The following is a 46,943-nucleotide window of genomic DNA, read 5'->3' as shown; positions in this document are numbered from 1 at the left end:
CTACACCATCCACAGTCGAGTTGTTCTCGATTGGACCTGTGCTGAAGTCGGCAACGTCATTGCCTGCGGTGTCTTGTAGGGCTTTGTCGTCATCTTGAGCCGATGGATCTTGATAAGACACTTCAACCTGTTGACCCGGTAGGATTGGGTTCACCGGCACCAGCGTGGCTTTGTCACCATCCACTAGTACGTCAGCAATTTCAACTTCTTTGCCATCCACGATCACAGTGAAGTCATTGCTGCTTGGTGGGTTGGCTGGGTCTAGGTTTTCAGTGAAATCTAGCTCAACTTGACCCTGGTCTGTCACTTGCGCGTTTTCAAGCTCAGGTGATGTCGTGTCTTTCGAGCTACCTCCACCAGATGCAGCAGCACCTGCTAATGCTGCAATTCCTAAACCAGTGACAATCGGCCAGAGGTAAGGTAAAGCGCTTGACTCTGAGTCAGCATATAATAATGGCTCGATTTTATCGAGTTTAACGTATTCAATATCCCCAAGATCGTAATAAAATAGATCTTCTTCATTGGTTCTAAACACCAATGAGCTTTCATCTTGTACAAAGTTTTGAATTTCTAAAATTTGGCCATTTTTTAAGGTAATAACAACCTTATTACCTAAATATTCAATGCTTTTAATTTGTTTTGGATCAAGATCAAGTAATACCACCGAATCTTCACTGAGTTTTATACCCGCTTGTGGATTTTCGGCTACTTGATTGCTCCAAGCCGCCTTAGAAATTATTTGCACCTGCATATATTAATCCTAATCTAACCTATGTTTTACATGGTCATTATCTAATGAAAAATCGTTAAATAATTCACCTTATACATTAACATAATATAACCTATACCACATCAAAATGTGTGACATGGTTATCATTTAATTATTAAATAGTTAGCATAAAAATAGGCTTAAATAAGAGTGTTTAGGTAGACTAACAAGTGCTGATTTGACCTACAAAAAACCCGCCAATTTGGCGGGTTTTTCAGTTTCATATAAAGTCTTTACTAACGCTCACGTAGCGCTTCTTGAGCTTTATTAAATGGTTTAATCAAGTAATCAATCACAGTCTTACCACCAGTTTTAATATCAACCGTCGCTACCATACCCGGTGTAATATTAAATTGTTGGCCTGATTTATTGCTTAGTTTATCACTATCGGTACGAATATAAACGCGATAATAGAACTGATCTTGCTTCACTTCATCACGAATCGTATCAGGTGAAATGATAGTCACTTTACCCTCTAATCCGCCATAAATAGAGTAATCATAGGCTGTGATTTTAACCAAAGCTTCTTGGCCTGGACGAATAAAAGCAATATCCCGTGGTGAAATACGTGCTTCAATGAGAAGCTTCTCATCTAAAGGTACAATGGTCATTAAATTACCATTTTGTGGAATTACCCCACCAATGGTCATGACATCAATTTCTTTAACTACACCACGCATCGGTGATTTAAAAATAGTACGACTTAAAGTATCCGATTTACCTCGCACCACTTGTTGTTGCGTCTGGATATCCGTGCTGGCTTTGGCCAATTCTTCACGTGACTTTACATAGTATTGGTTACGAATGTCATTCATCTGATTGCTTAGATCATTGGCCTGACGTTTAAGACGTAACACTTCAACTTCACTCGCTGCACCTTTGGCCACTAAAGGTTCTGTCATACGTAATTCTTGTTCAACCAAACTTAAAGCCTGACGTAAGCCTGACAAAGATTCTTCTAAGTTAGCACGACGAGAATTATATAAAGCGGTTTCCTCTTGTACCAATTTGGCTTCTTTGAGCACCTCTGGTGGAAAAGCCAATGCTGTGCCGTTGACTTCTGCACGTAAACGCGCTGCAGTGGCCAGTGACGATAGTAACAGTGACTCTGATTCACCGACATTTGATTCAAAACGGGTTGGATCGAGTTGAGCCAGCACCTGACCTTGCTCAACAATCTCACCTTCTTTGACATTGAGTTTGGTTAAAATACCGCCCTCTAAAGATTGAATCACCTGCTCTTTAGATGATGGCACCACTTTACCCGTACCTGTCGATACTTCTTCTAACTTAAATAACCATGCCCAGGTTAATAAGGCTGCCAAGCCAATACAAACAATCCAAATTGTAATGCTAGATTTTGGTAATGGTGGTTCGAGCTCAGTGACTTTTTGTACTTTTTTACTCATCATTTCGCTCCTGCTGCTGGTGCCGGACGTTTTTGTGTCGATTGATTTAAGATTTGATCACGTGGACCATCCATCACGATCTTACCGTCATTCACCACAATAATTCGATCAACCAATTGCAATACCGCACGGCGATGCGTTGCCACCACCATAGTGCGATTGGTGAGCCATCCTTTTAAATGATCAATCAATTGTTTTTCAGAAACATCATCAATGGCAGCGGTTGGTTCATCTAACAATAAAATGTTCGGCTGACGAATAAGTAAGCGCGATAACAACAGTGCCTGACGTTGCCCACCTGAGAAGCCAACACCGCCTTCTAAAATCACATGATCTAAACCTTCTTTTTTCTCTTGCACAAAGTTAATTGCACCAGTGATTTTCAGCGCTTGTAAAATATCATCATCTGTGGCGAGTGGTGCACCTAAGGTGAGGTTTTCACGCACTGTACCGTAGAACAATTGTGCGCCTTGATTGAGTAAACCCATATCACGACGTACATCCGATGGGTCAATCAAATTGAGCTCAATACCATCAAGCTTAACTTTACCTTGCACTGGCTCTTGCATCCCCGATAACAGTTGCAGCAAAGTTGATTTACCCGCACCGTTACGTCCTAAGATCGCTATTTTTTCCCCAGGCTTAATTTCAAGTTTAGGAATTACTAAAGTCGGTTTTGGATCATCTGGACCATATTTAAAGGTCACACCTGCAAGTTCATAATGTCCTTGAATCGCTGGACGATGAATCAAGGAAGTATGATCAGGTTGATCAACAGGCTTACTCATCAACTCATCTAAACCCTTTTTCGCTACTTTAGCTTGTTGTAAGCGACCAAGTACACCTGCCAGTTGAGAGATTGGTGCTAACATACGAGATGATAAGATCGAACATGCCACCAATGCACCCGTAGTCATTTCACCGTCCATTACGGCAAATGCCCCCACCAGCACCACAATCGCAAAAGTTAAACCTTGTATTTTTTGTGTCCATGCCGTCATTAAGCCTACGATTTTACGTTGACGCATTGCCACATCGGCGGAGACTTCATTCATATGGTTCCATTGGTTTTGGAAACGCGCTTCAGCACGTAGTAGCTTGACATCTTCAATGCCTTGCACAGCCTCAACCAACATCGCATTACGAATCGCACTTTCACGCATGCCTTCTTGTGCCAATTTAGCCAAAGGCTTTTGCGCTAAAATACCTGGTAAAATCATTAATGGCACAACCACCAACATCACCCAGAATAAATTACCGCCGATGAGCCAGAAAATCCCTAAGAATAAGAAGAAAAATGGCAAATCAGCAATTGCCGTCACGGTGGTTGAAGTCACCAGTTCACGGACACCTTCTAATTCACGAATTTGCGAAATAAAGGTCCCCGTTGACTTTGGACGTTCGCTGTTTTTAATGCGAATTGCATGACCAAAGACACGATCTGAAATACGTAAGTCCGCCCGTTTACCAATCACATCCGATAAATAAATACGACTCACACGTAATACAAACTCAAAAATCGCGGCAATAAGTACACCACCGGCTAAGACCCACAGTGTAGGAATCGATTGTGCCGGAATCACGCGGTCATAGACGTTCATAGAGAAAACAATGGTAGCCAGCGCCAAAATGTTTGCCAGCAGTGAGGCAAACATAATATCCATGTAGCGTTTCCAGTCTTTTAAGACAATTGACCAGAACCAATTTTTTTCAAATGGTTTAATGTATTCATCAACACGCGCATCAGGCACTGATTTTTCAGGACGCAATACATAAACATAACGCGCATGCTCTTTGAGCTGCTCTCGCGTTAAGGTTTGTGCAAGACCTTGATCACCACTAAATTGCACACTGCTATTGCCTTCACTGTCGACTTTATCAATGACTGCAACTTGCCCACCGTTAAACTCAACAATCACTGGCAAACGCCATGGATTGACTAGATCATCGGAAAATGCGGCTTTACGTACACTCATGCCTACTTGGCGTGCCATGACGTTGATTACATCATCTACAGTTTGATTGGGATTCCAGTCCAATTGTAAACGAATACGCTCTTCCGAAGGTTCAATACGATAGTGCCTTGCGATCACGAGAACCGCTTGCAGCCATGGTTGGTAGTTGATTTTCGTACTCATTATTGAACTTCAAACCCCTGAATAGAAATATTATTTAGGTCATATAAATCGCGTGAGCGTCCTGTCTGCGCAATATAATTGACAATCGCGGCATAGATATCATAACGTGCTGATTCAATCTCTTGTGCCGCACTATGAATTGATTGCTCTGCGTTTAAAAGATCCACCACAGTACGTGTACCAAGCTTATATTGTTCCTGATAAAGCTCTTTGGTGCGTGTTGCGGTTTCTTTACGCGCCATCAGTACACTCATTTGACGCTGTTTATTTTCAATTTCTTCTCGTAACACGCGTACTTGATCGAGCACATTTAAGTATTCAGTATTCATACGAGCACGTGCCGCTTGTTCGGCATAACTAGCAGCACGTGTACGCGAGGCAGTGGCACCACCTTGATAAAAGTTGCTGCTCGCTTCAAGCATAATGGAATTATAAAAACCGTCGTCTTTATTGTTATTCGGATTGCGGCCATTGACTGCTTGACTGACCGAACCTTTCACATTCAAGGTTGGATAATTACTTAAACGGGTTTGTTCTATTTCAGCTTTTGCAACTTGAATCTGGGCTTGTGCCAACATCATTTTAGGCACTTGGTTAAATTCAGGCTCTTGATAGAGATTTGAGTCGACAATTAAACGCTCAGGTAAAGTCCACTCTAAGCCCGACACATCAAAGCCTAACAATGTGCGTAGTTTTTGTTGATACTGACGTAACTGAGTTTGTTGCACGATCATATTAGAGCGTGAGGCTTCTAAATAAGACTGTGCTTGTACAGGATCGGCTTGACTACTGATCCCTGCGCGGGCACGTAGATTGGCAATTTCGTTAATACGCGCAATACCACTGATTTGCTGTTCAGCGATTTTGGTAATTTCTTGATAGCGTTTAATATTGACAATGGCATTGGCCGCTTGATAAGCCACATCATCAACACTCACCAATACATTGGCCTGCTCAGCCAACAGCTGTGCCTCTTCTACATTGACATTACTTTTGACCTTGCCAAAGTCATACAACATCTGCGTAACATTTAGACTAATGACCTGTCTTCCACGTTCGCCACTGGTTAAATCCCCAGTACCTAAACCACCTGAGATCTGTGGATAGTAGGCAGCTTTGGCCACGTCAATATTGGCATTTTGCGAGGCTAACGTCGCAATCGCCTGTGAAATATCCGGGTTACGTTGCACAGCACGTAAAATCGCTTCATTAAAACTCAAACGATTAATACTGGGGGTGTAATTCGCCCCACTCGGTAGGTTCGGATCAAAACGTGTCACCATCGGCAATTCGGGAATTGCGGATGTGTCGACCTGGAAGTTACTCAGCTCTTGAACATTTGCTTTATTAAAGTTTTCATTACTCTTAGGCGCCAAAAAGTTACGGCTGTTTTCCTTCAAAGTATTGAAATACTGCTTAGGTGTATCCGCATACGCTGTAGCGACCGCAAGAGATAATGTCAAAATTACTCCCTTAATCACATTAGCGTGTACCCCACATCCTTGTTTTGCTTTAGTTTTTTGTCTAAATGCCATAATCAATAAGTATGAATGAGCTAATATTTTTGGGTATTTTACCTTGTTTATAAAGAAATTTTTGTTTTTTTATTTTCAAGGACTTGTTTTTCCTATCATACATAAAAAAACGACCAGTCATAGACCGGTCGTCGAGTTATTTACAATTTTGTTTAGACTGTAAAATCCTCACCTAAATACACCTGTCGCACCTTCTCATTGGCTAAAATATCCTTCGGTGTACCTTCAGCGATGACAGCACCTTCACTGACAATATAAGCACGTTCGCAAATGGCCAATGTCTCACGTACGTTATGATCCGTGATTAATACACCAATACCGCGATCCTTCAAAGTGGTAATAATATCTTTAATATCACCGACCGAAATTGGGTCAACACCGGCAAAGGGTTCATCGAGTAACATAAACTTAGGGTCAGCCGCCAAGGCACGGGCAATCTCAGCACGGCGCCGCTCACCACCCGATACGCTCATTCCCAAAGAATCTTTAATATGAGTAATTTTAAAATCTGCCAAAAGCTCATTTAAACGTTGCTTACGCTGTTCTTTATTGAGATCTTTACGGGTTTCTAAAATCGCCATAATATTCTCCGAAATCGTCAGTTTGCGGAAAATAGAAGCTTCTTGCGGTAAATAGCCAATACCTTGGCGGGCACGTTCATGCATCGCCAGATCAGATAAGTCTAAATGGTCTAAATGAATCTCACCTTTATCCATACGCACAAGACCCACCACCATATAGAAACTGGTGGTTTTGCCTGCACCATTAGGACCGAGCAAACCGACAATTTGCCCGCTTTGCATACTAAACGACACATCTTTGACCACCCAACGTTTGCTATAGTTTTTGGCTAAATGTTTGATGGTTAAAGTTTGCGGCTGAGAGCTAGGCATTAGTCACGTGCTCCTGGGAAGGATTTAGTGCTCGATGGCGGAATCACAATTTGCACACGACCTGCCGATGAACCGGTTTTATTTGGCGTACCAATCGCTTCAATATCACCTTTATTCATGCTGTAACGTAAAGTCGCACCTTTAAGACTGGCGCCATCTTGCTCAAGCATCGCATTGCCAGACAAGGTCAAAATTCCAGTTTCTGCATTATAGACAATTTTATTGGCTTGACCCTTAGCTAAGCCTTTATTGGCTTCTAGTTTTTGCTGAAAACGTGCCGGTGAACCCGTTGCAGTAATGGTGCTAATCTCTTTTTTAGCATTTAAATTGGCCACAATGCTGGCTGCTTGTAGCTTCATGGTGCCTTGTTCCACTACAACGTTACCACTGTAGGTCATCACGCCACTTTTTTCATTAAAACTACCGCGGTCTGCCACCAAGGAAATCGGCTGATTACGATCAGAGGGTAAAGCCCATGCAGTGCTCGCTGTAAGCATGGTCAGTCCAATCAGGGCTGCTTTAAGCAATGGGCGACTTTGCTGAAAATTACGGTTCATACGTTCCTCGAATATTAAAAAATTCGTATTGCCCTTCATTTAAATTGGCTTTCAAACCTTGGCTTACAAATTCAGCTTGCGGTGATTGCACAATCACCATTTTATCCGTTTCGATATCACGGCTTTGTGGATATAGCGTTAACTCAGTGGTGTCCAGTTGCATTTGCCCATCGGTTAAAATTTTACTGGCCGAGACCTGCTCTGAAAGCACCACTTTTTCATTATCATTATAACTGTGGGCTTTTTTTGCAGCGAAAGTCGAGTTGACCACTCCATTTTCGTACATCGAAGCCTTTAAGTTATCCAATTGAGCAGTTTGCTTTTGCATGTCTTGCTCGAGTCGATCAACTGTCGCTTTAACATACAATTGCCCCTCTTCATTGGTTTGGGTCAAATGAATATTCTCAGCAGAATAAGTCATGCTTTGTGCAGCATCAGCTGCCAGCTTTTGCTCTTTGCCGCTGTAATAGTAGTAACCACCACTTACAGCAGCAATCGCAACTGCTGCGACGTATAAAACTTTAGTATCCATCGCTGTGGTTTCACTTAAACGGTTGAATTATTTATGTGGGATTGCGGTGTATTTTTCAAGTAACTCTTCGTATACACCTTTGGACATTAACAACATGTCACAAATCTCACGCACGGCTCCGCGTCCACCATAGGCTTGGGTGACTAAATCGGCACGGCGGCGCACTTCTAAATGACCATTGGGTACAGTCACTTTCATGCCCGCAATGGCAAAGGCAGATAAATCTGGCCAATCATCGCCCATATACAGGCAATCTTCGGGCTTAATGTTTAATTGTGCACAGGCTTCACGTAAAGCAGTGCCTTTATCTTCACGGCCTTGATAAACCAAATCCACCCCAAGATCAGACATGCGTTTTTCAACAATATTGCTCTTACGACCTGTGATAATAATGACTTTAATTCCTGCTTGTTGCACCAGTTTCATGCCTAAACCATCACGGATATCAAAGGATTTAATCTCATCCCCTGTGTTGGTTAAAGTCACAAAACCGTCACTTAAAATCCCATCGACATCTAGTACCAAGGCTTCAATGTGACGCGCTTGTTCCAACAAAATATAAGAAGCCATTAATTTACCCCAGCTTGAATTAAATCATGCATGCTAATCACGCCAATCACTTGATTGGCATCATTCACTACTACAAATTGGTTAATCTTTTTATCACGTAATTTTTCTAAGGCCTCAACTGCACGTGCCTCTGCCGAAATGGTCGAGGGCTGAGCAATCATGACCTCAGACACTGGTAAATTCACGTCAAAGCCTTGTTGTTTGTCAATTAAACGACGTAAATCACCATCGGTAAAAATACCTAACAAGGTATCGTTTTCGTCCACAACAGTGGTCAAACCTAAGCGTTTATCCGAAATTTCATACAACACTTGATTCATTGGTGTGCTTGGTGAAACTTTGGGTAATTCTTTGCCCGTATGCATTAAATGTTTGACATGTAACAATAAACGTTTACCTAATGCACCAGCAGGATGCGAACGGGCAAAGTCATCAGCAGTAAAGCCACGCGCATCAAGCAGCGCCACGGCTAAAGCATCACCTAAGGCTAAAGTTGCTGTGGTACTTGAGGTGGGTGCTAAACCGAGTGGACAGGCTTCAGTAATATTGCCCAAGGTTAAAGCAACATCAGCATTTTGTGGCATAGGACCTGAAGCATCGCCACTAATGGTAATCAGTGGCACTTGTAAATGCTTAATCAATGGCATCAGCATCATAATTTCATCACTTTTGCCAGAATTTGAAATCGCGATGAGCACATCACCACGCATGAGCATGCCGAGATCACCATGACCTGCCTCGCCCGGATGCATAAAGAATGATGGTGTGCCTGTAGAAGCAAAAGTTGCTGCCATTTTACGTCCAATATGCCCAGACTTCCCCATACCTGTAATCACAAGACGACCTTGGCATTGCAAAATAATTTCACAGGCACGGCGAAAACGCGCGTCAATCTGTGTTGCCAAGACTTGCAATGCTTGTTCTTCAATCTTTAAGGTTTCTAAAGCAACTTTTTCAAAGTCGACGAGATTGGGCATGTTTGGTGGATTCAATGTCTTAACCTTCACGCTACTGCGTGTATCAGGGGGTGTCAGCAAAAATGAATTTTCGCAAATTTTAGCATATCTATGCAAATGGCATTTTTAAAATCGCCTGCTTTTTGCAAGATCACACTTGGCTTTGGGAAAATAGCGCGGAAAACTTTGTGAAAAATGGGCGTTACGTTATGATTAGCGCATCTTTTTGTTAATTTTTATTGAAAAAGCCATGCAACCATTTGTTCTCTATAACTCAGAGCAGCGCAAAAAAGTAGAATTCGTACCCCGTGTAGAAGGTCAAATTGACATGTATGTTTGCGGTATGACCGTCTATGACTACTGTCATATTGGACATGCGCGTGTCATGGTTGCATTTGACTACATTATTCGCTTCTTACGTAGTCAAGGCTGGAAAGTTAAATATGTACGTAATATCACCGACATTGACGACAAAATTATTAAACGTGCCAATGAAAATGGCGAATCAATTACGCAATTAACCGACCGCTTTATTCAAGCCATGAATGAAGATGCCGAAAACTTAGGTTGTTTACACCCAGATGAAGCACCGCGCGCGACTGACTATATTGGTCAAATGCAAAATATGATTGGCACTTTAGTGGATAACGGTACTGCTTATCCATCTAGCAATGGCGATGTTTACTTCCAAGTAGAAAAATTTGCCAAATACGGTCGTTTGTCAGGTCGTAAACTTGAAGATATGCAAGCGGGTGCATCTGAACGTGTCGATGTTGAAGTTGAGAAAAAACATCCGTTTGACTTTGTGTTATGGAAACATGCCAAAGAAAACGAACCGTCTTGGGCGTCACCTTGGGGCAATGGTCGTCCGGGTTGGCATATTGAATGTTCAGCCATGTCGACCTGCTGCTTAGGCAACCATTTTGATATTCATGGCGGCGGTTCAGACTTAACCTTCCCGCACCATGAAAATGAAATCGCGCAATCTGAAGCAGCAACTGGCGAACAATATGTCAATTATTGGATGCATGTCGGCTTCATTAACGTTGATGGCGAGAAAATGTCTAAATCTTTAGGCAACTTCTTTACCATTCGTGATGTAATGGAGAAATTCCACCCTGAAGTGATTCGTTACTTTATCGTGTCTTCACATTATCGTAGCCCAGTGAATTTCTCTGATTTTGCCTTAAAAGAAGCCAAAACCACCTTAACCCGCTTCTATCATTCATTTAAAGCCTATCAAGCGGTTTATGGTCATCAAGTACTTGCAGCGGTAGACGAAACTTTAGTAGAACGCTTTAATACCGCCATGCGTGATGACTTTAATACCTCAGAAGCCATTGCAGTATTGTTTGAAATTAACAAAACATTAAATACCGCAGTGAAAGAGCAAAATGCTGAGCAAGCGCACATCGCCTATGCAACACTGCGTCACTTAACCGATATTTTAGGTTTAGTGCAGTACGATGTAGATGAATTCCTAAAATCAGATATTGGTCAGGAAGCCCTAGGTCTAAGCCCTGAACAAATTGAAGATTTCATTCAACAGCGTGTGGATGCTAAAAAAGCCAAAGAATTCGCGCGTGCCGATGAAATCCGTCAACATTTGCTCGATCAAGGCATTGTTTTAGAAGATACCCGTCAAGGTACAGTATGGCGTCGTGCTGATTAATTGAGCAGTCAATATTGTACAGCGTTGACATTGTGCTTCGATGCTCTATAATAACCCTCATTGCGGGAATAGCTCAGTTGGTAGAGCATAACCTTGCCAAGGTTGGGGTCGGGAGTTCGAGTCTCCTTTCCCGCTCCAGAATATGAAAAAGCCGAGATTAACAATCTCGGCTTTTTTTATGCTTAAAAATTTAAAGGGAGTGCTTACTCCCCTGTTGTTATTGCTGCTGTTGAATCTGCTGACTCATGAGCGCATAGACTTGCTGCAAATCTTCACGCTTAGCATCTATCAGCATTTGTTGATGCATATTTAAAATATGCTGATCACCGCGTATGGCTGGCCCTGTTTGCACCTGTTTCGGATCATACTGAGTGGCTTTATGCGTCGTTTCTCGCATAAGTGGATAAAGCAAACTAAAATCAACGTGTTTGGCATCTAAGATTTGCTTGGCCATAGCAAAACAAGAATTGCTAAAATTACAAGCAAATACCGCAGCCAAATGTAAGCTTAAACGTTGCTCAGAGGTGTAAGCATAAACACGCTCACTGATCTGCTGAGCTAAGTGCAATAATTGGCCTTGATCCTGCTCATGCTGTGCTTCAATAAACAGCGGCGTACTGGTCCAATCAATTTGACTTTCAAAACTAAAGCTTTGTAACGGATAAAATACGCCTACACGGGAATGCTCTTGGCTGAGCACATTAATATGGGTACTGCCTGAAGTATGCACAATACAAGCCTCGGTCAAATACGGCGCTACCGCTTGAATCACGCTTTGAATTGCTTGATCACTGACCGCAATAATTACCAAATCAATCTCAGGGTTTAAATGCTGTACCTCACTGACCGCACGTGCCGCCACGCGATCAGCCAGCTGTTGCGCTGAGCTTAAGCTGCGACTATAAATATCTACAATTTGATGCTGTTTGGCTAAAACATGTGCTAAATGATGCGCGACGCGTCCCGCGCCCAGTAAACTAATTCGCATAATATCTTCAGTCTTGAACATTTGTGACAGCATGCCAATAAAAAAAGGACGAAGCAATTCGTCCTTTTTATCGTACTTCGCTTAAGGCTGTTTTTTAACACCTTGCTCATCTACCGTACGCACGGTACCGGTTTCGGTATTGACCACTTTAAACTCAATACGACGGTTTTTAAATTTGCCCGCTTCAGTTGCATTGTCGGCCACTGGCTTTTCTTGACCAAACCCAACTGCTTTGAGCTGATTCGGATTCACCCCTTGACTGACGAGATATTTAGCCACAGCTTGGGCACGTTGTAAGGATAAACTTTTGTTAGATGCAGCATTACCCACGCTATCGGTATGTCCTTCCACCGTTAGCCCCACATGTGGCGCACTTTTCATCAATTCAGCAGCTTGATCTAAAATGGCTTTATTAGTTTGTGGAATTTCACTTGAGGCAGTCGCAAAGTTAATAATCTGTAAATTCAGTGCACTGGCAATATCCAGTGCTGTCACGTTATTACGATCAATACTTGATAAGGCTTGACCTGCTTGGGTCACACTATCATTAATGGCACGATCCACTTCAGCCGGCGTACTGGCTGGCATGGCGGCTGCCTCACTGGCTGCACCCACAACAGGCAACACTGACAATTTTAATTTATTGAGCAGTGGATTAATTTTAGCCGCTAAACTTTCCGCATCAGCAGGGTTAGCCGATTGGATTGTCAACTGATCCCCCTGCCATTCTAAATTGGTATTGGGTACACCTTTGACATGTTTTAATACTGTTGGAATTACATCCTGATCGACAAAAGCATTCCCATACATGGCATTACTCTCTGCACCACAGCCCGTTGGATTGTTAAAGATTTGTTTCACCTCTTTTTGTAAGATATCCATGTATTTCGGATTATTTAGATACACCTGACAAGTAACTAAATCACCCGTCGCACCTGTATTTAACTGTAAACGCGCAGCTTCAGTTGCTGCCGCTTGTGTGGCCGCAGGTGTTGCAGGATCAACTTTTTTATCACCATTACAGGCTTTAAATAAAAATGCCAATAACGCTGCAAGAATTAAAAAAGCAATTAATGGCAGCAAAAAGCCTGACTTTTTCTCTTCTTTTGGCGGATGCACAGATGTTGTTGTAGGCGTTGGATGCACATTTTGTGCAGCAGCAGTGGTGACACCCAAACCTGCCAAAATTGGCAATGCCCATGTCGGTAAGTGACGTTGAATATTGGCCCACTGTGTGGTTAAGAAATGGGCAATACCATCATCATCGGCAGTGCCTGCTTCATTTTCAAGTACATTTAAAGTCGGCGCGATGGCACGGTTTAAGGTGGCTTCGGTTTGATCAACTGGAATAGTGGGACTCAAATGCTGAAGTAATTGCTGTTTTGAATCACTATTGCCCGCAAATAAATCCGTAATCCTTGGATTGAGTTGATTTTGTAAGCTTTGGATTAAGCCCGGCTTTGATTTGAGTAAGGCAAGTAAAATGGGATAAAAAGCGCCTAATGCCTGATTTTTTTCTACGACATAGTCTTTTTCACCATCCAATACCATCGCAGAGACTTTCTGCTTGAGTACTTCAATGATATCTAATGTCATACCAAGACCTCATTTTATTGTGATTATTGTATGCTTGTAATCTAAGTTACATTTTTAGTGTAAAGAGCCTTTCTTTAGACTATGTAAATAATTGTATGATTTCTAGTCAATCCTGACAGCTAACATCACTGCTGTTGTTCTGCTATGGCCTGCGCTTCTTGGACTGCCTGTTCAAGACGTACGCGTTCAGCTTCTAAACGCGCTGCTTCATAGGCGCGTGCTTCGGCTTGTGCGGTGGCTTGTTCTTGGCGCTCTCGCGCCAATTGATCTGCTTGTTGCTGCCGCTCGATTACTTGCGCGGCACGCTGTTGTTGTTCTGCACGTACCTGTACTGCTGCTGCGCGTGCCTGTGCACTTTGTGCGACTTGTTGCTCGAGTTGTTGGATTTTGCTGCTTAAAAGTTGTGTTCTGACCCGTGTCATTTTGGCTTCACAATCGAAGTATGCAGCGTCGGCTTGCTCGGCTTCTTGGCTTTCCAATTCACATTCGAGTTTGCGTTTTTTCAGCCATAAACGCTGCTCAGGCAATAGATATTTGCGAATTTGTGGCGTAGTGGCATTCCAAACTAAATTAATTTGTTGATTTGCCACGTCACGGCGGTTTCTAGCTTCTTCAGCTAATACATTTTGGTAAGCAGCGTGTAGCTGTTGCTGTTGTTCGATATATTGCTGTTCTTGTTGTTGCTGCTCGACAATCGCATCTTCTAAAGGGATACGCAATAACGCATCTAGACTCACATCGCGAATAAAACCTGCCAAGGGTTCGGGATTATCTAAAGTCACATACAGTTTACTGCCATCGTCGGTGGGTTGTACCGCATAATGCAGCTGCACTAAGGCTTGGGAATGATTTAATTCTAAATGTGCCAGTAAGGCTTGCTGAGCCACCGTGGGCTGTTCGCGGATGGCACGTGTGGCATTCGCATCCATAAGCATATCTGGCGGCATTTTGGCCACTAAGGTGGTAACACAACGTAGCTTAGTGGTTTTGTCATCGGCTTGATCAGTACGCACATCAGTGACGTTAAATTGCCATCTTGATAATTGCTGGCGTAATTGCGCCAGATCTATGTGTAGATCATCATTTTTGGTTAGCTGTTGCAGGTGTAGAACAGATTGTTGTTGCACATTTTTTTCTAAATTTTGTATCAGTAATTGTTTGGAGCTGTCTGCGTTGCATTGATTTTTTTCTAGCGCCACTTCCTGTTGACAAGCTGCGAGCAATATCGCCACCGCCAAACATCCTATTGTTCTTCGCATAGCATCCCTCTTTGCATAAAAAAAGTCAGCCGCAGCTGACTTTTTACCTATACTTCAGGCTTATGCATTGAATGTACGCAATGCTTTACCTTTGAGTACCTGTTGCAGCAATGGCGTATTTTTACCTTGTGACAAAATTGTGGTTTTGTCTACGGTCCATGTTAAGTCTGGGTCAACCAAAACCAAGCCCGCTTCACGCTGCCAGCGCTCAGCCATTTGTGCCACTTGAGCTGGTGCAAGCGTCACTTTTTCAACCCATTCTAAAGCTGATAATAAGTCTTCATCCACCAGTTGTACACCTAAGGCGATAAACGTATCAAATGCACTAATTCCTGGCTCAGTTTCAGCAAATGGGGCCATTTTTGCCGAGCCACTGAGCGGTTCATGATGGGTACAAATGGCATCAATCACGCCATCTTTTAAACCTTGACGTAAAAGCTGTTTATCTTGCTCTGAACGTAACGGTGGACGTACATGTGCCAGTGAGTTAAAACCATCAATTAAATCATCGGTTAAATGCAGTTGATGCATGGCTACATCACAGGTCACAGGTAAACCCTTGGCTTTGGCTGCTTGAATGAGTGCTACAGATGCACCACTTGACAGTAGACCAAAATGCGCACGGACTTTAGTGGCTTCGACCATGAGTAAATACTTGGCAATGGCAACCGTTTCAGCCAGTGCTGGAATCATCGGTAAGCCTTGGCGTGATGCAATAAAGCCTTCATGTACGCAGCCATCTTTGGCAATTTGTGGTTCTTCTGCATAAAATACCACGGTCATATTGAGACCAGCTGCATATTCTAGGGTACGAAGCACCACATCGTCATCAGCAAATGCTGCGTTGGCATTGGTCACGGCGCTACAACCACCTTTTTTAAGACCCGCCATATTCGCTGGTTGCTGACCTTTTAAACCTTGAGTTTGTGCACCAATCACTTCTAAATAGATACCACCATCAAGCATGGCTTTTTCGACTAAGCCATGAATAAGCGCGCCATTGTCTTGTACAATCGGCTTAGAATCTGGTGGGGTAAAGACATGCAAAATCCCGTTTTCGCGTGCTGCACGACCTTCAGATTTTAAAGTCCCGTGTTGCTGCTGACCCGGTTCACGTAAACGTGCACATAAATCCACCATAGTCGGCATCAACCATTTGCCTTGACCATCAATAGTTTCATCCACAGTGTCTACAGCTGCAATGCGTTTACCATTTTGGATATACACGGTTTCAACGCTGTCAGTTTGAGCAATCGGGTCGAGTACGCGTACGTTTTCAATTTTTACAATAGTCATGACTGATCCCTTAACCTGCAATCGCTTCAATTAAACCTTGTGCTTCAAGCTGACCTTGCATTGCAAGCGCCAACACTGCCATACGTACCGCAATCCCGTTCGTCACCTGATTTAAAATCACCGCCTGTGGGCCATCGGCAATACTTGAATCAATTTCAACGCCACGGTTCATCGGTCCCGGATGCATCACGATACAATCTGGTTTTGCCAGCGCTAAACGTTCTTGGTTTAAACCATACATACGATAAAACTCAGCTTGAGATGCCAATGCTGGTGAATCAATCCGTTCATTTTGAATACGTAAAGTAATAATCACGTCACAGTCTTGAATTCCCGCTTCCATATCGTTAAATAAACGCACTTCTGGGCCATATTCGTCAAAACCGTAAGGCAGGAGCGTATTGGGTGCAATCACGCGAATATCTTTACAACCTAAAGTTTGTAGTGCTGCAACATCGGAACGTGCCACGCGTGAATGTTTGATATCGCCAATAATGGCAATCGACATGTCTTCAAAATTCTTTTTGGTTTCACGGCGAATGGTCAGCATATCCAGCATCGCTTGAGTCGGATGTGCGTGACGACCATCACCTGCGTTAATAATGGCCACATTTGGGCAAATGTCTTTGGCAATAAAATGCGCTGCGCCTGAAGATGAATGACGCACCACAAAAATATCGGTGGCCATGGCTTCTAAATTCCATAGCGTATCGCGCAGCGTTTCACCTTTAGAGGTACTTGAACGGGCAATATCAATGTTGAGTACGTTGGCTGATAGACGTTTTGCAGCTGCTTCAAAAGTAGTACGAGTACGAGTTGAATTTTCAAAAAACAAGTTCATCACCGTTTTGCCTTCGAGCAAATTATTGGTGATCAGTTGATTTTGTTCATTAAAGAAAGATTGTGCAGTATCTAAAATTTGGGTGAGGGTTTGTTTTGAAAGACCTTCAATGGTCAAAAAATGTTTTAAATTGCCGTGTTTATTGAGTTGAATCTGGCTCGGGGTGTGTAATGCAGCAAAGTGCATGAGAGATTCCTTATCGGTTAAGTTGATGCATTATACAGAGATTAAAGGCTTTGGGCAGATGAGCTAGACACCATTCGTACAAAAAGCAGCTGAGTAAATAAAAATTAAAACTAAAATTCTTATTTGATAATTCAATTAGATAATTTAAACAGATTCTCGATATACTGTGTGCTTTCCTCAAATAAAGCTGCAGTTTTAGGCATATCTTCACCGCCCATGATATGTAGTATTTTTAAGCGTTCATGGTTAAAAAAAGAAAAGCCTGAAACAATCCTCACGCCCCTCCCCTAAACTGCCTAAAATACGCTAAAATAATAGATTGCTTTATTGCTTTTGGAAATTTACATGAATTCGAAACCCCGTCTTTCTACGTATTGGGTCACCTGTGCAGATGGACTTGAACTCCTCCTTCAAGAAGAAATCGAAAATTTAGGAATTCAAAAGATTGAGCGTTTACCGGGTCGTTTAATTTTCCAAGGCACACTCGAACATGCTTATCGCATTTGCATGTGGTCACGTTTAGCCTCACGTGTGTTAATGCCAATTCACACGCATGCCATTGAGTTTAGTCATGATGCGCGTGATGTTGCCGAAGAACTCTATGAAGGTGCAATGGCTTTTGACTGGTCATTGATTTTTGCTCCGCAAAGCACCTTTGCCATTCGTTTACATACCGAGCGCGAAATTAAAGTCAACACTCAGTTTGCGACCTTACGTGCTAAAGATGGTGTCGTCGATTCCTTTATGGAAGCCGTGGGTAAACGTCCAAGTATTGACACCAAAGCACCTGAAATCACCATGTACATTTTGGCAGGTAAAACTGAGCATACCTATTGTTTAGATTTATCGGGTGATTCATTACATAAACGTGGCTATCGTCACTATATGACTGATGCGCCTATTAAAGAAAACTTAGCAGCTGCGATTTTACATAAAGCACAATTAGCACACGTACAGCCTGAAGTTTTACTCGATCCAATGTGTGGTTCAGGTACCTTTATCATTGAATCATTAATGATTTTAACGGATCGTGCACCGGGTCTTGTACGTCGTTTTGGCTTTAATGGCTGGAATGGTCATAACCACGAACTGTGGATGAGCATTAAGGCCGAAGCGGCTGAACGTCATCAAGCAGGTCTTGCGAAAGACTTACCAAAAATGTATGCCTTTGATGCCGACTGGGAAGCAGTTAAAGCCACCAAGAAAAATATTATTGCGGCAGGTTTTGAAAATCTACTCGATCAAATTCAAATTGAAGAACGTACTTTAGCCGACTGGCCTGACTTTAAAGCTGAAGGCAAACATGCCTTTGTGGTGACGAACCCGCCATACGGTGAGCGTTTAGGTGAAAAAGCCTCAAACCGTGCTTTATATTTAGGTTTATCAGCACTGTTACAAAAGAACTTCCCAAATCAAACTGCGGCAGTGATTGCCTCGCAAATTGAACAAGCCGATGTTCTTGCTTTTAATGCACCACAAACCTTACGTTTAATGAACGGTAAATTACCGATTTACATTCGTTCAGGTCAAGTAAAACCGGCCAGCGTAGTTGTACCATTCTTGGCAGAATGGCAGCCACAACAGTTTGAGCCAATTGAAGGTGCTGTTGAGTTTGCCAATCGTTTAACCAAAAACATGCAAACTTTAAAGAAATGGGCAGTCAAAGAAGGCATTTATTGCTTACGTTTATATGATGCTGACTTACCTGACTTTAACGTTGCAATTGACTTATATGGCGATCGCTTGCATGTGCAAGAATATGCGCCACCTAAAACCATTGACCCTGAAAAAGCCAAAAAACGCTTTAACTTAGCCTTACAAGCGATTCGCTCTGTAACGGGTCTAGGTCGTGATGCGATCTTTATTAAAACGCGTGCCCGTCAAGAAGGTAAGAACCAGTACACCAAACAAAGTACTGCCTCTAAGCGTTTTATTGTACAAGAAGGCAAAGCTAAAATTTTAGTCAACTTAACTGACTATTTAGATACTGGTTTGTTCCTCGATCACCGTCAAATGCGTTTACGTATTGCCAAAGAGGCCAAAGGTAAACACTTCTTAAACTTGTATAGTTATACCTCTACAGCCAGTCTACATGCTGCTTTAGGCGGTGCTGCAAGTACCACCAGCGTCGATTTGTCCAATACATATCTCAACTGGTCTAAAGAGAACTTTGTACTCAATGGCTTAACGGTTGATCATGCTGACGAACAACATATGTTCTTTGCATCAGATTGCTTTGAGTGGTTAAAAGAAGGTCATGAGCAATATGACTTGATCTTTATTGATCCACCAACGTTCTCCAACTCTAAGAAATTCTATGGTACTTTTGATGTACAGCGTGACCATTTGTCATTGCTAAAACGCGCCATGAACCGCTTAACCACAGAAGGTACCTTATACTTCTCAAATAACTACCGTGGTTTTGAAATGGACGAAGAAATTTTAGCCTTCTTTGATGTGGAAGAAATTTCAAGCGAAACCATTGGGCCTGACTTTAAACGTAACCAAAAAATTCACCGTTCTTGGAAAATTAAACATCCTCAAACGGACTAATATTTGTATATAAAAAAACCGCGCCAAGGCGCGGTTTTTTTTATTGCATTAACTTAATTTGACTTTATCAAACACCAATTGACCATTTTCTGCTGTGACTAAAATATTGTCACCTGGTACATAGTCACCCGCTAAGATACGCTGTGCCAAACCATTTTCCACTTGTTGCTGAATGGCACGTTTCAATGGTCGCGCACCGTACACAGGATCAAAACCTGCATCAATCAATTGATCAAACGCAGCGTCATCTAAGGTCAATTTTAGATCACGTTCCACCAAACGACTGCGTAAACGCTCGAGTTGAATATCGGCAATCCCACGAATCTGGGCTTTTTTCAGACTATGGAAAATCACCAGTTCATCAATACGGTTAATAAACTCAGGACGGAAGTGTTCACTGACCGCCGCCATCACCACACTACGTACTTCATCATCCGTTGCATGATTGCCTAGTTCACTCACATCATTTGAGCCTAAGTTGGACGTCATCACAATCACAGTGTTTTTAAAGTCCACTACACGGCCTTGGGAGTCGGTTAAACGACCATCATCCAACACTTGTAGCAAAATGTTAAACACATCTGGATGGGCTTTTTCCACTTCGTCAAACAACACTACGCTATAGGGTTTACGACGCACAGCCTCGGTGAGTACACCACCCTCTTCATAACCGACATAGCCCGGAGGCGCACCCACCAAACGGCTGACTGAATGTTTTTCCATAAATTCAGACATATCAATGCGAATCATGGCGCTATCATCGTCAAATAAGAAGTTGGCTAAGGCTTTGGTGAGTTCGGTTTTACCCACACCCGTTGGCCCTAAGAACAAGAATGAACCACTTGGACGGTTAGGATCGGATAAACCTGCGCGTGAACGCCGTACCGCATTGGCAACAGCCACTACAGCTTCATCTTGACCTACCACACGCTGATGCAAGAAATCTTCCATATGCAGCAGTTTTTCACGCTCACCTTGCAGCATTTTGGCCACAGGAATGCCAGTTGCTGCACTCACCACTTCGGCAATTTCATTGTCTGTGACTTTGTTACGTAGCAATTTTGGTGCTTCACTTTCAGTTGCAGTTTCGACACGTTCAATTTGCTTTTGTAACTCAGGAATCACGCCATATTGCAAACGCCCTGCTTCTTCTAAGTTACCTTCACGCTGTGCTTTTTCTAAAGCAATACGTGCTTGATCGAGCTTGACTTGTAAATCTTTATTGCCTTCAACCAAGGCTTTATCGGCACGCCAGATTTCTTCTAAATCGTTATACTCTTTTTCCACTTCGGCGATTTGCGCTTGCAGATGATCAACTTCAGCTTTGGCGCCGGCATCTTCATCTTTTTGCACCGCAGCCAATTGCATTTTCAGTTGAATTAAACGGCGCTCGAGTTTGTCTAAACTCTCTGGCTTAGAATCCAGTTCCATTTTAATGCGTGATGCAGCCTCATCAATTAAATCAATGGCTTTATCTGGCAATTGACGGTCAGTGATATAACGATGTGACATTTTTGCCGCAGCAATAATGGCTGAATCTAAAATCTGCACGCCATGATGGGTGGCATAACGCTCTTTTAAACCACGTAAAATCGCAATGGTGTCTTCCACACTTGGCTCATCCACCAAGACTTTTTGGAAACGACGCTCGAGCGCAGCATCTTTTTCGATGTACTGACGATATTCATCTAAGGTGGTTGCACCCACACAGCGTAATTCACCACGTGCTAGGGCTGGTTTAAGCATATTGCCAGCATCCATCGCGCCATCGCCTTTACCTGCACCCACAAGCGTATGCAGCTCATCAATAAACAAAATGATTTCGCCATCCTGTTTAGCTAAATCTTTAAGTACCGCTTTTAAACGCTCTTCAAACTCACCACGATATTTAGCGCCCGCCAATAATGCGCCTAAATCCAGTGACAACACGCGTTTGCCTTTTAAGCTGTCTGGCACTTCACCATTCACAATACGCTGCGCCAAACCTTCTACAATGGCGGTTTTACCTACACCTGGCTCACCAATCAATACCGGATTATTTTTGGTACGACGCGATAAGACTTGAATGGTACGACGAATTTCATCGTCACGCCCAATCACAGGATCTAATTTGCCTGCTAAAGCACGCTCATTTAAATCAATGGTGTATTTATTGAGTGAGTCACGTTGATCTTCATGATTATTGCTCATGACTTTTTCATCCCCTCGGATTTTTTCAATCACTTGGCGTAAGCTTTGACTGTTTACGCCACTTTTTTGCAATAGATTTTTACTGGCACCCACTTCACTTAAACCCAATAGCACCCAATCGGTAGATAAAAACTCATCGCCCGCTTTATTGGCATAACTGTCTGCGAGGGTTAAGGCTTTCACCGCTTCAGGATTTAAATTGATATCCGCACTTGGTGTACCAAGCTGAGCAGCATCATTAAGTGCTTGTTGGAGTGCAGTTTTGAGTTGCTGTAGATTGCCACCTGCTTGTTGTAACAGGCTTAAATTGCTCGCTTCTTCAAGTAAGCTGGCTAAAATATGAATCGTATCAATTGCAGTATGATCATGGCGCATAGCCAATGACTGCGCATCTGATAGAGATTGCTGTAAGCGATTGGTAAATTTCTCAAAACGCATTGTTATTGTTCCTCAGCAAATGTTCGACTTGAAGCATATATGGGAGCAGTTCTGTATTTTTCAATTTATTTTTATATATTTTTCAAAAACTTAAATAAAAAATACAGATAAAATACATTATTAATATTGGAGTGAGGATGCACTATTTCAAGGGCTGAGCTTGAGTTTTTAAATTATTTTTAAAAACACTCTACTTGGTAAGTCATTTTAAATAACTGATTAATTTATTTTGTTTTTTTATAAAAAATGTTACAAAAACTGATCATGATCGCCTCAATTGATCAAAAAAAAGACTGATAAACCACCAGCCTTTTAATTGATTATTTTTTAAGCATTATTATTCAGAAATTTCAATAATTTCATAATCATGCGTAATTTCCACACCACCATCAGACAACATTTTGCTGGCTGAACAATATTTCTCAGCAGACAACTCAACGGCCTTAGCCACTTGTTTATCTTTGACCTGACGACCCGTCACTACAAAGTGTAAATGGATTTTAGTAAACACCGCAGGGATACTCTCGGCACGTTCTGCTTGTAGCTGACATACAACATCAGTCACATCTTGGCGTGATTTCTTTAAGATGGTCACAATATCAAACGAGGCACAGCCACCTAAACCCATTAAAATTAATTCCATTGGACGTGGACCACGGTTCTGTCCACCATAGGCTTCTGCACCATCCATGGTAATACTATGACCACTTTCTGATTTGGCTTCAAATGCGACGTGATCCATCCACTGAACTGTTGTTTGCATTGCAACTACCTAAAAAAAGCTATAAATTTACCCTGTAACTGTACACTAACATAAATTGAGTTGATACGGAATTTCATCTCTTGACGTGTGAGCAGCAGATTTAGGTTACAACGCCTATCGTTTATCCACATTCGGAATTGTTAGCATGACTGCAAATTTTTCACAATTAAGCACTGATGCCTTATCCCCAGGTCAGCTCCCAGACTCGGTTAAAGCGCTCCTTAAACGTGCCTATATTAATCGCTACCCAAAACGCACAACTATTGTAGATGCAGGCACAGAATCAAAATCTTTATATCTTATTCTTAAAGGCTCTGTTTCAATTATTTTACGCGAAGATGATGATCGCGAAATTGTGGTTGCCTACTTAAATCCAGGTGATTTTTTTGGGGAAATGGGTTTATTTGAATCAAATCCACAACGTACTGCAGAGGTACGCACGCGTGATGTATGCGAAATCGCTGAAGTGACCTATGAAAACTTCCACGACTTAAGCAAACTGTATCCAGATTTAAGCTATGCTGTATTTGCCCAGTTGGTGCGTCGTTTAAAAAATACCACGCGTAAAGTGACTGACTTAGCCTTTGTGGATGTTTCTGGTCGTATTGCGCGTTGCTTAATTGATTTGTCTTCACAACCTGAAGCCATGATTTTACCTAACGGTCGTCAAATTCGTATTACGCGTCAAGAAATTGGCCGTATTGTCGGCTGTTCACGCGAAATGGTGGGTCGTGTACTCAAAACACTCGAAGAGCAAGGTATGATCGAAACAGATGGTAAAGCCATCTTAATTTTCGATCGCTCTTTAGACGACAATAAAGTCCCTGAAGATGATTTAGATGACGACGAGTAAGCTTAAAGCCCATTAAGCTTAAGGCAAATGTTTCGACATTTGCCTTTTTTTATGCTCTGCTACATTTTGGACAATTGTTTTAACAAATTTCGCACAAGCATAGCAAGAATTGTCATTTTCATTGGTAGCTTAAAGCGCTTAAGCTAGCCGCACATAAACAAACAATAACTTAGGATCAAAAATGAAGTTTAATCGCTTAGGTCAAAGTGGTATTTTAGTGCCGGAGATTTGTTTAGGCACCATGACATTTGGTGAGCAAAATAACCAAGCTGAAGGCTTTAGCCAGCTTGACTATGCCCTAGAACGTGGACTTTATTTTTGGGATACTGCAGAAATGTATCCTGTACCGCCCAAGCCTGAGACTCAAGGCGCGACTGAACGTATTATTGGTAACTATTTAAAACAAAACGGCGGCCGTGACAAAGTCTTTTTGGCCTCTAAAATTGCGGGTCCCGCTCAAGGTGGCAGTCATATTCGCGATGGGCAAACCCGTTTTAACAAAGCCGATATTCAATCTGCCTTAGATGGCAACTTACAACGCTTGCAGACTGATTATATTGATTTATATCAACTGCATTGGCCACAGCGCCCCAGCAACTTTTTTGGTAAGTTAGGCTATAGCAATCAAGAAGCTAACTCAAATTTAGAGATCACACCTTTAGAAGAAACGCTGTCCGCCTTAAGTGATGAAGTTAAAGCAGGTCGTATTCGTCATATTGGTCTTTCTAATGAAACACCTTGGGGAACACTTAAGTTCTTGCATTTGGCGGAAAAACTGGGTTTAGAAAAAGTCGTTAGTGTACAAAATCCATATAACTTACTCAATCGTAGCTATGAAGTGGGTATGGCAGAAATTGCGCAGTATGAAGGTGTGGGGTTACTTGCCTATTCACCTTTAGCTTTTGGTTATCTAACCGGTAAATTCCGTCACGGTGCACGTCCTGCCAATGCACGGGTAACTTTGTTTAGCCGTTTTAGTCGCTATAGCAATCCACAAAGTGAATGGGCTACAGAACAGTATGCACAGCTCGCAGAAAAACACGGTTTAAGCTTAACCGAATTGGCCTTGGCTTTTATTAAACAGCAGTTTTTTGTCAGCTCTACGATTATCGGCGCGACCAACCTCGAGCAACTCAAACAAAATATTGATGCCTTTGAGATTGATTTATCTCCTGAAATCTTACAAGAAATTGAAGCAATCCATATTCAACAACCTAATCCTGCGCCTTAAGAAAAACAAAGCAATGCTTATTTGGATGTAGAGCCAGAAAAAATAGCTTCGTTTTATCTATAAAAAATGATGTGATGACTCGAAAAAAGGCGACCTTAAGTCGCCTTTTTTTTGAACTGAACTTATTTTTTATTGCTTTGATTATATAAAGCTTGCGCTTGGCCTAAGTTCTTACGCATTGCTTCAGTACGTGCACTATTCGATGGATGTGTTGATAAGAAACTTGCACCCTTATTGCCACCATCTAAAGCACTCATTTTATTCCACAAGGTAATTGCCGCTTGTGGGTTATATCCAGCACGTGCCATCAACATTAAGCCACCTTGATCCGCACGGCTTTCTAAATTACGTGAATACGGCAAACCAACACCAATTTGCGAACCCAATTGCGCCGCAGCAGTACCTGCTTCACCAACACCTGCATAACCTAAACCAATGTTAAGCGCGATATTAGTGAGGGCCTGTGCACCAATTTTTTGCTTAGCATGCTCTTCTAAGGCATGCACCATTTCATGGCCCATAATGGCGGCAATTTCCGCATCAGTCAGGTTAAGTTTAGTGACAATACCCGTATAAAACACCACTTTACCGCCTGGTGCCACATAAGCATTAACAGTATCTGATTTTAACACCGCTAACTGCCAATTAAATTTAGTACCCGTCTGATTCATTTGATCAGCATAAGGACGTAGGTTATTAAACACCGTATTAATACGTTTATAGGTTGCTGATGATGTATCTAAAGTGCCATTACTACGTGCCTCAGCGATGGTTTTATTAAAGCCCTCTGTGGCGGTGACATTTAAAGTCGCGCTATCTGCTCCAGCCATATCTGCGACAGTCGCACAGCCTGATAATGTTAGTGCACTGACAGCAAGAGCACTCAAGGCGAGCTTTTTCATTGACAAATCTCCAAACTATTATTTTGATGCAATCACATGAATTATAGGTAATTGTTAGATGAATAAATATGTCAAATTTACAGCTATTGATATTATTTATGTAAATTGATACAGCAGCCAATAAACTAAACATAGCACATTTAAGAGCAAATAAAACTGCATTAAAGGTTTAATCTTTTGCTCAAGTTTTAGATCTTTTCGTTTCCAACATAAATAGGCATTTTGCATTAAAATCAGTGGCACCAATACACAGGCTATCATGACCGTTAAGCCAATAAAAATTTGATACATCAATGCAGGATCATGCGGCTGCGCTTGAATAATAAACATCGCGATTGTGGGTGCCCCACCCATAGCAAACAACAGCGAATAAAAAATGGTGCTGGCAATATTACGCTGCATTGGTTAAATCTTCCTGATTTTTTATTTTCCTTGATTGTAACAAGCTGAATTTTTAGGTCACTGCCACTTTAGTCTTGGCAAAGTCGGACGATTGAGGCATAAAAAAACCCATCCGAAGATGGGCTTTTTTTAATACCAAGCTTTACGCATCAAATGGATGACGCAATACAATGGTTTCCTCACGGTCAGGACCTGTTGAAATGATGTCAATTGGACATTCAATCAATTGCTCAAGACGCTTGATATAGTTGATTGCTGCTTGTGGCAGCTGATCAAGTGATTTAGCACCAAAAGTCGACTCAGACCAACCTGGCATGGTTTCGTAGATCGGTTTTAAAGTTTCAAATGCAAGTGCATCAGAAGAACCTACGCAACCTGAATCTGCAGCTTCGTAACCCACACAGATTTTGATTTCTTCTAAACCATCAAGTACATCAAGTTTAGTTAAGCAAATACCAGACAATGAGTTCACTTCTACAGAACGACGTAGAATCTCAGCATCAAACCAACCACAACGACGTTGACGACCTGTAGAGGCACCAAACTCGTTACCTACTGTACCTAAGTGTTTACCAATCGCATCACCTACATCGTTGGCAGCATCGTAAACAAGTTCAGTTGGGAATGGACCTGCACCTACACGCGTTGTGTAGGCTTTGGTAATACCCAATACATAGTCAAGGTGTAATGGACCAAGACCAGAACCTGAGCTTACGCCACCCGCTGTTGTATTTGAAGAAGTCACGTACGGGTATGTACCGTGGTCAACGTCAAGAAGTGAACCTTGCGCACCTTCAAACATGATGTTGTCACCAGCTTTACGGTATTTATGCAATTCGCCAGTGACATCAATTACAAGTGGTGCAACCACTTCACGCCATTGGTCGCAAAGTGCAAGTACGTCTTCTAATTTAACTGCTTCTACGCCGTAGAATTGAGTTAATTGGAAGTTATGGTATTCAAGTAGCTCAGTTAACTGTGCTTTAAGATGTTCACCACCACGTACAAGGTCAGCGACACGAATCGCACGACGTGCAACTTTGTCTTCGTAAGCTGGGCCAATACCACGACCTGTTGTACCAATTTTTGCGTTACCACGTTTGATTTCACGCGCTTGATCCAGTGCGATGTGGTTTGGCAAAATTAAAGGACAGTTTGGAGAAATACGTAAACGTTCTTTAACCGGTACGCCTTCTTTTTCAAGAATGTCCATCTCTTTGATCAGTGCTTCTGGAGATAGAACAACACCGTTACCAATTAAGCACAATACGTTTTCACGTAAAATACCAGATGGAATGAGGTGTAATACAGTTTTCTTACCACCAACTACAAGTGTGTGACCTGCGTTGTGTCCGCCTTGGTAACGAACAACCGCTGCCGCTTGATCTGTGAGCAGGTCAACGATTTTACCTTTACCTTCGTCGCCCCATTGGGTACCAAGTACCACAACATTCTTGCCCATAATAGCCTCATTGCATCATGCTTAAAATAAAAAAACTATTGCCAGCGCATAAACTGGCAATAACCGATTTAGATAGGTTGAACCTGCCACTGACCCTCTGCAAGCACCAATTGATGCGTTGCAGCAGCAACAGATGATAGATCATCATCACCTAATAGTTGGATTACACTTAGACCCTGTGCGCGGCTATTCTCGATCGCGTTTAACAAAGCTGCGTCAGTGCCTTTAGGTGCAACTACAACTGAAACTTGTTTAAATTGGCTTGCGCTTAAGGCATATAGGTCACATGAGAAACCTGTAGCAGGGCGCGCACGACCAAAGTGTTCGCCAATCCCATCATAACGACCGCCTTGTGCTAATGGTGCTGCACGATTTGGTGCATATACCGCGTACATCAGACCGGTATGGTAATGATAAGAACGTAATTCCACCACATCAATGCCAATATGTAACTCAGGCCAGCGCGCTTGAATGGCCGCCTTGGTTGAATGTAGGGCATCAAATGCTTGTTTAAATGCAGCATCTGCAACAATTTCAGCACTTAAATGTGCTTTTAATTGTTCTAAATCACTGGCATAACGGCCAAGGGCATAAAAGTCCTGACCAAAGTTTAAATCTTGAGTAAATTCAGCCAATTCAGGCAATGCTTTACGCTGATACAAATCCGATAAGCGACGTTCAGTGGCTTTGTTTAAGCCCGCATGTTTCACTAGACTACGGAATAAGCCAACATGACCTAAATCAAGATGGATACCTTGTGCGAAATCTGCTTTTTTCAGCAAACCCAACATCACATCAATCATCTCAACATCAGCATCAATACTGTCTGAACCAAATAATTCTGCACCCAACTGTAATGGGGCACGTGTGGTATTAAACCCTTGAGGTTTCGTATGTAATACCGTTCCTGCATAGCAATAACGTGCCACACCATGTACAGGATGTACATGCGCATCGATACGTGCCACTTGTGGTGTCATATCGGCACGCACACCAAGTAAACGGCCAGATAACTGATCGATGACTTTAAAAGTGGCTAAGTCTAAATCTTGATTCGATTCTGAAAGAGAAGAGAGAGATTCGATGTATTCGATGAAAGGTGTGTACACCAACTGATAACCACGCGATGCGAGGAAATCTAATGCGTCACGGCGCAAAGTTTCGATTACTTGCGCCTGTTCGGGTAATACATCAGCTACACCATCAGGTAATAACCATGTCTCTGAAATGGGCATGTTGTAAACCTAAATTCTTGTCAGCGCGGAATAAATCCGCATAAAAAAATCGGGAGCACACCCGATTTCTCTTAGTCTAGCACGATAATTTAGCCCTTGCACAAGTCTTTTTTACAAATGACGTGCAAATAGGCACGAATTAAAGTCATGCATTTTTTTCACTGTTTTAAAAGGCCAGAGATGCGCTTAAGCATCAATTGCTAGCGATAGTTTCAATGTCCTGCATATACGCTAGTTTAAGCTTTAATTGTCCTCTTGAGGGATTTCTTCAACCAAGTCAGCACCTCTAGGTTTGCTCTCAGGGTAGATGACCTACTTGTGCTGTGCTTTGACCAATTGTGTCATTAAGGCCACCAACTGCGCTTGTTGCTGCTCCAGTTGCTGTACACGTAACAGCTGCTGGGTCTCGGCTTGCTGTTGTTGCTGCATTTTTTGAGTGATGTCTTGAATTAAAGCTAAGGTTTGCGATAAATGCTGTTCTAAATGTGCAGTTTTGGCACTTAAATGCTGGATTTGCTGTTGGGCAAGCTGCGCGCGCTTAAAAATCAGCCCTATGCCTAAGATGCTAAGCAGCACACAAACACTCAAAATAATGATCATGATTTAAGCCTCAAAAGATTGACATAAATCTAATAGACGGTTGGCATAGCCCCATTCATTGTCATACCATGCAAAGACTTTGGCTTGTTGCCCCACCACCATGGTTTGCCCCAAATCCACAATTAAAGAATAGGGTGAATGGTTAAAATCAGAGGACACTAAAGGTTCATCAGTGACTTGCATAATACAGGCATAATCGCCGTGCGCTGCTTGGCTCAACACCTGATTTAAACGCGCTACATCAATAGGCGATTGGGCAATAAAGTTTAAATCAATGGCGGCCACATTAATGGTCGGTACGCGAATTGAATAACCATCAATGCGCCCCTCCATTTTAGGCATGACTTGCTTTAGAGCACCTAAAGCACTCGATGTAGTGGGAATAATATTTTGTCCTGAGGCTCTAGCACGGCGTAAATCACGATGCGCATGATCCAATACTGACTGATCGGCAGTCACGGCATGAATTTCGGTCATTAAAGCGCTTTCAATCCCAAAGGCATCATCAATAATTTTAACCAGTGGCACTAAAGCTTGGGTGGTACACGACACGCTAGAAATAATTTGATCGCTTTTTTTCACCTCATGATGATTGACCCCATACACAATGGCAGCATCGACTGTATCAAATGGCGCTGCGCCAATGATTACGCGTTTGGCTCCGGCATAAATATGCTCTGTGGCCGCAGCACGCGAGCGGAATAAACCTGTGCATTCAAGTACCACGTCCACATTTAAACGACGCCATGGTAAATCTTGTGGCTGTTTATGCTGTAATACTTCAACCCGCAAAGTTTTTTGCGCGGCTTGAAGGGTTAAAAAAGTCCGTGCATTATGCTGTTCAATACTGACCTGCCCTTGGAATCGGCCATGGGTCGAATCGTATTTAAATAAATGCAGCAAAGTGTCTACATCTGCAACGTCGTTAATTGCCACCAAATCAAAAGCAAACTGCTGTGGATGTTCAAACCAAGCCCGTAAAACATTACGGCCAATGCGTCCAAACCCGTTAATGGCTACCCGTTGCATATGTATTCCTTTTAAATTCACGCCAAGCCAGTTTATGTTAATAGATTTTCAAAGCAACCGTGAGAGAAAATTTTGCGTTTAAATCTAATTTAGAGCTCAATATTTAGGCAAATTAGAATTTTATTCGAATTTATTCGAATAAAATTTGAGTAAATTGCAAAATAAATAAAAAAATCGCCCTTTTTTATTTACTTTATATGTTAAAACAAGTAAAAAATGGTCACAGCTAACGCAAAGACAATTTTAGACCTTTTGGTCAAAAGATATAGTTCTCTTGCCTGCCAAATTTGACTGGCTCTATGATGAGTATAAAAGTGCCTAACGGCTTTTGTACAACTTGATCTTGCAATTGTCAGGCAATCGACTTAAAAGCATTGGTGGATACGGGTTTTTTCGGTATAATTTGGCGTTTTTTAATCTTTAAGCCCCCGCATCGCAGCAAAGAAGAAACCTTCTTGTCAGACTGCCATGCTTTTGCCAAATCAGAAATTATGGAGTGACTTGGTTGTGAGTACTCGTTTTATGACATCAGCTGAAATTCGTGAAGCATATTTGCGCTTTTTTGAGACAAAAGGCCATACACGTGTCGCGTCGAGTTCTCTGGTACCCGCCAATGACCCAACGTTATTGTTCACCAACGCTGGTATGAACCAGTTTAAAGACTGCTTCTTGGGTCTTGAAAAACGTGATTATGTTCGTGCAACATCTTCACAAAAATGTGTCCGTGCAGGCGGTAAGCACAATGACTTAGATAACGTGGGTTATACTGCACGTCACCATACATTCTTCGAAATGTTAGGTAACTTCTCGTTTGGTGATTACTTCAAACAAGACGCGATCAAATTTGCGTGGGAATTCTTAACCTCAGAACAGTGGTTAGCCCTCCCTAAAGACAAACTCTATGCCACTGTTTACCATACCGATGATGAAGCATTTGAGATTTGGAACAAAGAAATTGGTCTAGATGCGTCTCGCATTATCCGTATTGGTGACAACAAAGGTGGTCAATACGCATCCGATAACTTCTGGGCTATGGGTGATACAGGTCCTTGTGGTCCTTGTTCTGAAATTTTCTTTGACCATGGCGACCACATTTGGGGCGGTCTACCAGGCACACCTGAAGAAGATGGCGACCGTTTCATCGAGATTTGGAACAACGTCTTCATGCAGTTTAACCGTACTGCAGATGGCGTGCTTCACCCTCTTCCAGCACCTTCTGTTGATACAGGTATGGGGCTCGAGCGTATTTCGGCAGTTTTACAACACGTGAATTCAAACTACGAAATCGACCTCTTCCAACACTTGCTTAAGTCAGCTGCGGAAATCATTGGTTTAGATACGGCTGAACTCGAAGCAAAAGCACAAGAAACTGGCAAACCAGTTGACTATCCTGCATCTTTAAAAGTGGTTGCGGATCATGCACGTTCATGTTCATTCTTGATCGCTGATGGCGTAAACCCGTCTAACGAAGGTCGTGGTTATGTGCTACGTCGTATCATCCGCCGTGCAGTACGTCATGGTAACAAATTGGGTGCGACAGGTTCATTCTTCCATAAAATGTTGCAGCCTTTAATTGAAGTAATGGGTGCTGCATATCCTGAACTTGCAGTGAATCAAGCGCGTATCGAAGCACAGCTACTGAAAGAAGAAGAGCAATTTGCGAAAACTTTAGAGCAAGGTTTGAAATTGCTTGAAGGCGAGCTTGCCAACTTAAAAGGTTCTGTGATTCCGGGTGAAGTGGTTTTCAAACTTTACGACACCTATGGCTTCCCAACTGACCTTACAGCTGACATCGCGCGTGAACGTGATTTAACCATTGACGAAGCTGGCTTTGAAACTGAAATGGCGGCTCAGCGTCAACGTGCGCGTGATGCAGGTAAATTTGCAATCGACTACAACAGCGTTGTCAAAGTTGAAGGCGAAACTCAATTTGACGGTTACGATGCTACTGCAGGTGAAGGTCAAATCATCGCAATCTATAAAGATGGCGAGCAAGTGGATGAAGTGGTTGAAGGCGATGAAGCGCTCATTGTTTTAAACCAAACGCCTTTCTATGCAGAAAGCGGTGGTCAAATTGGTGATACAGGACTCTTCAAAAACGAGACTGGTATTTTTGAAGTTCAAGACACCAAAAAATCTGGTGGTGCCTTCGTTCACCAAGGGATCGTGACGATGGGTAACTTAAAAGTTACTCAAAACGTAGAAGCAACTGTAAAAGCAGACATTCGCGCAGCAACTGCACGCAACCACTCTGCAACGCATCTTCTACATGCTGCGCTTCGTCAAATCTTGGGTTCACATGTACAACAAAAAGGTTCATTGGTTGCATCTGACGTGTTACGTTTCGACTTTGCCAATGATCAACCAGTGACATTTGAACAGCTGCAAGAAATTGAACGTCTGGTAAATGCTGAAGTCATTGCCAACACCCCTGTAACGACTGAGCTTCTTGACATCGAATCTGCGAAAGCAAAAGGCGCGATGATGTTGTTCGGTGAGAAATACGGTGACGAAGTACGCGTACTGTCTATGGGTTCAGTGATTGAAGAGAAAAACTTCTCGATTGAGCTTTGTGGTGGTATTCACGTAAAACGCACTGGTGACATCGGTCTGTTTAAGATCACCTCTGAAGGTGGTGTTGCAGCAGGTGTTCGTCGTATTGAAGCTGTGACAGGTACCAAAGCGATTGAAGTAGCTCAAAAAGTAGATCGTGACATCAACACCATTAATGGCTTATTAAAAGCACAAAAAGATCAAACAATTGAGAAAGTTGAAGCCTTAGCTGATACAGCATCAAGTTTACAAAAACACATCGAACAATTGAATCAAAAGTTAGCCAGCCTTCAAGCTGCTGAACTGCTTAGCCAAGTTCAAGAGATTGCAGGTCGTCAAACTTTAATTACCACTGTTGAAGGTATGGATGCTAAATCATTACGTACCCTACATGACGGTGTAAAATCAAAATTAGACAATGCAGTGATTGTACTTGCAGCAGTTGAAGGCGACAAAGTCAGTCTGTTGGCTTCTGTAGCAAAAGACTTCACTTCGTCTATTAAAGCAGGTGACATCATCAAACATCTGGCCACTGAGCTAGGTGGTAAAGGTGGTGGTAAACCTGACTTAGCACAAGGTGGCGCGCCACTAAACGAGAAGTTTGCTCCTGTGATGGCTGAATTAGCAGCTTGGTTGGCAGCAAAATAATACTTCACCTTTTGTGTAACTGACCCTAAGTTGCTTAGGGTCATGGTTTATATGGAACAACTATGGCATTAATCGTACAAAAATATGGCGGTACCTCTATGGGTACTCCAGAGCGCATTTTAAATGTTGCTCGTCGTGTAAAGCGCTGGCATGACCACGGCCACAAGGTTGTGGTTGTGGTATCAGCAATGAGTGGCGAAACCAATCGTCTACTTGCTTTAGCGAAAGCCATTACTGAGACCCCAGACCCACGTGAATTAGACCAAATGGTGTCTACGGGTGAACAGGTCACGATTTCCATGTTAGCAATGGCACTTAACTCGCTAGGTGTGAGCGCTAAATCATTGACTGGTCGTCAAGTGGGTATTCGTACCGATAGCGCATTTAACAAAGCGCGTATTGAATCGATTGATACTGACGTGATGACTTCGCATTTAGATGCAGGTCGTGTGATTGTTGTTGCGGGTTTCCAAGGTTTTGACGCCGAAGGTAACACAACAACCCTAGGTCGTGGTGGTTCAGATACTTCAGGTGTTGCTCTTGCTGCTGCACTCAAAGCAGACGAATGCCAAATCTATACCGATGTGGATGGTGTATATACCACTGACCCACGTGTTGCACCAAAGGCAAAAAAAGTCGATCGTATTTCATTTGAAGAAATGCTTGAAATGGCATCGCTGGGTTCAAAAGTCCTTCAAATTCGTTCTGTTGAATTTGCTGGTAAATACCAAGTACCTTTACGCGTACTTTCAAGCTTTGACAATGACAACGATGGCGCATTTGACGAAGAGTTTAAAAACAACGTCGGAACACTTATTACGACTGAATTGGAAGACAACATGGAACAACCAATTATCTCGGGTATCGCATTTAACCGTGACGAAGCGAAATTAACAATTCTAGGCGTGCCTGATGAGCCAGGTATTGCATCTAAAATTTTAAAACCAATTGGTGATGCCAATATCGAAGTCGATATGATCATCCAAAATGTAGAAGAAGATGGTACGACTGACTTTACCTTTACAGTTAATCGTGGCGAACTTGCAAAAGCCAAAGCTATTTTAGAGCAGACTGCTCAAAACATTGGCGCGCGTGAAGTTGCAACACGTGATGACATTGTAAAAGTGTCGATTGTTGGTGTAGGTATGCGTTCACACGCAGGCGTAGCCAGCAAAATGTTTACTGCCCTTGCAGATGAAGGCATTAATATTTTGATGATTTCAACTTCAGAGATCAAGATTTCTGTGATTATTGAAGAAAATTATCTTGAACTTGCAGTGCGTACTCTACACACTGCATTTGGCTTAGATCGTGAACACGGTGAGTCAAGCGTACGCGCTTAAAGCTTTAGCAGCTACGGGAAAATAAGCATATTTAACCTATAGTTGCGAAACGCTACAAAAAAACAGAGCCACTATATTTCCTTTTATAGTGGCTCTGTTATATTAGGAAACAAGGATTTTTTGTAAATCTGTATAAAATATATATTGCGTTATATGACATATAATGCGATACATCTTTTTAGATGAATACTTTTTCGTTTCAAGGTTGTGTTTTTTTACTGGTTTTAAATCTTAAAAATCGCAGTTTATAGCATTTGGCAAGGAGATAAGCATGCTGATTCTGACCCGACGTGTCGGAGAAACTTTAATGATTGGGGACCAAGTCAGTGTGACTGTGCTTGGTGTTAAAGGCAACCAAGTTCGTATTGGTGTAAATGCCCCGAAAGAAGTGTCAGTGCATCGTGAAGAAATTTACCAACGCATTCAACATGAACGTGCTATGCATGAACATTTGCAGCACTTAGACCAGGATTATCAACCTTCTTTTGAAGAAGGTGATTTTTCGCAGAATAACTACAATCGTTAAGATCGGTGTTTTTCTCCTAAAGCGGCATTTATGCCGCTTTAAATTTTTTTAATGTTGCGCTAAAGCGAGAAGTGCTTTTTTGACTGGGCCAAAACTACGCCGATGCTCGGCAATCACCCCATGTTCAGCAATTGCAGCAAAATGTGCTTTGGTTGGATAGCCCTTATGCTTGGCAAAACCAAATTGTGGATATTGTGCATTAAGCGCTACCATCTGCCGATCACGGGTCACTTTCGCTAAAATACTGGCTGCTGAAATCTCAGCATGCAAAGCATCTCCACCCACTACAGCTTCACAGCTCATACTTAAGCCTTGCACCAGTTTATTTCCATCAATCAGCACATGTTCAGGTTGAATCTCTAAACCCTCAACTGCACGGCGCATGGCCAACAGCGAAGCTTGCAAAATATTCAGCTCATCAATTTCTTGCGCGCTACTTTCTGCAATGGCCCAAGCCAAGGCTTTTTCTTGAATCTCAACAAACAGTTGTTCACGTTTTTTCTCAGTGAGTTTTTTGGAGTCATTTAAACCCGCAATCGGTCGCTTGGGATCTAAAATAACAGCCGCTGCCACCACTGATCCAACCAATGGGCCACGGCCTGCTTCATCTGTACCTGCAATTAACATCTGTATCCACTTCTCTCCTGCTATTCAATAAAAAACGACCTAAAGCCGAGGCTCAAGGTCGCAGTATAAGCTAAAGGCTTAGCTTAGTTTTGAAGGGTTTCAACCACACATGCATTTAAAGTAGATGTTACTACTTTTGAAGCTAAGCTTGCTTGTTGCGTTTTGTCCATAGCAGCAATGATTAAATCTGTTGCTGTTACAGAAGTGGTCGCTTTTTCACCTACACATGAACATACTTCTGTTTGTAGTTCTTGTTTTTTGGCATCAGTTAATAGTTTAGAACCTGTTTTCCAATAGCTGTTATTTTCAAGTTCAGTCACGCATTTTGCTTGTACGCCTACTTTGACCGCGGCCATAGCCAATTGCTGTGCACCTACAGTCGTAGAGGTTGTACCAGTGGTTGACGTTGTATCTGTTGCTACACACGCAGTTAAAGCCAAAGCAAGCGGTGCTAATACAGCAACTAATTTTTTCACGAGCATTATCCTAAATAGTGATACAAGATGTATACGGCTATTGTGCCCAAATCTTGGCATATAAGAAATTGGCTAAAAAGCCAGATGGATAAAATACCAACAACTAGCGTTGCAAGGTAAGCAACGAAGCGTTGCAGAAGAATGGTTTGTCTCAGCGCTCAATTGGCTTAAACTTTAGGCAATGAGGATAAAAATGAGAGCAACATGCAGCAAAATCAATATTATACGCGTACAGCCCAGGTACTCCATTGGATTATGGCCATTATTTTTATTGCTGCCTGGTTGATTGGTTTTTATAGTGGTAATTTTTTAAGTTACGACGTAGATGGTAGTTTTAAAGGCGATGTGATTACTTTACATAAAAATATAGCTACAGTGATTATTTTCTTATTTGTAGTGCGGATTTTATGGCGTTATACCCACCCTGCACCCAAACTCCCCGATCATATGAGCCCGACGATGCAAAGAATGGCACATCTGGGTCATTTAGCCCTGTATTTTATGCTGATTGCGCTGCCCATTACAGGTTGCTTATTCAGTTGGAGCGCAGGTCATCCTGCACCCGTGTTATACCTGTTTGAACTTCCACGTTTATTAAATCAGAATCCTGAGATTCTTGGCATTGTAAAACCCCTGCATATTTATTTATCTTGGGCAGTGGCTGTGTTAATTGTGGGGCATATTGCTGCAGCGCTTAAGCATCATTTTATTGATCGCGATCATGTGTTGGACAGCATGACTAAACAACCCAAAGATTAATTCACTGCTGCCGAAATACAACCTTTCAAGCTATTCATAACAGCTTTACGTACCAACTTGTCTTTCTCAGCTTCATTGACCAAAGCCAGTGCAACCTCTTTCGCGCCCATATCATTCATAGCATTGTCACTAACACAGCCACAAATACTGTCTTGGTTACTTTGCTTTTGTTCGGCAGTCATTAGCCAACTGGCCGCTCGCCATATTTTGGATTCTTTGAGTTCTTGCTGACACTGATACGCAATCACAGGTTTAAGCACTTTTTGGGTCAGGCTAGGTGCGGCCCACCCTGAGGTGCTAAACCATAAGCTACTTAGTGCTAGAATAAATACTTTGATCATGATTTTAAAAACCTTAAAAGAAATCGGCAGCTAAAGCTGCCGGATTCATTAGAGTGCTTGGATTTGAGCAATCCAGTTTTGCTTTTGTTCGGCACTCATAAAAGATGCTTCAAATGAATTAATCGCCAGTTGCTTTAATTCATTGGTAGTTAAATCTAGTGCTTCAGTAATCGCAATAAAGTTATCATTCATATAACCACCAAAGTAAGATGGATCATCTGAATTCACAGTCACTTTTACGCCCTGTTGCAATAAACGACGAATATTATGCTCACGCATATCCTTGACCACACACAGCTTTAAGTTTGACAATGGACATACAGTCAGCGGCATTTTGTCGCGAATTAGACGCTGCATTAATACAGGATCTTCTTCTGAACGCACACCATGGTCAATACGATTGACTTTCAGCACATCTAACGCTTGCCAAACATACTCTGCTGGGCCTTCTTCACCGGCATGTGCCACAATTAAAAAGCCAGCTTCTCGCGCTTTGGCAAAGACACGTTCAAACTTTTCAGGCGGATGCCCAACTTCACTTGAATCGAGCCCTACACCAATAATCTGCTCTTTATAAGGTAAAGCTTGTTCTAGCGTTTCAAATGCCGCCTCTTCACTTAAATGACGTAAGAAACACATAATTAAGTGCGAGCTAATGCCAAGCTTGTCTTTGGCATCCTCACAGGCACGCTTTAAACCATTCAATACAGTTTCAAAAGCAATGCCACGCTCAGTGTGCGTTTGCGGGTCAAAGAACATTTCCGTGTGTACCACGTGATCTTTGGCACATTTTTCAAAGTATGCCCAAGCTAAATCATAGAAGTCTTGTTCATGAATTAAAACTTGTGCGCCTGCATAATAGATGTCTAAAAATGATTGTAAATTATGAAAATTATAGGCCTGACGGACTTCTTCAACCGATTGATATGGAATTTCAATCTGATTACGCTGCGCAATTGCAAACATGAGTTCAGGTTCAAAAGTACCTTCAATATGCACATGCAACTCGGCTTTAGGTAAAGCACGAATTAAATCTAACTGGGTCATGACATTTTCCTATTTTAGATATAAAAAAGGGTGCTGACCTTAGGCAAGCACCCTTCAGGTTGTCTAGATGGAATTAACCACCAAACAGCGCAAATTTAAGCGCCCAAAGTAATGCAATAATCCATACCATATATGGCACAGTTTTGGCCTTACCTGTGAGCAATTTAATTAAAGCATAGCTAATAAAGCCCATAGCAATACCATCTGCAATTGAATATGCATATGGCATAAAGATGATGGTTAAGAATGCAGGGACTGCTTCGGTAATATCATCCCAATCAATATGGGTAATGCCTTGAATCATCAATACACCAACAAACAGTAATGCAGGTGCAGTGGCATAACCTGGTACAGATTGTGCCAGTGGTGCTAAGAATAAGCACAGTAAGAACATAACCCCTACCACAACCGCAGTAAGGCCTGTACGACCACCGGCAGCCACACCTGCCGAAGATTCAATATAAGGTGTGGTTGATGAGGTACCTAAGGCTGCACCTGCCACAATTGCAGAAGAGTCAGCAAACAAGGCTTTTTTCAAGCGCGGTAATTTACCATCTTTGAGTAAGCCTGCACGATGTGACACACCCACTAAAGTCCCCGTTGAGTCAAATAAATCGACCAGGAAGAAAACGAAAATGACCCCAATTAAGCTGGCTGTAAATAGACCTTCAAAGTCCATTTGCATAAAAGTTGGTGCAAGTGATGGAATAGAGCCTACTACCCCTTGGAACTCGTTATATCCCAAAGCAGTTGCAATGGCTGTAATCGCTAAAATACTAATAATAATGGCGCCACGCACTTTAAAATGGTGCATTACCACCACCATCACAAAGCCCAATAATGCCAGTAATACAGAAGGTTGTTTTAAGTCACCTAAGCTCACTAAAGTGGCTGGATTATCGACAATAATGCCGGCATTTTTTAACGACACAAGCGCAAGGAATAGACCAATACCCCCACCGATCGCAAGTTTTAACGACATCGGAATGGCGTTGACAATTGCTTCACGGATTTTAAACATACTGATGGCAATAAATACCATCCCAGAGACAAAAACCGCAGCCAACGCTGTTTGCCATGGCACGCCCATGCCCATACACACCGAGTAGGTAAAGTAAGCGTTCAAGCCCATGCCGGGTGCTAATGCAATAGGATAATTTGCAATCAAGCCCATAACCATACAGCCAATGGCCGCGGCAAGACAAGTTGCAACAAAGACAGCCCCATGATCCATACCTGTTTCAGATAAAATCATTGGATTGACAATAATGATGTAACACATCGTTAAAAATGTGGTGATACCTGCTATTACTTCTGTACGAAAATTGGTTTTATTTTCGCTTAACTTAAACAGACGCTCTAGCATACTTGCGGAAGATGGATTAGGAGTCGTCATGACCTAGCCCCTATAAATAATTGATGCCTAATTGCGGTATTTAAAAAACCCACTTATGACACAAAAGGGAGATTTTGCAGCAGATTAAGCAATGGATATGCCAAATGTTCCATTTTAAAGGAGAAGTCATTTACCCTAGAATCAAACTTAAATAACAGATTTAAAATTGAAGCAGTGTAAATAAAAAAGCTGCATATCATTTATGCAGCTTTACTCGCCTTAGTTAAATCAAGCATTTACAAAAATAAACGCATTAACTTAACAATACACTTGAGCAATTATATCACATTGATTTTTTATTGTTTCTAAAAAAATGCATCTAATTGATAGATGACTGTAAAAAAATTATCCGATCTCAAGCCTTGAAAAGCCTATGGTTAAAGCAAACTATTCTTCCTCAGTTACCGCTCGCTGAGTCTCTATAGGTTGACGATGATAATAGGGATTTTGTTGCACATGCTGTAATGAGCTTTGTGCCTCACTCACCACCACTGCCACATGCTGTTTGTGCTGCTGCTCTTGACGATACAACAGATAACTGGCCACACAGGCCACTAAAATTGCCAAAGTAAATATTATTTTTATCATGCTCTGTTTATATCCTTAACATCAATTTAATTGAAGGAACAGTATTGTTGTGATGCATCGACTTAGCGCAGTGTACTGTATTTTGCTGCACTAAGAAAATACGCCAAGCACCACTATAAGACAAAAACGATGTGTCTATTTTATGATTTTTTATAGAATTTTTTATGATAACTACATAATCGTCGATCTCACCTAATACATGTGCAACATAGCCAGCAACGTTTTGCCTTGGCACACATTTCGCATTTTTTGCCGCAATGTAACTTCATTGGATGTCACAAGATGACAGATTTATTTAATCACTTCAGCCAAAGAGGATTGGTGCATCAGTGTAGTTTTGCCGAAGATGGCCGCATCTTAGAATGCTCAGCCAGTTTAAGCCAACACCTCGGTTATGAGACTGAGCATCTGATGACTTTATCCTTCACAGAGCTTTTAACCCAAGACAGCTTAGCCAAAATCCAACAGCTATTTGTATACCCTCCTGCAGATGAAAAAGTCCAACAGCTAGAACTCAAATTTTTAAAACATAGTCATCGCTTTTTTAATGTCTTAGCCAGTGGCATTTTGGCTTGGCGGGAGCAATCTGAGCCAGTACTGCACTTATTGTGTTTGCCTTTAGGCAGTTTAGGTCAACGGGTCAATGAGTTGGAAGATGCCAATCAAGTGATGAGTGAAATGCTGTATAGCACCCGTGTGGCTTATTGGTGCATTGAATGGGAACAGGCCATTGATTTAAGCTTAAGTGCCGATGATATTGTCAAACAGGTGTTTGAAACGCCGTCACATTGGCGGATGTGTAACCAAGCTATGCGCGAAATCTATGAAATGCCTAGTGATGTCATCTTTAATCAGCAATCGGTCCGTTTGTATTGGCCACGCAGTCCTGCCAATGAAGAATTTGTACGCCGCCTGATTCAGAGTCAGTTTTGTGTCAATGGTGCTTTGTCAGTTGACCGTCGTCATGATGGCTCTTTGGCCTATATAGAAAACGATGTACGTGCCCATATCGAAAACGGCAAGATGCTGCGTATGTGGGGCAGTTTATATGATGTCAGCCAAGAATTTGACTTACAACAAGATGCAGAACAGCGTATTCACGCACTCCGACAAGTTTTTGATGCGGTTCCCGATGCAGTGGTGGTGATTGATGAAACTGCACATCCGCAATGGCGCAATGCTGCCTTTGAACAGCATTTTGGTATTATTCAAGGCACCAAAACCGTACATACCTTAATGCAATCCTCACTGATGGATCGCGCTTGGCAAAAAATTGAGCTGACCAATCTACAAGGACAACTGCAGACCTATCACGCCCATTGCTCTGCGATTCGGATTCAAAAAAACTTAACCTGGACCGTTGCCGTGTTACGTCTTGCTCACCATGGCCAGCCAGCTTATGAGTTATCGCCATGAGAGAACGTGATTTTTTACCTAGTTTTAGTATGGGCATGCGCTCAGCGGTTGACTTAAGTGTAGATACACTAGAGAGCTGTATTGCTTCAAGCAGCTTACATGGTTTATTTGACAGCTTTCATGACGGCATTGTGATCTATGATCAAGAGGGTATTTTGCGTTTAATGAATCTGGCTGCAGAACGGATTAATCGCTTAAAGCGGCAAGACCTGTTGGGCTTACATTATCGTGAATTACTACAACGCGCTGCCTTAAATTATACCGAGTTTGAACGTGCCTTGGCGCAAGGTCTCAATAAGGCCAATACGCCGCATGCTAACGGACATATTTTTAGCACGCATATTCAATTGGTCCCCACCCAGCAGCAAAAACCTTATACCGTGTTATTGCAATATGATGCAGAACAGCGTGATCCACGGCGTAAAGCCATGCCGCATCATAGTGCTGCGGGGTTAGGGGACCCACAACAACGTGCTTTGCATCTTTCGCCATTACTGTCACATATTGCCGATATGGGAGTACGTGCCTTTCGCAGACGCGCACGTTTATTACTGTTAGGTGAACCAGGAGTAGGTAAAACTGCCATCGCCCAACATATTCACCGTGCTGCCGGTTGGCATAACCGTCCATTTATTCATGTCAATTGCAGCAGTATTCCGGACAGTTTGTTTGAGTCAGAAATGTTTGGTTATGAACGTGGTGCGTTTACTGGTGCCCTACACAGTGGTAAAAAAGGCTATATCGAAAGTGCAGCAGGTGGAACTCTATTTTTAGATGAGATTGGTGAAATCCCCTTACATGCACAAGCCAAACTACTGAAATTTTTAGAAGACAGTAGCATTCAACCCGTAGGCTCTGCGCTGGCCAAAACCGTAAAGGTTCAAGTGATTACAGCAACCAATAAAGATTTACGCGCTTTGGTAGCACGTGGGGAGTTTCGTGCTGATCTGTATTACCGTTTATCTGTATTGCCTATTGATATTCCCCCTTTACGCGCGCATTTAGAAGATTTGCCCATGCTCATAGACAATCTATTGGACCACATTAATCAAAATCGAGAACCTGCCTTAGCTTTATCGGCAGACTGCCGCCAGAAACTACTGCAATATCATTATCCAGGTAATGTACGTGAATTGGTGAATATTTTCGAGCGCTTGGCCGTACTGGCTGATGAACTGGCCGAGACTCAACATTTACCACCTGAGCTACTCGGCCAGCTTGCCGAGCAACAGATCCTTGCGCACTCAGTGTTGCCACAACTACAAGCACCCAACCACCATGAGACAAGTCTTAAAATTCATGTACAACAATTTGAACGGGATTTAATTTTAAAAACCCTTGCCTGCCAAGGCAGCAAAGTCAAAACTGCACAATATTTAGGCATTGACGTTGCCACATTAACGCGCAAGCTACAGCGCAGCGAAAATTAAAGTCTGCAAAATTGCCAAGCTGTCTGCAAAATTGCCAAGCCACATTGGCATTTTTGCAGCATAAAAAAGCTAAAAACACAAAAAATATAAATATAAAACAAATATTTAAACACTTGGCATAATCGTTGCTCTATTTGACATGTAATAACAAAAAGGCATTTAAGCCTCAAAATAGAGAAGGACAAGCATGCTAATTACAGGTATTAAAAGCAGACCTATATATGATGTACTCAGGCCACTGACCGAAGGCAAGCACCATTTGATTGCAGCTCAAGGCAGTGGCGGTGCAGCCCTGTTACGACTCCTCAACGAGATGCCAAACGATGCATCTATTCAAGTCTTATATTCAATCGAAAGTTTTTCAGGTCAACATTTTCAAGACCAGCTGCAAGCCTTAAACATTGATTTACAGCTGTACCCAAGCAACCAAGATTTAGTCAATGATCTGCATGTCATTTTAGCCAATGCCAAAATGGGTACACGCTTGTACCTAGCAGGCTCAGAAAGCTTTATTGGCATTGCCATGCAAGCTGCAACCCTAATTAATCTCAATAGCGATGAGGTGTTGCGTGAGCACTGTGGCTCCTTTGTACGCCGTGTCTGGTGTGTGCATTGTGATGGTTACACAGAAAATGTCACTCAACGGGTGTTTGACTGCCCACATTGCCACATCACCTTAGTCGTCCGTGACCATTATTCTCGTCGTCTCGCTGCATTTCAAGCCGTTAAAGCCGATGCCGAAGTTGCCGGTGAATACCCCCATGCAGAGGAGCTCGACACATGAGACAAGCCAACGGCAGTTTAAAAGTTCGCGTCAGCCATATAGAAACTTTAAGCCCTGAAATCAAACGCTTTACTCTCATCCCAATTGAAGGCAGTCATCTACCGCCTTTTTCAGGCGGTAGCAATATTGTCTTGGTATTCCCTCATCAAACAGGTAGTTTCCGTAATGCTTACTCATTAATGAGTTCACCTTATGACACCAGTCATTATCAAATTGCGGTGCGCCGTGTCGATACCGGACGTGGCGGTTCCAATTATTTACATCAAGCCGTGCAACAAGGCGATGAGCTAGAAATTCTACGTCCTGTTAATTTATTTCCTTTAAGCAAACACGCTCGTTTACATATTTTAATTGCAGGTGGGATTGGGATTACCCCGGTTGCTTCGCAATTGGCAGAACTGCGCGTACGTGGTACGCCTTTTGAGGTGCATTTTGCCGTGCGCAGTCTAGAACATGCCCGCATTGGCCAAGAATTACAGCAACAATATGGCAGCGAAAATATTCATATTTATGCCGCGCATCAAGGTCAACGTTTAAATATTGCCAGTGTCTTGGCGAACCGCCCACTTGGCAGTGATGTTTACGTGTGTGGCCCAGATCACATGATCGAAGACACCATTCATCAGGCACATGCATTGGGCTGGACCGATAGCCACATTCACTATGAACGCTTTTTAGAACAAGGCAGTAGCGGCGAAGCCTTTGAAGTGACTTTGGCACGTAGCGGTGCGCGTATTCAAGTGTCGCCTGACCAAAGTTTATTAGAAGCAGCTGAAGCAGCCGGACATGACATTCCTTATCTTTGCCGCGGCGGTGCATGTGGCATGTGTGAAACCCGTGTCCTTGCACTCGAGGGTGACATCATTCATAGCGATGACTGGTTATCTGATGAAGAAAAACAACTTAATCAAAAAATTATGCCGTGTGTGTCACGCGCAAAATGCTCAAACCTCGTCATTGACTGCTAATTAGGAGAATAACAACATGCCCATTCAATTTCGCCCTGACGAAACTTATCGTGACGACTACACCTACGCCAACAGTCCTGAATGTATTGCCCGCGCACCGTGGCCATTCCCAGATGACCACTATATGTATTCAATGAACTTAGAACCACATGTACCCTTTGGCGAACATGCCTTAAAAGCCGTGTTTGATATTGATGAACATTATATTAGCGAATGCCGTGACCGTGCCATTACCTTAGCAAAAGATCCCGGCATGCACTATGTGGCTGCACCGCACATGATGGAAGCGCAGTGGGATTTGCTTGAATTGATTATGGAATCCTATGCCAAAGATTACCCTGAATATTTCAGTTTAGAGCGTGAAGGTGATCAATGGCATTGGCGCAACACGCTGTTAAATATTGATGATCACTTTACCTTTGGTGATCCATCAACGCTCCCGTATGAGCCTATGGAATATATTACCCGTCAAGCACAAGGCGACTGGGTATTACAAGAAGAGCGCGATGACACTTTATATTGGGGTGCAGGGATTGCCACGCAACGCGCTGACTATTCACTGCGTTTTAACTTAGGTATGGCATGGCATGAATTTCATGGCCCAGTACCTTTAGTTAAAGAAACAGGCATGCTTGATCGTGCTTTAAAATTCTTACTGCGTTTACGCAATGGTCATCCGGTGCGTCGTTTAAATTGGTCACTGACTGTCAATCCACGTTTAGACGTTTCCGCAGAGAGCTTACCGGATTGGGCACCTGACCGTACCACTGTCACGGCTGAAAATGCTGGTGAAAAAGTTTATTTAAGGATCGAATTGCAACCGCTGCATCGTTTACCACGCAGTAATGCGATTGTCTTTCCCGTGCGTACCTATTTATTGAGCTTAAATGATATTGCTACTAATCCTGCTTGGGCAAAACGTATGCACAGAGTCATGAAAACTTTAAATCAAGACATTATTAGACCTCTTGCGAAAGTGGTTATTGCAAGTTTATTCGGTTTACCAATGCAGCAATTAAGTTAATGCGTAAACCGAATCTTTTCCGTCTATTTCGATAGCGTTCACTTAATATTCTAAATGTTTTCAATTGACTATTGATGTGTTCGATCACAACTCGTATTTTTCCAATCAGTTTATTGTACTTTTTCTCAACACTAAATAACGGGAAATTCTTCTTTTTCTTTA

Annotated in this window: 42 protein-coding genes and 1 tRNA gene; 14 read left to right on the top strand and 29 right to left on the bottom strand. The window is 42.4% G+C overall.

Annotation, left to right across the window (positions count from 1 at the left end; all coding sequences use genetic code 11):
* From AC5YCD_RS13100 to AC5YCD_RS13060, 9 genes are all read right to left on the bottom strand, one after another.
* On the bottom strand, positions 1–751 hold a 751-nt coding region (locus tag AC5YCD_RS13100; RefSeq protein WP_496130453.1), incomplete at its 3' end, for a BapA/Bap/LapF family prefix-like domain-containing protein.
* Positions 752–1,005: 254 nt separating this feature from the next.
* Positions 1,006–2,178: an HlyD family type I secretion periplasmic adaptor subunit gene (locus AC5YCD_RS13095; protein WP_496130452.1), complete on the bottom strand. Its 1,173-nt coding sequence runs from the start codon at positions 2,176–2,178 to the stop codon at positions 1,006–1,008.
* Positions 2,178–4,316, bottom strand: coding sequence for a type I secretion system permease/ATPase (locus AC5YCD_RS13090; protein ID WP_496130451.1), 2,139 nt, complete (start codon positions 4,314–4,316; stop codon positions 2,178–2,180). Before AC5YCD_RS13090 ends, AC5YCD_RS13095 begins: the two co-directional genes overlap by 1 nt.
* Positions 4,316–5,851, bottom strand: a complete 1,536-nt coding sequence (locus tag AC5YCD_RS13085; protein WP_496130450.1) for a TolC family outer membrane protein — start codon at positions 5,849–5,851, stop codon at positions 4,316–4,318. Before AC5YCD_RS13085 ends, AC5YCD_RS13090 begins: the two co-directional genes overlap by 1 nt.
* 152 nt (positions 5,852–6,003) lie before the next feature.
* Entirely contained in the window at positions 6,004–6,744 is a 741-nt protein-coding gene (lptB, locus tag AC5YCD_RS13080) for an LPS export ABC transporter ATP-binding protein (RefSeq protein WP_496130449.1), read from the bottom strand.
* Positions 6,744–7,301: a lipopolysaccharide transport periplasmic protein LptA gene (lptA, locus tag AC5YCD_RS13075; protein WP_496130448.1), complete on the bottom strand. Its 558-nt coding sequence runs from the start codon at positions 7,299–7,301 to the stop codon at positions 6,744–6,746. Before lptA ends, lptB begins: the two co-directional genes overlap by 1 nt.
* Entirely contained in the window at positions 7,291–7,833 is a 543-nt protein-coding gene (gene lptC, locus AC5YCD_RS13070; protein ID WP_496130447.1) for an LPS export ABC transporter periplasmic protein LptC, read from the bottom strand. Before lptC ends, lptA begins: the two co-directional genes overlap by 11 nt.
* Positions 7,834–7,860: 27 nt before the next feature.
* Complete coding sequence (locus tag AC5YCD_RS13065) at positions 7,861–8,403, bottom strand: KdsC family phosphatase (protein WP_496130446.1); 543 nt, start codon at positions 8,401–8,403, stop codon at positions 7,861–7,863.
* Positions 8,403–9,380, bottom strand: a complete 978-nt coding sequence (locus AC5YCD_RS13060) for a KpsF/GutQ family sugar-phosphate isomerase (RefSeq protein WP_496130445.1) — start codon at positions 9,378–9,380, stop codon at positions 8,403–8,405. Before AC5YCD_RS13060 ends, AC5YCD_RS13065 begins: the two co-directional genes overlap by 1 nt.
* 229 nt (positions 9,381–9,609) lie before the next feature.
* Here AC5YCD_RS13060 and cysS point away from each other — a divergent pair, with 229 nt between their 5' ends.
* Complete coding sequence (gene cysS, locus AC5YCD_RS13055; RefSeq protein WP_496130444.1) at positions 9,610–11,031, top strand: cysteine--tRNA ligase; 1,422 nt, start codon at positions 9,610–9,612, stop codon at positions 11,029–11,031.
* A 62-nt stretch (positions 11,032–11,093) separates the two neighbouring features.
* Positions 11,094–11,169 (top strand) — tRNA-Gly (locus tag AC5YCD_RS13050).
* Positions 11,170–11,248: 79 nt separating this feature from the next.
* Here the strand turns inward: AC5YCD_RS13050 and AC5YCD_RS13045 are convergent.
* The 5 genes from AC5YCD_RS13045 to AC5YCD_RS13025 form a co-directional block, all read right to left on the bottom strand.
* Complete coding sequence (locus AC5YCD_RS13045) at positions 11,249–12,019, bottom strand: Rossmann-like and DUF2520 domain-containing protein (protein WP_496130454.1); 771 nt, start codon at positions 12,017–12,019, stop codon at positions 11,249–11,251.
* 81 nt (positions 12,020–12,100) lie between these two features.
* A complete protein-coding gene (locus tag AC5YCD_RS13040; RefSeq protein WP_496130443.1) occupies positions 12,101–13,615 on the bottom strand; it encodes an OmpA family protein in 1,515 nt (504 codons plus the stop codon).
* A gap of 125 nt (positions 13,616–13,740) precedes the next feature.
* Positions 13,741–14,874 carry a lysozyme inhibitor LprI family protein gene (locus AC5YCD_RS13035; RefSeq protein ID WP_496130442.1) on the bottom strand — a complete coding sequence of 378 codons (1,134 nt, stop codon included), beginning with the start codon at positions 14,872–14,874 and terminating at the stop codon, positions 13,741–13,743.
* A 60-nt stretch (positions 14,875–14,934) separates the two neighbouring features.
* Positions 14,935–16,170 (bottom strand): dihydroorotase, encoded by a 1,236-nt coding sequence (locus AC5YCD_RS13030; protein ID WP_496130441.1) that lies wholly within the window; start codon positions 16,168–16,170, stop codon positions 14,935–14,937.
* A gap of 10 nt (positions 16,171–16,180) precedes the next feature.
* The gene (locus AC5YCD_RS13025; protein ID WP_496130440.1) at positions 16,181–17,197 is read right to left on the bottom strand and encodes an aspartate carbamoyltransferase catalytic subunit; all 1,017 of its coding nucleotides are present in this window, start codon (positions 17,195–17,197) and stop codon (positions 16,181–16,183) included.
* Positions 17,198–17,542: 345 nt separating this feature from the next.
* On the opposite strand from AC5YCD_RS13025, the gene rlmKL reads away from it, so the two are divergent.
* Entirely contained in the window at positions 17,543–19,750 is a 2,208-nt protein-coding gene (rlmKL, locus tag AC5YCD_RS13020) for a bifunctional 23S rRNA (guanine(2069)-N(7))-methyltransferase RlmK/23S rRNA (guanine(2445)-N(2))-methyltransferase RlmL (RefSeq protein ID WP_496130439.1), read from the top strand.
* Between the two features lie 48 nt (positions 19,751–19,798).
* Here the strand turns inward: rlmKL and clpB are convergent, their stop codons facing one another.
* Both clpB and AC5YCD_RS13010 read right to left on the bottom strand, forming a co-directional pair.
* Positions 19,799–22,378 (bottom strand): ATP-dependent chaperone ClpB, encoded by a 2,580-nt coding sequence (gene clpB, locus AC5YCD_RS13015; protein WP_496130438.1) that lies wholly within the window; start codon positions 22,376–22,378, stop codon positions 19,799–19,801.
* 337 nt (positions 22,379–22,715) lie between these two features.
* The gene (locus tag AC5YCD_RS13010; protein WP_496130437.1) at positions 22,716–23,141 is read right to left on the bottom strand and encodes an OsmC family protein; all 426 of its coding nucleotides are present in this window, start codon (positions 23,139–23,141) and stop codon (positions 22,716–22,718) included.
* A 145-nt stretch (positions 23,142–23,286) separates the two neighbouring features.
* Between AC5YCD_RS13010 and crp the strand changes: the two genes are divergently transcribed.
* Positions 23,287–23,994: a cAMP-activated global transcriptional regulator CRP gene (crp, locus tag AC5YCD_RS13005; protein ID WP_496130436.1), complete on the top strand. Its 708-nt coding sequence runs from the start codon at positions 23,287–23,289 to the stop codon at positions 23,992–23,994.
* Positions 23,995–24,175: 181 nt separating this feature from the next.
* Entirely contained in the window at positions 24,176–25,225 is a 1,050-nt protein-coding gene (locus tag AC5YCD_RS13000) for an NADP(H)-dependent aldo-keto reductase (RefSeq protein ID WP_496130435.1), read from the top strand.
* Between the two features lie 122 nt (positions 25,226–25,347).
* Here the strand turns inward: AC5YCD_RS13000 and AC5YCD_RS12995 are convergent, their stop codons facing one another.
* From AC5YCD_RS12995 to AC5YCD_RS12970, 6 genes are all read right to left on the bottom strand, one after another.
* Positions 25,348–26,127 carry a M48 family metallopeptidase gene (locus AC5YCD_RS12995; protein ID WP_496130434.1) on the bottom strand — a complete coding sequence of 260 codons (780 nt, stop codon included), beginning with the start codon at positions 26,125–26,127 and terminating at the stop codon, positions 25,348–25,350.
* 96 nt (positions 26,128–26,223) lie between these two features.
* The gene (locus tag AC5YCD_RS12990; RefSeq protein WP_496130433.1) at positions 26,224–26,529 is read right to left on the bottom strand and encodes a hypothetical protein; all 306 of its coding nucleotides are present in this window, start codon (positions 26,527–26,529) and stop codon (positions 26,224–26,226) included.
* Positions 26,530–26,671: 142 nt separating this feature from the next.
* Positions 26,672–27,991 carry an adenylosuccinate synthase gene (locus AC5YCD_RS12985; RefSeq protein ID WP_496130432.1) on the bottom strand — a complete coding sequence of 440 codons (1,320 nt, stop codon included), beginning with the start codon at positions 27,989–27,991 and terminating at the stop codon, positions 26,672–26,674.
* Between the two features lie 68 nt (positions 27,992–28,059).
* Positions 28,060–29,226 carry an ATP phosphoribosyltransferase regulatory subunit gene (locus AC5YCD_RS12980; RefSeq protein WP_496130431.1) on the bottom strand — a complete coding sequence of 389 codons (1,167 nt, stop codon included), beginning with the start codon at positions 29,224–29,226 and terminating at the stop codon, positions 28,060–28,062.
* A gap of 312 nt (positions 29,227–29,538) precedes the next feature.
* Positions 29,539–29,826 (bottom strand): hypothetical protein, encoded by a 288-nt coding sequence (locus AC5YCD_RS12975; RefSeq protein ID WP_496130430.1) that lies wholly within the window; start codon positions 29,824–29,826, stop codon positions 29,539–29,541.
* Positions 29,827–29,829: 3 nt separating this feature from the next.
* Positions 29,830–30,855, bottom strand: a complete 1,026-nt coding sequence (locus tag AC5YCD_RS12970) for a type I glyceraldehyde-3-phosphate dehydrogenase (RefSeq protein WP_496130429.1) — start codon at positions 30,853–30,855, stop codon at positions 29,830–29,832.
* Positions 30,856–31,362: 507 nt separating this feature from the next.
* Here AC5YCD_RS12970 and alaS point away from each other — a divergent pair.
* The 3 genes from alaS to csrA all read left to right on the top strand — a co-directional run bounded on the left by alaS (position 31,363) and on the right by csrA (position 35,925).
* Positions 31,363–34,056, top strand: coding sequence for an alanine--tRNA ligase (gene alaS, locus AC5YCD_RS12965; protein ID WP_496130428.1), 2,694 nt, complete (start codon positions 31,363–31,365; stop codon positions 34,054–34,056).
* Between the two features lie 62 nt (positions 34,057–34,118).
* Positions 34,119–35,399: an aspartate kinase gene (locus tag AC5YCD_RS12960; protein ID WP_496130427.1), complete on the top strand. Its 1,281-nt coding sequence runs from the start codon at positions 34,119–34,121 to the stop codon at positions 35,397–35,399.
* A gap of 271 nt (positions 35,400–35,670) precedes the next feature.
* On the top strand, positions 35,671–35,925 hold the full coding sequence (gene csrA / locus AC5YCD_RS12955; RefSeq protein ID WP_122901904.1) for a carbon storage regulator CsrA: 255 nt from the start codon (positions 35,671–35,673) through the stop codon (positions 35,923–35,925).
* A 48-nt stretch (positions 35,926–35,973) separates the two neighbouring features.
* On the opposite strand, the gene rnhB is transcribed toward csrA, so the two are convergent.
* Together rnhB and AC5YCD_RS12945 are read right to left on the bottom strand one after the other, a co-directional pair.
* Positions 35,974–36,552 carry a ribonuclease HII gene (rnhB, locus tag AC5YCD_RS12950; protein ID WP_496130426.1) on the bottom strand — a complete coding sequence of 193 codons (579 nt, stop codon included), beginning with the start codon at positions 36,550–36,552 and terminating at the stop codon, positions 35,974–35,976.
* Positions 36,553–36,635: 83 nt separating this feature from the next.
* Entirely contained in the window at positions 36,636–37,034 is a 399-nt protein-coding gene (locus tag AC5YCD_RS12945; protein ID WP_496130425.1) for a hypothetical protein, read from the bottom strand.
* Positions 37,035–37,232: 198 nt separating this feature from the next.
* On the opposite strand from AC5YCD_RS12945, the gene AC5YCD_RS12940 reads away from it, so the two are divergent.
* Positions 37,233–37,787: a cytochrome b gene (locus AC5YCD_RS12940; protein ID WP_496130424.1), complete on the top strand. Its 555-nt coding sequence runs from the start codon at positions 37,233–37,235 to the stop codon at positions 37,785–37,787.
* Here the strand turns inward: AC5YCD_RS12940 and AC5YCD_RS12935 are convergent.
* From AC5YCD_RS12935 to AC5YCD_RS12920, 4 genes are all read right to left on the bottom strand, one after another.
* On the bottom strand, positions 37,784–38,128 hold the full coding sequence (locus tag AC5YCD_RS12935) for a hypothetical protein (RefSeq protein ID WP_496130423.1): 345 nt from the start codon (positions 38,126–38,128) through the stop codon (positions 37,784–37,786). The two genes, AC5YCD_RS12940 and AC5YCD_RS12935, sit on opposite strands and share 4 nt — an antisense overlap.
* A 48-nt stretch (positions 38,129–38,176) precedes the next feature.
* Entirely contained in the window at positions 38,177–39,175 is a 999-nt protein-coding gene (locus AC5YCD_RS12930) for an adenosine deaminase (RefSeq protein ID WP_496130422.1), read from the bottom strand.
* Positions 39,176–39,248: 73 nt separating this feature from the next.
* On the bottom strand, positions 39,249–40,571 hold the full coding sequence (locus AC5YCD_RS12925) for an NCS2 family permease (RefSeq protein WP_496130421.1): 1,323 nt from the start codon (positions 40,569–40,571) through the stop codon (positions 39,249–39,251).
* Positions 40,572–40,958: 387 nt separating this feature from the next.
* The gene (locus tag AC5YCD_RS12920) at positions 40,959–41,159 is read right to left on the bottom strand and encodes a hypothetical protein (RefSeq protein ID WP_496130420.1); all 201 of its coding nucleotides are present in this window, start codon (positions 41,157–41,159) and stop codon (positions 40,959–40,961) included.
* Between the two features lie 282 nt (positions 41,160–41,441).
* Between AC5YCD_RS12920 and AC5YCD_RS12915 the strand changes: the two genes are divergently transcribed.
* The 5 genes from AC5YCD_RS12915 (at position 41,442) to AC5YCD_RS12895 (ending at position 46,781) form a co-directional block, all read left to right on the top strand.
* Complete coding sequence (locus AC5YCD_RS12915) at positions 41,442–42,575, top strand: PAS domain-containing protein (RefSeq protein WP_496130419.1); 1,134 nt, start codon at positions 41,442–41,444, stop codon at positions 42,573–42,575.
* A complete protein-coding gene (locus AC5YCD_RS12910) occupies positions 42,572–44,005 on the top strand; it encodes a sigma-54 interaction domain-containing protein (RefSeq protein ID WP_496130418.1) in 1,434 nt (477 codons plus the stop codon). The genes AC5YCD_RS12915 and AC5YCD_RS12910 overlap by 4 nt, the downstream gene beginning before the upstream one ends.
* Positions 44,006–44,192: 187 nt before the next feature.
* Positions 44,193–44,789 (top strand): dimethylamine monooxygenase subunit DmmA family protein, encoded by a 597-nt coding sequence (locus tag AC5YCD_RS12905; RefSeq protein ID WP_496130417.1) that lies wholly within the window; start codon positions 44,193–44,195, stop codon positions 44,787–44,789.
* Positions 44,786–45,757, top strand: a complete 972-nt coding sequence (locus tag AC5YCD_RS12900; protein WP_496130416.1) for a PDR/VanB family oxidoreductase — start codon at positions 44,786–44,788, stop codon at positions 45,755–45,757. Before AC5YCD_RS12905 ends, AC5YCD_RS12900 begins: the two co-directional genes overlap by 4 nt.
* 16 nt (positions 45,758–45,773) lie before the next feature.
* Positions 45,774–46,781: a heme-dependent oxidative N-demethylase family protein gene (locus AC5YCD_RS12895; RefSeq protein WP_496130415.1), complete on the top strand. Its 1,008-nt coding sequence runs from the start codon at positions 45,774–45,776 to the stop codon at positions 46,779–46,781.
* Here AC5YCD_RS12895 and AC5YCD_RS12890 read toward each other — a convergent pair.
* Positions 46,738–46,943: transposase family protein (locus tag AC5YCD_RS12890; RefSeq protein WP_496128521.1), on the bottom strand; the 206-nt coding region annotated here is incomplete at its 5' end. The genes AC5YCD_RS12895 and AC5YCD_RS12890 overlap by 44 nt on opposite strands.

It is taken from the genome of Acinetobacter sp. CY05, assembly GCF_059515805.1.
Note: the sequence above shows the minus strand (reverse complement) of the source record. Positions and strands in the feature narration are given on the sequence as shown.

What these genes read in the sequence shown, in the direction of transcription:
- AC5YCD_RS13045 (WP_496130454.1), bottom strand. Translation starts at nt 12,019, where the DNA reads ATGCGAATTAGTTTACTGGGCGCGGGACGCGTCGCGCATCATTTAGCA.
- AC5YCD_RS13035 (WP_496130442.1), bottom strand. Translation starts at nt 14,874, where the DNA reads ATGCGAAGAACAATAGGATGTTTGGCGGTGGCGATATTGCTCGCAGCT.
- rnhB (WP_496130426.1), bottom strand. Translation starts at nt 36,552, where the DNA reads ATGTTAATTGCAGGTACAGATGAAGCAGGCCGTGGCCCATTGGTTGGA.
- AC5YCD_RS12990 (WP_496130433.1), bottom strand. Translation starts at nt 26,529, where the DNA reads ATGCAGCGTAATATTGCCAGCACCATTTTTTATTCGCTGTTGTTTGCT.
- AC5YCD_RS12900 (WP_496130416.1), top strand. Translation starts at nt 44,786, where the DNA reads ATGAGACAAGCCAACGGCAGTTTAAAAGTTCGCGTCAGCCATATAGAA.
- AC5YCD_RS13000 (WP_496130435.1), top strand. Translation starts at nt 24,176, where the DNA reads ATGAAGTTTAATCGCTTAGGTCAAAGTGGTATTTTAGTGCCGGAGATT.
- AC5YCD_RS13040 (WP_496130443.1), bottom strand. Translation starts at nt 13,615, where the DNA reads ATGACATTAGATATCATTGAAGTACTCAAGCAGAAAGTCTCTGCGATG.
- AC5YCD_RS12945 (WP_496130425.1), bottom strand. Translation starts at nt 37,034, where the DNA reads ATGCTCGTGAAAAAATTAGTTGCTGTATTAGCACCGCTTGCTTTGGCT.
- AC5YCD_RS12910 (WP_496130418.1), top strand. Translation starts at nt 42,572, where the DNA reads ATGAGAGAACGTGATTTTTTACCTAGTTTTAGTATGGGCATGCGCTCA.
- AC5YCD_RS12905 (WP_496130417.1), top strand. Translation starts at nt 44,193, where the DNA reads ATGCTAATTACAGGTATTAAAAGCAGACCTATATATGATGTACTCAGG.
- AC5YCD_RS12985 (WP_496130432.1), bottom strand. Translation starts at nt 27,991, where the DNA reads ATGGGCAAGAATGTTGTGGTACTTGGTACCCAATGGGGCGACGAAGGT.
- AC5YCD_RS13085 (WP_496130450.1), bottom strand. Translation starts at nt 5,851, where the DNA reads ATGGCATTTAGACAAAAAACTAAAGCAAAACAAGGATGTGGGGTACAC.
- lptA (WP_496130448.1), bottom strand. Translation starts at nt 7,301, where the DNA reads ATGAACCGTAATTTTCAGCAAAGTCGCCCATTGCTTAAAGCAGCCCTG.
- AC5YCD_RS13010 (WP_496130437.1), bottom strand. Translation starts at nt 23,141, where the DNA reads ATGCAAACAACAGTTCAGTGGATGGATCACGTCGCATTTGAAGCCAAA.
- AC5YCD_RS13025 (WP_496130440.1), bottom strand. Translation starts at nt 17,197, where the DNA reads ATGCACTTTGCTGCATTACACACCCCGAGCCAGATTCAACTCAATAAA.
- AC5YCD_RS13065 (WP_496130446.1), bottom strand. Translation starts at nt 8,403, where the DNA reads ATGGCTTCTTATATTTTGTTGGAACAAGCGCGTCACATTGAAGCCTTG.
- AC5YCD_RS13030 (WP_496130441.1), bottom strand. Translation starts at nt 16,170, where the DNA reads ATGACTATTGTAAAAATTGAAAACGTACGCGTACTCGACCCGATTGCT.
- clpB (WP_496130438.1), bottom strand. Translation starts at nt 22,378, where the DNA reads ATGCGTTTTGAGAAATTTACCAATCGCTTACAGCAATCTCTATCAGAT.
- AC5YCD_RS12920 (WP_496130420.1), bottom strand. Translation starts at nt 41,159, where the DNA reads ATGATAAAAATAATATTTACTTTGGCAATTTTAGTGGCCTGTGTGGCC.
- AC5YCD_RS12915 (WP_496130419.1), top strand. Translation starts at nt 41,442, where the DNA reads ATGACAGATTTATTTAATCACTTCAGCCAAAGAGGATTGGTGCATCAG.
- AC5YCD_RS12960 (WP_496130427.1), top strand. Translation starts at nt 34,119, where the DNA reads ATGGCATTAATCGTACAAAAATATGGCGGTACCTCTATGGGTACTCCA.
- csrA (WP_122901904.1), top strand. Translation starts at nt 35,671, where the DNA reads ATGCTGATTCTGACCCGACGTGTCGGAGAAACTTTAATGATTGGGGAC.
- lptC (WP_496130447.1), bottom strand. Translation starts at nt 7,833, where the DNA reads ATGGATACTAAAGTTTTATACGTCGCAGCAGTTGCGATTGCTGCTGTA.
- cysS (WP_496130444.1), top strand. Translation starts at nt 9,610, where the DNA reads ATGCAACCATTTGTTCTCTATAACTCAGAGCAGCGCAAAAAAGTAGAA.
- AC5YCD_RS12940 (WP_496130424.1), top strand. Translation starts at nt 37,233, where the DNA reads ATGCAGCAAAATCAATATTATACGCGTACAGCCCAGGTACTCCATTGG.
- AC5YCD_RS12925 (WP_496130421.1), bottom strand. Translation starts at nt 40,571, where the DNA reads ATGACGACTCCTAATCCATCTTCCGCAAGTATGCTAGAGCGTCTGTTT.
- AC5YCD_RS12980 (WP_496130431.1), bottom strand. Translation starts at nt 29,226, where the DNA reads ATGCCCATTTCAGAGACATGGTTATTACCTGATGGTGTAGCTGATGTA.
- AC5YCD_RS12970 (WP_496130429.1), bottom strand. Translation starts at nt 30,855, where the DNA reads ATGCAACGGGTAGCCATTAACGGGTTTGGACGCATTGGCCGTAATGTT.
- rlmKL (WP_496130439.1), top strand. Translation starts at nt 17,543, where the DNA reads ATGAATTCGAAACCCCGTCTTTCTACGTATTGGGTCACCTGTGCAGAT.
- AC5YCD_RS13090 (WP_496130451.1), bottom strand. Translation starts at nt 4,316, where the DNA reads ATGAGTACGAAAATCAACTACCAACCATGGCTGCAAGCGGTTCTCGTG.
- crp (WP_496130436.1), top strand. Translation starts at nt 23,287, where the DNA reads ATGACTGCAAATTTTTCACAATTAAGCACTGATGCCTTATCCCCAGGT.
- lptB (WP_496130449.1), bottom strand. Translation starts at nt 6,744, where the DNA reads ATGCCTAGCTCTCAGCCGCAAACTTTAACCATCAAACATTTAGCCAAA.
- AC5YCD_RS12930 (WP_496130422.1), bottom strand. Translation starts at nt 39,175, where the DNA reads ATGACCCAGTTAGATTTAATTCGTGCTTTACCTAAAGCCGAGTTGCAT.
- AC5YCD_RS12975 (WP_496130430.1), bottom strand. Translation starts at nt 29,826, where the DNA reads ATGATCATTATTTTGAGTGTTTGTGTGCTGCTTAGCATCTTAGGCATA.
- AC5YCD_RS12995 (WP_496130434.1), bottom strand. Translation starts at nt 26,127, where the DNA reads ATGAAAAAGCTCGCCTTGAGTGCTCTTGCTGTCAGTGCACTAACATTA.
- AC5YCD_RS13060 (WP_496130445.1), bottom strand. Translation starts at nt 9,380, where the DNA reads ATGCCCAATCTCGTCGACTTTGAAAAAGTTGCTTTAGAAACCTTAAAG.
- AC5YCD_RS12935 (WP_496130423.1), bottom strand. Translation starts at nt 38,128, where the DNA reads ATGATCAAAGTATTTATTCTAGCACTAAGTAGCTTATGGTTTAGCACC.
- AC5YCD_RS12895 (WP_496130415.1), top strand. Translation starts at nt 45,774, where the DNA reads ATGCCCATTCAATTTCGCCCTGACGAAACTTATCGTGACGACTACACC.
- AC5YCD_RS13095 (WP_496130452.1), bottom strand. Translation starts at nt 2,178, where the DNA reads ATGAGTAAAAAAGTACAAAAAGTCACTGAGCTCGAACCACCATTACCA.